Annotated in this window: 49 protein-coding genes and 1 pseudogene (1 of these 50 running past the window's edge); 26 read left to right on the top strand and 24 right to left on the bottom strand. The window is 43.8% G+C overall.

Annotated elements, in window-relative coordinates; translation table 11 throughout:
* On the bottom strand, positions 1–14 hold the 5' end (the start) of the coding sequence (ubiE, locus tag FTU19_RS03050; protein WP_005232491.1) for a bifunctional demethylmenaquinone methyltransferase/2-methoxy-6-polyprenyl-1,4-benzoquinol methylase UbiE. 931 nt of this gene lie to the left of the window's left edge; the window shows 14 of its 945 coding nt (coding positions 1–14); the start codon lies at positions 12–14; its stop codon lies beyond the left edge, outside the window.
* 260 nt (positions 15–274) lie between these two features.
* Complete coding sequence (locus FTU19_RS03045; RefSeq protein WP_180025236.1) at positions 275–979, bottom strand: hypothetical protein; 705 nt, start codon at positions 977–979, stop codon at positions 275–277.
* A 206-nt stretch (positions 980–1,185) separates the two neighbouring features.
* Here FTU19_RS03045 and FTU19_RS03040 point away from each other — a divergent pair, with 206 nt between their 5' ends.
* The gene (locus FTU19_RS03040; RefSeq protein WP_180025237.1) at positions 1,186–2,607 is read left to right on the top strand and encodes a phosphate--AMP phosphotransferase; all 1,422 of its coding nucleotides are present in this window, start codon (positions 1,186–1,188) and stop codon (positions 2,605–2,607) included.
* A gap of 48 nt (positions 2,608–2,655) precedes the next feature.
* Here FTU19_RS03040 and FTU19_RS03035 read toward each other — a convergent pair whose 3' ends face one another.
* Complete coding sequence (locus FTU19_RS03035; RefSeq protein WP_159123426.1) at positions 2,656–3,159, bottom strand: hypothetical protein; 504 nt, start codon at positions 3,157–3,159, stop codon at positions 2,656–2,658.
* A 178-nt stretch (positions 3,160–3,337) separates the two neighbouring features.
* Here FTU19_RS03035 and FTU19_RS03030 point away from each other — a divergent pair, with 178 nt between their 5' ends.
* The 5 genes from FTU19_RS03030 to pnp all read left to right on the top strand — a co-directional run bounded on the left by FTU19_RS03030 (position 3,338) and on the right by pnp (position 16,514).
* On the top strand, positions 3,338–7,051 hold the full coding sequence (locus FTU19_RS03030) for an exodeoxyribonuclease V subunit gamma (protein WP_180057685.1): 3,714 nt from the start codon (positions 3,338–3,340) through the stop codon (positions 7,049–7,051).
* Positions 7,048–11,169, top strand: coding sequence for a UvrD-helicase domain-containing protein (locus FTU19_RS03025; protein WP_180130102.1), 4,122 nt, complete (start codon positions 7,048–7,050; stop codon positions 11,167–11,169). The genes FTU19_RS03030 and FTU19_RS03025 overlap by 4 nt, the downstream gene beginning before the upstream one ends.
* A gap of 71 nt (positions 11,170–11,240) precedes the next feature.
* Positions 11,241–13,013, top strand: a complete 1,773-nt coding sequence (recD, locus tag FTU19_RS03020; RefSeq protein WP_373683613.1) for an exodeoxyribonuclease V subunit alpha — start codon at positions 11,241–11,243, stop codon at positions 13,011–13,013.
* 894 nt (positions 13,014–13,907) lie between these two features.
* The gene (gene rpsO, locus FTU19_RS03015) at positions 13,908–14,177 is read left to right on the top strand and encodes a 30S ribosomal protein S15 (protein ID WP_004637724.1); all 270 of its coding nucleotides are present in this window, start codon (positions 13,908–13,910) and stop codon (positions 14,175–14,177) included.
* A 249-nt stretch (positions 14,178–14,426) separates the two neighbouring features.
* Positions 14,427–16,514 carry a polyribonucleotide nucleotidyltransferase gene (gene pnp, locus FTU19_RS03010; protein ID WP_171505581.1) on the top strand — a complete coding sequence of 696 codons (2,088 nt, stop codon included), beginning with the start codon at positions 14,427–14,429 and terminating at the stop codon, positions 16,512–16,514.
* Positions 16,515–16,675: 161 nt separating this feature from the next.
* Here the strand turns inward: pnp and FTU19_RS03005 are convergent, their stop codons facing one another.
* From FTU19_RS03005 to FTU19_RS02970, 8 genes are all read right to left on the bottom strand, one after another.
* Entirely contained in the window at positions 16,676–16,939 is a 264-nt protein-coding gene (locus tag FTU19_RS03005; RefSeq protein ID WP_180025239.1) for a YdcH family protein, read from the bottom strand.
* Positions 16,940–17,032: 93 nt separating this feature from the next.
* Positions 17,033–17,362 carry a chaperone modulator CbpM gene (locus FTU19_RS03000; RefSeq protein WP_180025240.1) on the bottom strand — a complete coding sequence of 110 codons (330 nt, stop codon included), beginning with the start codon at positions 17,360–17,362 and terminating at the stop codon, positions 17,033–17,035.
* A gap of 520 nt (positions 17,363–17,882) precedes the next feature.
* Complete coding sequence (locus tag FTU19_RS02995) at positions 17,883–18,344, bottom strand: DUF2147 domain-containing protein (RefSeq protein WP_180025241.1); 462 nt, start codon at positions 18,342–18,344, stop codon at positions 17,883–17,885.
* A 187-nt stretch (positions 18,345–18,531) separates the two neighbouring features.
* Positions 18,532–18,993: a DUF2147 domain-containing protein gene (locus FTU19_RS02990; RefSeq protein ID WP_180025242.1), complete on the bottom strand. Its 462-nt coding sequence runs from the start codon at positions 18,991–18,993 to the stop codon at positions 18,532–18,534.
* 277 nt (positions 18,994–19,270) lie between these two features.
* Positions 19,271–19,720 (bottom strand): DUF2147 domain-containing protein, encoded by a 450-nt coding sequence (locus FTU19_RS02985; protein ID WP_180025243.1) that lies wholly within the window; start codon positions 19,718–19,720, stop codon positions 19,271–19,273.
* 217 nt (positions 19,721–19,937) lie between these two features.
* Positions 19,938–20,813, bottom strand: a complete 876-nt coding sequence (hslO, locus tag FTU19_RS02980) for an Hsp33 family molecular chaperone HslO (protein ID WP_004781734.1) — start codon at positions 20,811–20,813, stop codon at positions 19,938–19,940.
* A gap of 50 nt (positions 20,814–20,863) precedes the next feature.
* Entirely contained in the window at positions 20,864–22,720 is a 1,857-nt protein-coding gene (locus tag FTU19_RS02975; RefSeq protein WP_180018221.1) for a cation:proton antiporter, read from the bottom strand.
* Positions 22,721–22,793: 73 nt separating this feature from the next.
* Complete coding sequence (locus tag FTU19_RS02970) at positions 22,794–25,016, bottom strand: primosomal protein N' (RefSeq protein ID WP_180018224.1); 2,223 nt, start codon at positions 25,014–25,016, stop codon at positions 22,794–22,796.
* A gap of 149 nt (positions 25,017–25,165) precedes the next feature.
* Between FTU19_RS02970 and gspF the strand changes: the two genes are divergently transcribed.
* The 3 genes from gspF (at position 25,166) to FTU19_RS02955 (ending at position 27,559) form a co-directional block, all read left to right on the top strand.
* Positions 25,166–26,371 carry a type II secretion system inner membrane protein GspF gene (gene gspF, locus FTU19_RS02965; protein WP_034705070.1) on the top strand — a complete coding sequence of 402 codons (1,206 nt, stop codon included), beginning with the start codon at positions 25,166–25,168 and terminating at the stop codon, positions 26,369–26,371.
* Positions 26,372–26,441: 70 nt separating this feature from the next.
* Positions 26,442–26,939: a type II secretion system major pseudopilin GspG gene (gene gspG / locus FTU19_RS02960; RefSeq protein WP_218945565.1), complete on the top strand. Its 498-nt coding sequence runs from the start codon at positions 26,442–26,444 to the stop codon at positions 26,937–26,939.
* A 284-nt stretch (positions 26,940–27,223) separates the two neighbouring features.
* A complete protein-coding gene (locus FTU19_RS02955) occupies positions 27,224–27,559 on the top strand; it encodes a hypothetical protein (protein ID WP_034705833.1) in 336 nt (111 codons plus the stop codon).
* A 93-nt stretch (positions 27,560–27,652) separates the two neighbouring features.
* Here FTU19_RS02955 and lnt read toward each other — a convergent pair whose 3' ends face one another.
* Together lnt and FTU19_RS02945 are read right to left on the bottom strand one after the other, a co-directional pair.
* A complete protein-coding gene (gene lnt / locus FTU19_RS02950) occupies positions 27,653–29,212 on the bottom strand; it encodes an apolipoprotein N-acyltransferase (RefSeq protein WP_159123415.1) in 1,560 nt (519 codons plus the stop codon).
* A complete protein-coding gene (locus tag FTU19_RS02945; protein ID WP_004781742.1) occupies positions 29,209–30,048 on the bottom strand; it encodes an HlyC/CorC family transporter in 840 nt (279 codons plus the stop codon). The genes lnt and FTU19_RS02945 overlap by 4 nt, the downstream gene beginning before the upstream one ends.
* Before the next feature lie 201 nt (positions 30,049–30,249).
* Between FTU19_RS02945 and tusA the strand changes: the two genes are divergently transcribed.
* The 4 genes from tusA (at position 30,250) to FTU19_RS02925 (ending at position 35,106) form a co-directional block, all read left to right on the top strand.
* The gene (gene tusA / locus FTU19_RS02940) at positions 30,250–30,510 is read left to right on the top strand and encodes a sulfurtransferase TusA (RefSeq protein ID WP_004781744.1); all 261 of its coding nucleotides are present in this window, start codon (positions 30,250–30,252) and stop codon (positions 30,508–30,510) included.
* A gap of 244 nt (positions 30,511–30,754) precedes the next feature.
* A complete protein-coding gene (locus FTU19_RS02935) occupies positions 30,755–33,544 on the top strand; it encodes a type VI secretion system Vgr family protein (RefSeq protein ID WP_180025244.1) in 2,790 nt (929 codons plus the stop codon).
* The gene (locus FTU19_RS02930) at positions 33,541–34,659 is read left to right on the top strand and encodes a hypothetical protein (protein WP_179991989.1); all 1,119 of its coding nucleotides are present in this window, start codon (positions 33,541–33,543) and stop codon (positions 34,657–34,659) included. The genes FTU19_RS02935 and FTU19_RS02930 overlap by 4 nt, the downstream gene beginning before the upstream one ends.
* Before the next feature lie 18 nt (positions 34,660–34,677).
* Complete coding sequence (locus FTU19_RS02925) at positions 34,678–35,106, top strand: hypothetical protein (protein ID WP_166134832.1); 429 nt, start codon at positions 34,678–34,680, stop codon at positions 35,104–35,106.
* 110 nt (positions 35,107–35,216) lie between these two features.
* On the opposite strand, the gene FTU19_RS02920 is transcribed toward FTU19_RS02925, so the two are convergent.
* Positions 35,217–36,929: an electron transfer flavoprotein-ubiquinone oxidoreductase gene (locus FTU19_RS02920; RefSeq protein WP_005232462.1), complete on the bottom strand. Its 1,713-nt coding sequence runs from the start codon at positions 36,927–36,929 to the stop codon at positions 35,217–35,219.
* Between the two features lie 187 nt (positions 36,930–37,116).
* Between FTU19_RS02920 and FTU19_RS02915 the strand changes: the two genes are divergently transcribed.
* The 5 genes from FTU19_RS02915 to FTU19_RS02895 all read left to right on the top strand — a co-directional run bounded on the left by FTU19_RS02915 (position 37,117) and on the right by FTU19_RS02895 (position 41,545).
* Positions 37,117–37,728, top strand: a complete 612-nt coding sequence (locus FTU19_RS02915; RefSeq protein ID WP_159123934.1) for a DUF1285 domain-containing protein — start codon at positions 37,117–37,119, stop codon at positions 37,726–37,728.
* Between the two features lie 49 nt (positions 37,729–37,777).
* The gene (murI, locus tag FTU19_RS02910) at positions 37,778–38,656 is read left to right on the top strand and encodes a glutamate racemase (protein ID WP_166138033.1); all 879 of its coding nucleotides are present in this window, start codon (positions 37,778–37,780) and stop codon (positions 38,654–38,656) included.
* Positions 38,657–38,771: 115 nt separating this feature from the next.
* Positions 38,772–39,800 (top strand): DUF4062 domain-containing protein, encoded by a 1,029-nt coding sequence (locus FTU19_RS02905; RefSeq protein ID WP_180018228.1) that lies wholly within the window; start codon positions 38,772–38,774, stop codon positions 39,798–39,800.
* A 65-nt stretch (positions 39,801–39,865) separates the two neighbouring features.
* Positions 39,866–40,879, top strand: a complete 1,014-nt coding sequence (hemH, locus tag FTU19_RS02900; RefSeq protein ID WP_180018230.1) for a ferrochelatase — start codon at positions 39,866–39,868, stop codon at positions 40,877–40,879.
* 21 nt (positions 40,880–40,900) lie between these two features.
* On the top strand, positions 40,901–41,545 hold the full coding sequence (locus FTU19_RS02895; RefSeq protein ID WP_180018232.1) for an MBL fold metallo-hydrolase: 645 nt from the start codon (positions 40,901–40,903) through the stop codon (positions 41,543–41,545).
* A gap of 33 nt (positions 41,546–41,578) precedes the next feature.
* On the opposite strand, the gene FTU19_RS02890 is transcribed toward FTU19_RS02895, so the two are convergent.
* A complete protein-coding gene (locus FTU19_RS02890) occupies positions 41,579–41,761 on the bottom strand; it encodes a hypothetical protein (RefSeq protein ID WP_159123930.1) in 183 nt (60 codons plus the stop codon).
* Between the two features lie 154 nt (positions 41,762–41,915).
* The gene (locus FTU19_RS02885) at positions 41,916–42,092 is read right to left on the bottom strand and encodes a DNA gyrase inhibitor YacG (RefSeq protein WP_166138045.1); all 177 of its coding nucleotides are present in this window, start codon (positions 42,090–42,092) and stop codon (positions 41,916–41,918) included.
* 84 nt (positions 42,093–42,176) lie between these two features.
* On the opposite strand from FTU19_RS02885, the gene FTU19_RS02880 reads away from it, so the two are divergent.
* Together FTU19_RS02880 and FTU19_RS02875 are read left to right on the top strand one after the other, a co-directional pair.
* Positions 42,177–42,821: an SAM-dependent methyltransferase gene (locus tag FTU19_RS02880; protein ID WP_180018252.1), complete on the top strand. Its 645-nt coding sequence runs from the start codon at positions 42,177–42,179 to the stop codon at positions 42,819–42,821.
* 3 nt (positions 42,822–42,824) lie between these two features.
* The gene (locus FTU19_RS02875) at positions 42,825–44,027 is read left to right on the top strand and encodes a TIGR03862 family flavoprotein (protein ID WP_180018234.1); all 1,203 of its coding nucleotides are present in this window, start codon (positions 42,825–42,827) and stop codon (positions 44,025–44,027) included.
* 83 nt (positions 44,028–44,110) lie between these two features.
* On the opposite strand, the gene FTU19_RS02870 is transcribed toward FTU19_RS02875, so the two are convergent.
* Both FTU19_RS02870 and FTU19_RS02865 read right to left on the bottom strand, forming a co-directional pair.
* Positions 44,111–44,689: a hypothetical protein gene (locus tag FTU19_RS02870; RefSeq protein WP_005232438.1), complete on the bottom strand. Its 579-nt coding sequence runs from the start codon at positions 44,687–44,689 to the stop codon at positions 44,111–44,113.
* Between the two features lie 15 nt (positions 44,690–44,704).
* Positions 44,705–45,481: a class I SAM-dependent methyltransferase gene (locus FTU19_RS02865; protein WP_180018236.1), complete on the bottom strand. Its 777-nt coding sequence runs from the start codon at positions 45,479–45,481 to the stop codon at positions 44,705–44,707.
* A 113-nt stretch (positions 45,482–45,594) separates the two neighbouring features.
* Here FTU19_RS02865 and FTU19_RS02860 point away from each other — a divergent pair, with 113 nt between their 5' ends.
* From FTU19_RS02860 to FTU19_RS02850, 3 genes are all read left to right on the top strand, one after another.
* A complete protein-coding gene (locus FTU19_RS02860) occupies positions 45,595–46,866 on the top strand; it encodes a hypothetical protein (protein WP_180018238.1) in 1,272 nt (423 codons plus the stop codon).
* Positions 46,867–46,988: 122 nt separating this feature from the next.
* Entirely contained in the window at positions 46,989–47,183 is a 195-nt protein-coding gene (locus FTU19_RS02855) for a hypothetical protein (RefSeq protein WP_005232434.1), read from the top strand.
* 92 nt (positions 47,184–47,275) lie between these two features.
* Complete coding sequence (locus FTU19_RS02850; protein ID WP_004781778.1) at positions 47,276–48,229, top strand: 2-hydroxyacid dehydrogenase; 954 nt, start codon at positions 47,276–47,278, stop codon at positions 48,227–48,229.
* Positions 48,230–48,267: 38 nt separating this feature from the next.
* Here the strand turns inward: FTU19_RS02850 and FTU19_RS02845 are convergent, their stop codons facing one another.
* From FTU19_RS02845 to FTU19_RS02835, 3 genes are all read right to left on the bottom strand, one after another.
* Positions 48,268–48,786 carry a hypothetical protein gene (locus FTU19_RS02845; protein WP_179992852.1) on the bottom strand — a complete coding sequence of 173 codons (519 nt, stop codon included), beginning with the start codon at positions 48,784–48,786 and terminating at the stop codon, positions 48,268–48,270.
* A gap of 108 nt (positions 48,787–48,894) precedes the next feature.
* The gene (locus tag FTU19_RS02840; RefSeq protein WP_180018241.1) at positions 48,895–49,374 is read right to left on the bottom strand and encodes a hypothetical protein; all 480 of its coding nucleotides are present in this window, start codon (positions 49,372–49,374) and stop codon (positions 48,895–48,897) included.
* A gap of 235 nt (positions 49,375–49,609) precedes the next feature.
* Positions 49,610–49,999, bottom strand: coding sequence for a hypothetical protein (locus tag FTU19_RS02835; protein WP_180011895.1), 390 nt, complete (start codon positions 49,997–49,999; stop codon positions 49,610–49,612).
* A 158-nt stretch (positions 50,000–50,157) separates the two neighbouring features.
* Here FTU19_RS02835 and FTU19_RS02830 point away from each other — a divergent pair, with 158 nt between their 5' ends.
* Entirely contained in the window at positions 50,158–51,915 is a 1,758-nt protein-coding gene (locus FTU19_RS02830; protein ID WP_180018244.1) for a DUF262 domain-containing protein, read from the top strand.
* A 41-nt stretch (positions 51,916–51,956) separates the two neighbouring features.
* Here FTU19_RS02830 and glyS read toward each other — a convergent pair whose 3' ends face one another.
* Together glyS and glyQ are read right to left on the bottom strand one after the other, a co-directional pair.
* Positions 51,957–54,026 (bottom strand): glycine--tRNA ligase subunit beta, encoded by a 2,070-nt coding sequence (glyS, locus tag FTU19_RS02825; protein ID WP_180018246.1) that lies wholly within the window; start codon positions 54,024–54,026, stop codon positions 51,957–51,959.
* Entirely contained in the window at positions 54,026–55,015 is a 990-nt protein-coding gene (gene glyQ / locus FTU19_RS02820; protein WP_005232423.1) for a glycine--tRNA ligase subunit alpha, read from the bottom strand. Before glyQ ends, glyS begins: the two co-directional genes overlap by 1 nt.
* Before the next feature lie 314 nt (positions 55,016–55,329).
* Between glyQ and FTU19_RS02815 the strand changes: the two genes are divergently transcribed.
* A complete protein-coding gene (locus FTU19_RS02815; RefSeq protein ID WP_180011900.1) occupies positions 55,330–56,157 on the top strand; it encodes a transglutaminase family protein in 828 nt (275 codons plus the stop codon).
* Between the two features lie 198 nt (positions 56,158–56,355).
* Positions 56,356–57,465, top strand: coding sequence for an HPP family protein (locus FTU19_RS02810; RefSeq protein ID WP_034704289.1), 1,110 nt, complete (start codon positions 56,356–56,358; stop codon positions 57,463–57,465).
* 60 nt (positions 57,466–57,525) lie between these two features.
* On the opposite strand, the pseudogene FTU19_RS02805 reads toward FTU19_RS02810, so the two are convergent.
* Positions 57,526–57,671, bottom strand: a pseudogene (locus tag FTU19_RS02805) (IS4 family transposase); the annotation flags it as partial.

Here is a 57,671-nt window from a genome sequence, read left to right as displayed (position 1 = left end):
TTTTCATTCGACATTGGAGTCACTCCTAACATATCAATCGGGTTAATCTTGCATTGCCTGCATAATGACAGATTCTTGAATGTTATTCAGCAATCATGATGCAATTGTTATGAATAATATACAGAAAAATAGGAATATGGGCGGAAATCTTCACTGCCAGTGATCGAATAATTCATATGATTTATCACTGGCGATGGCCTGCCCTAAAAACCTGAAAATATCAGGATCAGGCAGGACTGCAAGCCTTCCTCATCATGGATGGGAAAGGAATCTATTATTGGAATGGTGTTGGATCACCTGAATGCACCTTCTCAATAATGCCGCGTTCAATTGCAGTAAAGTCATGCACGAATTTTTCTGCCGATTTTAACGGTTTCATGGCCTGGAAACCGTCCTGCATAAACTCATACATCACCTGAAAATGATATTTATTGGCTGCGCCTTTACACATCTTGAAGGCGGTATAAACCACAAAGGAACGCATATATTTATCCAGGCTAACACCCAGCTGATCCAGCAATGCCAGCTGTTTCAAGCGCGCCTCACCCTGATCCAGTTTCAGATAGGTCACACGCATCATTTCATCGGTCAATGGTGCGTTGGCAGGATAATCCTCTAAAAGCTGGATTGCGACCTGTTCATCCAGCTGTACCGCCAGAATCGCCAGTTCGACACCTGAGGTTCCGGTTTTCAGGGCATTTTCCGGAATCATTTTTTCTGCCTTGTGCGCATATTTCATCAGTCGGGCAATCTGCTCGGCCAGTGCGTCGAAGTCCGGGCCACCGTAGAGCCGGTTCAGGAAATATTCGGCCATCAGCTGGTTATTTTTTTCAGAAAAATACTGATGATGGCTACGCTGCATCCGTGCCTTTTGCCATGCCTGCACATCCTGTAAACGGCTTAAAATTTCAGGCTGAGTGTGATACTTCAGCTGATAATACTGTTCTAAGAGTTCATCTAATCGGGCAAGTTTGGACATGTATTTTCAAATATGATTTTTCGATCTCAGAATCTTAGAGGGTGTGGCGCAATCTCGCTATGACAAATTGAACAATGATTCCTTATTTGAATGTCAATTTGCTGTTTAAACAGACAATCTAATCGTGTGAAAAACGTTGCTAATGCTATTTTTGCGTTCAGACTCCTCGCTATACTGCCCACAAGAATAAAAGATGAGGGATCTCCATGCGTACAGAAGAACAAATTTTCCAGTTAATGGATGAAGACGAGCTATCCCTTGTATTGATCAATGCCCAGTATGATCTGAGAAAAACCCAAGGTCAGAAAAATGGCAAAAGCCTGATTGTTCTGGTCAATGGAATCGAGCTGGCAGGTAAGGGCGAAGCAGTCAAACAGTTACGTGAATGGGTAGATCCTCGTTATTTGCAGGTGAAGGCCGATCAGCCGCAAGTATTAGGAGAAAAACAGACCTTCTGGCAACCCTATACACGGTTTATTCCTGCCCAAGGCCAGATCATGGTCTTGTTTGGTAACTGGTACAGCGATCTGCTCAGAACCACCATGCAGACTGGTGCCATTGATGATGCCCAGTTTGATGCCTATCTGGAAGATATGCGTGTCTTTGAGCAGGATCTAAAAAATAACTATGTTGATGTGGTCAAGGTCTGGTTCGACTTGCCTTGGAAAACGCTACAAAAACGCCTGGATCAGATGGATCCGAGTGAAATGCAGTGGCACAAACTGCATGGCCTGGACTGGCGCGACAAAAAAAAGTACGACACCGTGCAGCGTTTGCGAGAGCGGTTTACTAAAGACGACGACTGGCTGATCATTGATGGAGAAGATGAAAAACGGCGTGACCAGCAGTTTGCGCAGCATATTTTGCAGGCGCTAAGACATTGCCCGAATCATCCGGTTCGAGCCAAAGGACGATGGAAGCAAGCCAAAATTCCAGAATTATTGCAGCATCCTTCGCAAGAGCTTGCCAAGACAGAGGACTATAAGGCGGAACTGAAAAAACTGTCTCCTCAGGTGGCCAAGGCGCTGCGCTCAGACCCACGCAATGTGATTTTGCTGTTTGAAGGGATGGATGCAGCAGGCAAAGGCGGAGCGATCAAGCGGATTGTGAAAAAGCTGGATCCCCGTGAATATGAAATCCAGACCATCGGTGCGCCCGAAAAATATGAACTGAATCGTCCTTATTTATGGCGTTTCTGGAACAAGCTGCAAACTGATGATGATATCTGTATTTTTGACCGTTCCTGGTATGGTCGGGTGCTGGTAGAACGGGTAGAGGGTTTTGCCAGTCCGGCAGAATGGCAGCGGGCCTATGATGAAATTAACCGTTTTGAACAGAGCCTGATTAACCATCAAACCGTAATTATTAAATTCTGGCTGGCGATTTCCCAGGAAGAGCAGGCCGCCCGTTTCAAGGCGCGTGAAGACACCCCACATAAGCGCTTTAAAATCACTGATGAAGACTGGCGTAATCGGGAACGTTGGGATGATTATTTAGAAGCAGCAGCCGACATGTTTGAACGTACGTCGACAGAACAGGCACCGTGGCACATTATTGCCACTGATGATAAAAACACCGCTCGGGTCGAAATTTTAAAAACAATTTTAAAGCAGCTTCAGGCAGATTAATCTGCCTGAGTTTTGAAAAGTTTGGGGATAAAAAATGGGGCGGGAAATTTATTTGCCTTGAGCAATCTGTTTTTGCTGAATATTTTTTGCTGTGCGATAGCAATCTTCCACATGCGCTTCAGCAATTTTTTTCATGACAAAATAACCGAGGCTCGCGGCTACCAGTTGACCACCGAGTGGAATGAATTTTGTGACTTGCTTTGTGATCACTTTCGCTGCAACATTGTTCAAAGATTTTTTGACTGCTGTACGTGCTACCACCAGACCGGAAAACTCGATTCCGCGTTTACGCAGTTCATTCCAGTGCACCTGTTTGGTTGCAGGATCAAACACACTGATCTGTTCAGGGGCCAGACCAAAGCGGGCATTGATCTCCGGAATCAGTTGCGACAGAATGCCGACATCAATGACCACGTCCAGAAATGGCACCGGAATCACAGCTGCTCCGGCAGAATAATAGGCACGTTTTTTGGTTAGCTCTAAGCACTCGTTGCGAATTCTGTCTAAATCTAAACTTGGATCGATACGATCTGGAATTTTGTCTAATTTCATGGGCATTACCTAAAGCTAGATGTTGTTTTTTTCTGTTCAAACATCAATAAGATGCTTTTTTCAAAGAACTTTTTTGACTGAAGTATGAGTTTTAAAGTGACATAGACAGTTCGGTAAGTATAGTAAATAATCTTTATCATTTTGTAGTACTGCTCCATCTCATTTTTCAGGGGAAACGATGGCAATTCATGTTATTCAGAGTCAACGCATTGATGTGCTTTTGGATAGTATGCTGCGTATCGTCAACCAGAGCGCAAAAAATCCCTTGGCTGTGTTACAGCCGCGGCATTTTATTGTGCCATCTCCTGCAGTCGAGGCCTGGCTGACCCAAAAAATTGCCGAGAAAAAGGGCATCAGTGCCAATACCCAGTTTCATCATCGGATCCGTGCCTTTCAGTGGACTTCCTATCAGTGGGTGCTGAATAATCCCAAAGAAGTCGAACAGGTTCGTGAAGCCAATATTCCCCGAATTATTATTAAATGGCGGGTATTTCAGGCATTACGTAAATGCATTTTGCCTGAGCAGATTCCATTAGAGATCGATCATCCACTGTATTCGATTATCAAACGGATTTATGACAGCGCAGATCGTCTGGAACAGGGCACAGAGAAGCAGCTGAAAAAACAAAGCATGCTGTACTGGGTATCCGAACAGGTCTCGCGCCTGTTTAGCCATTATATGGATTACCGTGGCTATTGCGCGCGGAATTGCCCACCACAGGAATGTCGTTGTCCCACTAACTGGCTGGCGTCCTGGGGGCAGGATATTGCGCTCGATCTTGAGCAGATGATCTATATTCCTAAAGATGAAAATGGTCATGAAATTCCGGTGGCAGACTTCGTCAAGATTCAGGCACGCGAACTGGAAGCCTGGCAGCGCTGGTTGTGGCAGCATGTCTTTCAGGATGATTATGCCAAGATTCTGGACATCGAACAGATGTACTGGGAACGTCTGGAAAATGAAGATACTCAGGTACAGGCTTTAAAGCGTTTGCCAGAACAGGTCGTGGTCTTTACCTTGCTAGAATTGCCACCGAGTCAGCTGGATTTCTTGCGCCGTCTCGGTCAATACATCGATATTTATATTTTCCACTTTAACCCGTCACAGGAATACTGGGCCGATAGTGTCGATCCAGACTGGAAAGCACGTTATGACCTTGGCGTGCAGGAACGTTTCATCAAGAAATTTGAAAAATCTCAGGGACGTTTGCCGACTGATACCGAAATCCAGCATTTCTTTGCAGCCTTTCAGTTGAACTTTAATGCCGAAGACCGAGAATCGCGTCATCCCTTGCTGACCCGCTTTGGCAAGCAGGCACGTGATCATTTCTCGTTATTGTCCAAACTGTCTTCAGGTGAAGAAGGTCTCTGGGCCGATGCTTTCGTGGATGAATATCAGGATAAGTTACTGGCCAAAATCCAGTCGGATATTTTGTACCTGCTGGAACCGGAAAAACACCAGTATCCGCTCAAACCCGACGATGATTCGGTACAGATTCATGTCTGTCATTCCTCACTGCGCCAGCTGGAAGTCTTAAAAGAACAGATGATTCACTGGCTGGCCCAAGGCACGGAAGATGCCCCACGTCAGCCGAGCGATATTCTGGTGCTGGCCCCGAACCTGAAAGAGCTGGAACCGGCAATTCGGAGTGTCTTTGCACCGCCGCCACGAGAACGGGAAGGCAATAGCCAGCGTCTGCAAAAAGATAATCTGTATTTACCGATTCAGATTGCCGGGGTGTCCCGACTCGATGTCAGTAATGCCTGGCGCGCGGTACTGGGCCGGATTCAGCTGGTGCATCGACGTTTCAGTATCGAAGATTTTGCCGACTGGCTCAGCCTGAATGCGACCCAGCAACTATATGCGCTGGACTACGCGCAAGTTGAGCGCATGTTGCAGTTACTGGGCGAAGCGGGCTTTAAACGCGGTCTGGATCAGCAGCATTTACAGCAAAGCCTGACTGCCGGTGATGAAGACTACCGCTTCAGTTTTAAGTTTGCGCTGGATCGGCTGGCACTCGGGCTTGCAGTTCCGGAACATGCCCTGTTTCAGGATACCTTAAGCTATGCTCGGGTCTTGAGTAGTGATTTTCCTCTCATTTCGACTCTGATCCAGATTTATCAGGATCTGGTACAGCGCCGTGACTGGCTGATTTTGCATGAACAGGGACAACGTACCCCGGTAAAAACTTGGCTGGAATATCTGCGTGAAGACTTGAATGAGTTCCGTGAAGCCGGGGTTGAGTCCTTAAAGACGGTCGCAGAAATCATTGACAAGCAGATGCGGATGCTGACGTTGGCCGATTACCATGATCAGGATGATCCGCAGGCCAGCCAGGAGCTGGTCGCCTTAAGTCTGCCATTGCCTTATGTACTGGAAGAAATTCAGAATACGTTGGAGATGCAACTGGATCAGGCCGAGCCGACCGGACAAATTACCTTTAGTCAAATCGGCCAGATCCGTCCGTTGCCGTATAAGCTGGTGGTGATGCTGAATCTGGATACCGGTAAATTTCCGAGCCGGAATCAGCAGGTGCCATTTGACCTGATGAACAGTCTGAAGCCGCAACTAGGGGATCGTTCCCGTCTGGATGATGACCAAGGTGCTTTTCTGGATGCATTGCTATTGGCGCAGGACAATTTATGGCTGTTCTATAATGGCTTTGATGTTGATGATGGTGAAGCGCGTGATCCATCCACTTCATTGCAGGAACTGATCCAGCATATTGCCCTGATCTGCCAGTCAGACCAGCCCGATGCTGAAGTCGATGAAACGGTTGAGCTGAATGGTTTGAGCGTGGCTAAACATATCCGTCAACTCTATCATGTACATCCATTACAGCCGTTCGATCCGATCGGTTATGTAGAGTCTCATACTCCACGTTATCAGACCCAGTGGTTTGCTGTAGCAGAATATATTCGCAGTGCAGAAGGCAAGCGCAGTAGCTGGATCAACGCCCATTATCCAGCATTGATGCAGAAAGAAATCCGGGTGCTGAAAGGGGATGAGTGGATTCGTGACATGATTTTCCCGGCACGCCTGTTCCTGAAAAGTGTTGGTGTTTCCAGTGTGAGATATACCGATCTGCCAAGTTCCCGAGAACCCTTATTGCTAAATAAGCTGGAACAGTATCAGGTCCGTGATTTCCTATTACAACAGGATCAAGAGATTGAGCCACAGCTGATGTTGGACCGCTTACCGGTCGGAAAAACTCAGGAAGCGACCTGGCTCAGCAGTCAGCAGGAACAGCAATCGCTAAAAGAACGTTTATTGCAGCTGAATAAAGAGCTGACACCTGTAACGCAGCAAACTTGGCAATATAACCCTGAATTGCTGATTCATATTACCTTGCCGCAAGTGCCGCACAGCAATTATTGGCTCAGCATGCAGTCTTCCTCCGCTTCGGAAAAACGTCGGGCACAGGTCTGGCTGGAATATCTGCTCTGGCTGGCCTATCTGAATAATGATGAACTGTCGCCGCAGCTGGAACGGATTGTCATTTTCAGTAATAAAACCCTGAAATTCTCCGGACTGCGTTCTAGTCAGGCACGTCATCATTTACAGGCCTGGCTGAAAGCTTGGGAAGTGGGACAGACCCAGCCGCTGGTATTGCCTGCCGAATTGCTGATGAAAAAGGCCTGGGAATGGACTGAAAATGAACAGGGGCAGATCACTATTGCCGAGATGCAGGAACTGCTAAAGGCCTGGAACAACAGCTATGAAAGTGCCAAGCCTTTGGCCAGCGATGAATCCAGCCAGCTGCATCAGGACTGGCAGTTTATTTTGCAGGATCAGGACCCGGATCTGGCCTTGCAACGCTGTTGCCATGACTTTGCCCATGCGCTATATGCGCCGATTCATGAACATCTGGAATGGATAAAAGAACAATGACCATGTTACCGAACCAGAGCAGTAAAAAGATTTCAACCAATCCGATTCAGGACATGCGCTTTAGCGGCCTGCACTGGATTGAAGCTTCGGCGGGGACGGGTAAGACCTATACCTTATCCAGTTTGATGGTGCGGATTTTTCTGGATCAGTATTATCCGCATCAGGTGATTGCCACAACCTTTACCCGTAAAGCCACAGCTGAACTGAAAAACCGGGTACGTCTCAGAGTCGAGGAAACGCTAGCCTTCATTCAGCGTCATCAGGAGCTGAATTCGGTCGAAATCACCGCCAAAATCCAGGCTGAATCGGATCCGCTGTTCCAGCAGGTGTTGAAAGATTATGGCTCACGCATGGACTATGCCCGGCGCCGTCTACGTCTGGTTCTGAACCAGCTGGATGAGCTGTTTGTCGGAACACTGGACAGCTTTAGCCAGAAATTATTACGTGAATTTGCTTTTGAAAGCGGCAAGATTGAACGGGCTGAACTGACTGAAGATCAGGATCTGTATATCCAGCAGCTGATTCATGATGTGTTGCGGGAATGGATCCAGCAGCAGCCGCAATATATGATCAATCATCTATATCTGCAAAACCTGTTGAAACCAGTAGAACATTATACTGGACTAGTTCGTGATGCTCTAAATTTCCGTGTGCAATACTTTCAGAAGGTAGAAAAAGTCGAATGGGATCTGGCTGAACTAGAGCACTGCATCCAGCGCTTATTCGATGTGCATGAATATGAAATTGAAATCATTCGGGAGTATTGCCAGAATTCTCCGAAGTATTTTCATAAGAGTTTTTTGACCAGATTAAGTGACGTTTGTGAAAACTTTATGACCTGGATGGCGGCACTGAAAACCAAAGGTGTGATGAGCTTTTTTGATCCAGAACTGCATGCGATCTTATTGAATCTGTGTTATTTGCGCCGTAAGAAAACCGATTTTCAGCCGACGACTCAAGTGTTTAACAAAAGCTGTCCGGAAGAAGAGCAGCAGCAGATTCTGCAACATAGCCTGATTCAGGCCATTGATGGATTGTGCGAAGTCAAAGAGAAGATGGATGCACAGTTGAAGCAGCTGACCACCTATCTTGAATATCATATTATTCGCAGTGTGCAGAACCGTCTGCCGCAAACCTTGCAAAAACAGGGTGAAACCACATTTTCCCAACAGATTCGAACCTTGGCTGAAGCTTTACAGGGACATCAAGGTCAACGCTTTGCCCAGTTTGTACAGGCACGCTATCCACTCATTCTGGTGGATGAATTTCAGGATACCAACCAGGATCAGGATGATCTGCTGGCTAAAATCTGGCGTGATCCGAATCGAGTCAAAGCCGGTTGTATGATCATGGTGGGTGATCCGAAACAGGCGATTTACGGTTTCCGTGGCGGTGACATGCTGACCTATAACAAGGCGCGTACCGATGTGCTGCAAAAGCAGGGCCGTGAATATACTCTGATCCAGAACCATCGCTCGGTAAAGCCTTTAGTCGAGGTGGTGGACGCGTTGTTTCAACGCCAGATAGATTTTGGTGAACAGGTGCATTACACCCTGATTCAGGCGGGGAGCCGGCCACATCCGGATTTAATCGATAAAACGCTGAGTAATCCGCATCCACTACGCTGGATTCAGCTCGGTGAACAGGACGTTGAAGCCGATCAGGTGGTCTGGAAAATCCGCCAGTTATTGAATCAGTCTGAACAGCAGCAACTGTATTTCCAGCAGGGCGACAACGTTCAGCATTTAAAAGCGGATGATATTGCAGTTCTCAGTTTTGGCCATTATGCGCTGGAACAGGTCAAGCAGCGTCTGCAACGCATGGGGATTCCCTGTTATAAGGAATCCAAGCAAAGTGTCTTTGCCAGCCCGGTGGCTCAGGATGTTGCTGCTGTTTTGACTGCGATCATGGAGCCTTTTAACGAAGCCAAAGTCAAACGTGCTTTATTGACCCGTTTATTGGGCTTTAACCTGAAAAAGCTAATCGAACTGCAAGAGCAGAGCGAAGGTCTGAGCCGTTATATTGCTGACTTTGATGCCATCCGGGAAATGTGGTTTGAAAAAGGGTTTCTGACTGCCTGGAATTATGCCTTAAACCTGTTTCAGGTCTGGACCAATCTGGTCGCGAGCCAGAGTCTGGACAATGAACGGGTAGTGGTGAATTTACGTCACCTGACCGAAATTCTGTGCCAGCAAAGTGAATATTATCAGGGTGCTCAAAAGCTGTATCACTGGTATCTGCGTCAGTTGCAATCACCTTCAGGCAAGGACAACGAAAAAGAACGTAAACTCTCTGGCGATCATGGGGTACAGCTCTTAACCATCCATGCTTCCAAAGGTCTGGAATTTAAAGTCGTGTTCCTGTTGGGTGCCGATGCACCTTTTGATGTGAATAAAGGAAATCTGAACTTTTCCCTGTCAGCCGCGGAAAATGTACTGGAACAATCCCGGGTGATTGCAGTTAATCATAAGGACTTGCATGAGCAGGCGATTTTGCAAAATGCGGCCCGTAATGCCGCAGAAAATCACCGGCTTTGGTATGTGGCACTGACCCGGGCCAGTCACCGGGTTTATGCCATGCTGCAAGATCAGAGCGGACAGGCGGATTCAGGCCTGGCATTCTGGCGTGGACAAGGTGAGGCGGCCTTTCAGCATGCCCTAAGTCTGCTGGAACAACCTCTGGCTTCTGAGCCGCCTAGAATTGTGGCAAAACAGACAGAAGCACCGTTACAGATGCAGGCTCATCCTTTACCGGAGCGACAGTTCTATCCACGGACTAAAACCAGCTTTACCGCGCTGTCACAGCATCTCCCGCATCAGGCGATATTGCAGGATGATCTGGTCATCGCTTCTGAACGTCCGGACAGTGCCGCAGATGAAATGAATCTACTGGAACTGGAACAGCAGATAGCCAGTCAGCCACTGGACTGGATCAGGCTGAATTTTCCAAAAGGCACGGTAGCCGGAACCTTCCTGCACAGTATTTTTGAGCATATCGATTTTCAGGATCGCAGTTACTGGAATCTGGAAATCCGTCGTCGTTTTAAAAATACGGCGCCACAAATCTGGCAGGAACTGAAAGAGAAATTTCATCAGGCCTTTCATATTCGTCCATTGTTACAGCAGGCATTTACCCCGGGCTATCAGACGGCCTGTGTGAATTTACAGACCCTGTTTAGTCAGGTGGCCCGTCAAGGTCAAATGCAGCCGGAAAAATTGCAGCAGAGTATGCAAAAAGTACTCTCCAGCCTGAATTATAAAATCCTGACCGGAATTCGCCTGCATGATCAGAGTGAAGCTTATCGTCAGGAATGGCAGCAGTTTTTCCGTTCCGCTCAAACATTCGATCACTCTGAATGGTTGAACTTCTTAGGGCAGTTTCAGCGCTATTTTACAGAACTGGATGATGAACCTTTTATCCTGTTTTTCGAACAGGAAATAGCGCAGATGACGCCTGCTGAGACAGCAGCGCAACTGGATGTAGAAGCCGTTTTTCAGCAGGCATTCGATCATTTCATTGATGAGATGACTGAGGATCTTCTACTCAATCGGGTTCATGACTGGCTCAAAGAAATTCTGGCTGCACCCCTACAGGAAGACTTCAGCCTGGAACAGTTGCAGCAAGGTGCGTATCTGTCCGAGTTTCCGTTTTATCTGTCTTTAACCGATGCACCGTTACAGATTCGTCAGATCCAGCAACTGTTTGCCGAGCATGATATTCTCATGCCTGATTTTAATGAGGCAAAATCGGCACGCTATCTGACCGGTTCTATCGATTTGGTTTATTTTGATGGCCAGCGTTATCATATTGCCGATTATAAAAGCAATTTTCTCGGGCCGGATCAGCAGCATTACACGGCCGAGGCCATCCAGCAGAATATGACCCACTCCAGTTACTGGCTGCAAGCGGCCTTATATCTGGTGGCATTGCATCGTTATCTAAGCGTGAACATGCAGGGATATGACATGCAGCAGCATCTGGGTGGGGCGACTTATCTGTATTTGCGCGGTATGAATGGTCAGGCTGAACAAGGCGCTTATCACTGGCAGCCTGGTCTGGAATTTATTTTGAAACTGGATGAAATTCTGGGCTATTTTGAGCAGAAAAAATCAGCATAATTTTGATGATTTATAAAATTTTAAGAGTTTAAACAGAAGATTATCCTGTGGATAACTTTGAGGATAACTGTGTGGAAAATGAGCAAATTCACGTGTCTCAGCAATCAGCCCATTTAATGGCCTGGATTGACTATCTATGTCAGCCACCGTTCAGTTCGGCGACCTTTGATGCTGCCGCAAAATTGCTGATTCAGCAGCTCCTTGAAGCGATGCAGGAGGGCAATAGTTGTATTCCGGCTAGTGCCGAGCAAAAAGCTCTATTGCATCATTTGGTATTGGATCGTAGCCAGCAGGCTCAAGGCATTGCACCTTTTATTTTTGAAAACCAGCAGTTGTATTTATACCGCTACTGGCAGCTGGAGCAGGCAGTCGCTACAGAGATCGCCCGGATCAAGTCTCAAGCCATCATGCCGGTTGATTTAAATGAGCGTGATCGTAATCTCCTGACAGATCCACAGCAAAAGCAAGCGCTGGAAATGGTCGCCAAGCAGGGGCTGAATATTATTACCGGTGGACCAGGAACTGGTAAAACCTACACCTTGGCACATATGATTGCTGTACTGCATGAAGCCTTGCCTAATATCCGGATTGCGATGGCCGCTCCGACGGGTAAAGCTGCACAGCGGATGCAAGAAGCCTTGCAAAAAGCTTTATATAGTGAAAAGTTACAAGCTTTTGAACTGGAGGCTTTAAAGCAGGTTCAACCCGTTACTTTGCACCGCTTACTGGGCTTGGGGCGGTTGGGACGCCCACGGTTTCATGCCAAGCAGCCTTTACCCTATGATGTGATCGTGGTTGATGAAGCATCCATGTTGGACTTAAGCCTGTCGCAGATGCTTCTTGCTGCAGTGCCAGATTCAGCCCGCTTAATTTTATTAGGCGATGCAGACCAGCTGGCCTCGGTGGATGTCGGCACTGTACTGGCAGATTTACAGCAGACTTCTGTTCTGGCAGATAATCGGGTCAATTTAATCACGACACGCCGTTTTGCTTCAGGCGCCCGGATTGGTGCGATGGCGCACTTTATCCAGCAGGAACATGTTCCAGCATCGGTTTTAAACCAGTTTGAACAGCAAGTGGTTGCTGCGAGTGAGCTGCAAGCAATTGCACTGGATCAGGTAGAGATTGACCAGTTGCAACTGCAATATCTGCCAGAAATAAACCCAACTACAGGTCTACAGTTAGACCCATATTATGATCAACTGATGTATGGCTATCAGGCTTATGCAGACGCGATCAAGCTGGCTCAGGATCAGGCTGATTTTGATCAATATGTGCAGCAGGCAATTCAGTACTTTGATGATTACCGGATTCTCACCGCAATCCGGCATGGTGATCTGGGCTTGAATAAAATCAATCAGCAGATTGAACAGCGTTTTCTGGCCAGTGTAGGCAAGTTAAAACAGGGCGACTGGTATACCGGTCGACCAGTGATGATGACTTATAACGATTATCAGCTGGGTCTGTCCAATGGTGATATTGGCATCTGTTTCTGGAGAGAACAAGAAGGACAGTCACAATTTGAAGTGTATTTCCCGAGCTTAGAAAAATGGGTGCTGGCGACCCGCTTACCGAAAAGTATCGAAACGGCATTTGCTTTGACGATTCATAAATCGCAAGGTTCAGAATTTACTCATACGGCTGTAGTACTCGATCAACAGGCCAAAAATTTGCTGAGTAAGGAACTGATTTATACAGCGATTACCCGGGCCAAAAAAGTTGTGAGCTTACTGGTAGATCGCGACGCGTTTACACAAGCGCTATGCGTCAGAACCACACGAAAGAGTGGCTTAAGCGAAAAAATACTTGAACAATGCAACAATCTATTGGCAAAAAATAAATAACTGTTGTAGGTAAATGCTTACATGGATTCAGGAAATTGGCGCATGGAGCTTTTACTCGGTTTTTGAGAAGATTGGTCACACAAAAGAACTCAACACGGAAAGTTGGGTATAAATCGCATAATAAGAACAAGAATGTCATCAGACAGCGAACTTACAGTGAAGTAAGTGAAAGAGGAAACTTACAGCCGCTAAGCCTTGTAGTTTTGGGAGAGACTACAAGGCTTTTTTATATCTGCCGTTAATGGAATTTTGCCGTAATCTTATAGTTCAATTAAGTTGGCAGAATAAGTAAATTTAAGTAAATAGTGTAATTAAAAGATATATAAGTGTAATATTTTGCAAATTTCGATGACAATTTTGTACGCAATGGCTTACAGCGAGTGAGGATAAATGCCTCTATGAGCATTTCGACAATATGGCAAAATCTACCACACAAGGAAGTTATTTTTAGTCAGGAAGATTTGAAAATAATAAAGCGTAAAACGCACTAAAAAAATAATAAATAAAAAATGATAATAGAAGAAACTACAGCGCGAAAAAGCCCGAGTTTACTCGGGCTTTTTTTTTATCATTTATTTCTAAGCGCGACCAGAAATATTTTAAATATAAAAAGATCAGTTAATTTCTGCAGTTATCTAAACAGCTACTCGTAAGCCGGATCAAGTCCAATTCCTGAAATCCGTTGTAAATTGAACCATATGGGATTTATTCATATCAACAAATAAGCAAAGACATCTGGCAACCGACACCCTCAAAATTCATGATCTATTTTTGCAATCTGACGCAATTTCCCTTAAAATATGCAACTTGCTGTAGTGATGCACGGCAGTCAATGTATTGAATTCTCATTACTTTGATTTTTATCAAGATATATAAGCATCTCGGAGAAATCGAATGGCTTTAACAAACGCAGATCGCGCAGAGATCATTGCTAAATTCGCTCGCGCTGAAAATGACACTGGTTCACCAGAAGTTCAAGTAGCTCTTTTAACTGCTCAAATCAATGACTTACAAGGTCACTTTAAAGAGCACAAACACGACCACCATAGCCGTCGCGGTCTGATCCGTATGGTTAACCAACGTCGTAAGCTTCTTGACTACCTAAATGGTAAAGACCACGGTCGTTATGTTGCATTGATCGGTGCTTTAGGTTTACGTCGTTAATTCGATTTAAACTTTATTTTCGGGTTTATTGCATGCCTTATGCTTTACAGCTGAAAACTAAAGTCGGTTTAGCCTTTGGCTAGATCAGGGGAAGGGGCGAATGTTCGCTCCTTCTTTGTGTTTAAAAATAGTGTTTATTTCTGGTGAGGTCGGCTTCTAAGCTTTGTCATTTACCCGTCCATTTGGATGTGAATGCCAAACCTTAGGGGTCTCCACTAGAATAAAATCAGGAAAAAATAAAACATGTCGATGTTTAATATTGTTCGTAAAGAATTCCAATTTGGCCAACATCAGGTTGTCCTAGAAACAGGTCGTGTTGCGCGTCAAGCCAATACTGTATTGATTACTATGGGCGGCGTAACTGTATTGGTTGCTGTTGTTGCTCAACCAACTGCTAAAGCAGGTCAAGACTTTTTCCCACTGACTGTTAACTATCAAGAAAAACAATACGCAGCTGGTCGTATTCCTGGTGGTTACGGTAAACGTGAAGGTCGTGCATCTGAAGCTGAAACGCTGATTTCACGTCTGATCGACCGTCCAATCCGTCCATTGTTCCCAGAAGGTTACTATAACGAAATCCAGGTGACTGCGACTGTTGTGTCTTCTGACAAGACTATGGAAGCTGACATTGCAGCAATGCTGGGTACTTCTGCAGCACTTGCGATCGCAGGTACACCATTCCGTGGTCCAATCGGTGCGGCACGTGTGGGTCTGATCAACGGTGAATACGTTCTAAACCCAAGCTTTGAACAATTGAAAGAAAGTGATCTTGATCTTGTCGTTGCAGGTACGGAATCTGCAGTACTGATGGTTGAATCAGAAGCGAAAGAACTTTCAGAAGACCAAATGCTGGGTGCAGTATTGTTCGGTCATGATGAAATGCAAATCGCGATCCAAGCAATCAAAGAATTCGCGACCGCAGCTGGTGCGAAAGAATCAACTTGGGTGGCTCCTGAGAAAAACGAAGACCTTCGTGCAAAACTGAAAGAAGCATTCGAAGCGAAAATCTCTGAAGCATATACCATTGCGGTGAAACAAGACCGTTATGCAGCACTTGATGCACTTCAAGCAGAAGCGCTCGCTCAGTTCGTTCCAGAAGGTGACGAAACTGGTCTTGCTGATGACGTAAACGAATTATTTGAAGATCTTAAATACCGTACCGTACGTGACAACATCTTGTCTGGTAAACCGCGTATTGACGGTCGTGATACTAAAACTGTTCGTGCCCTTGATGTACAGGTTGGCGTATTAGACCGTGCTCACGGTTCTGCATTATTCACACGTGGTGAAACTCAGGCATTGGTAACTACTACTCTGGGTAATACTCGTGATGCGTTGATGGTAGATACCTTGGCTGGTACTAAAACTGACAACTTCATGCTTCACTACAACTTCCCTGCATATTCTGTAGGTGAAACAGGTCGTGAGTCTGGTCCTAAACGTCGTGAAATCGGTCATGGCCGTCTGGCTCGTCGTGGTGTTCAAGCCGTGCTTCCAGCAGCTGACCGCTTCCCGTACGTAATCCGTATCGTATCTGACATCACTGAATCTAATGGTTCATCTTCAATGGCGTCTGTATGTGGTGCTTCTCTATCATTGATGGATGCCGGTGTTCCACTTAAAGCACCAGTTGCGGGTATCGCAATGGGTCTAGTGAAAGAAGGCGAACGTTTCGCAGTTCTTTCTGACATCTTGGGTGACGAAGACCATCTTGGTGATATGGACTTTAAAGTAGCGGGTTCTGCTAACGGTATTACTGCACTACAAATGGACATCAAGATCGAAGGTATTACTGAAGAGATCATGGAAGTTGCATTGAACCAGGCTTATGCAGGTCGTATGCACATCCTGAATGCGATGAATCAAGTAATTTCACGTGCTCGTCCAGAAATTTCTATGCACGCGCCGACTTTCCAAGTGATCAACATCAACCCTGACAAGATCCGTGACGTGATTGGTAAAGGTGGTGCGACTATCCGTCAAATCACTGAAGAAACTAAAGCTGCGATTGACATCGAAGATAACGGTACAGTACGCGTATTTGGTGAAACTAAAGCTGCTGCACAGGCTGCGATTGCAAAAATCCAGGCACTGACTGCTGAAGTTGAGCCAGGCACAATCTACACAGGTAAAGTGATTCGTATCGTTGAATTCGGTGCATTCGTGAACATCCTGCCAGGTACTGACGGTCTGCTTCATATTTCTCAAATCTCTAACGAACGTATTGCCAACGTGGCTGACGTATTGAAAGAAGGTCAGGAAGTGAAAGTACAAGTTGCTGACGTTGACAACCGTGGTCGTATTAAATTGACCATGAAAGACATCGAACAAGCATAATTCGATTACTTTTAAGTCTGAAAAAGCCTGCATCATGCGGGCTTTTTTATTTGGACAGATTCTTTATTTAAGAACCGAAATCATTTAATAATCACATTGTAGATAAAACGGATGATTAAACCTTATATTGAAACATTCTTGGTTGAGAAAGCTGTTCTCATTTAGGTAAGCGGATCGGCTTCAGAGTTTTTCAGCATGCGATAAATCTCGTCTTTCAGTTTTAGTTTTTTGCGTTTAATCGCATCGATATCATCATTGATATGATTGACTGGATCGAGTTCAAGCTGACTAATCTGTTTGTCCAATTTACTATGTTCCTCAAACAGTCGGGCAAAGTACGGATTTTCCTCACGTAATTGCACAATTAAATCACGGTATTCTGGGAACATATATTTGATCTTTTTATTGCAGTCTTTGGTTTTCATAGGGATATTTATCACTCAAAAAATAAAAGAAAAAAGCAAAATATGCCCTAGTCCGCATTGATCTAACTCATGCAGACCGGACATTAAAGGGCATTACTTGAAATGCAGATGTTTCACCTCACGACGTAATTCCTGCACTTCATCAATGAGATCCAGCATCATGGCAACGGCACTAAAGGAAGCATCAAAATCACGCTGCAAACGGTAAGCCCGTTGTGCTCGAGTAATATCTTCCCCGAGGAAGGTACCAGGATGCGTTTTAGAACGGTTCGGCAAAATTCCATGTTCAATGAGTTGCATCACCCATTCCGGACTTTGGCCACATGCTTCAGAAAAGTGGAACAAATCAAAGGTACGATCATCTATGATTTCAGAGGGGATATAACCGTTGGAAAAGTTTTCTCTATATTGAATTGTAGTCATAGCTCTACTCCTTAAACAGCCAGGCTTGAGACATTCAGAAAGGAAGGTCGTCCTGAAGTAGGGGAATGCCATAATATTTTATGGCCGCTGCGCTGTGCCCTAACGGTATGGGATGCTAGTTGAACCAGCACCCTGCCTAGAAGAGGAACTCCTATCCTGTGGAAATCCTGCTTGAACCTGAACAGCTCAGTCTGAGCAGGGAAACAAAGATCTAGGCGGGCATCTGTTTTTATAGTTTTATCTGTCATTTGCAAACCATCCGCTGTTTGCAACACACATTTACCCATACCTATCAATTGAGGAATACTTGTTGCATGGATACTCCGTTCCAGAGGTTCCAGAGTCCGTAGCAGATTGAATTGCAGCTGAAGATAGATCATTGTGTGAATAAAAAATAACCGTCTTCAATTCATTATTATGAGTTTGGGCTAAGGGAAACAGTTTTTATTTGTACTTAATTGTTTCAAATCATAACCATTAAGAAAGCCCCTGAAACAGGGGCATGGAAAACTGACAAAAATTAGTATTTTATCCAGGTAACACTGCGTCCGATAACCGAAACGCCTACGTAACCACGCAGGGTCAGGCGTTTGCCATTGGCGCTTAAACGTGCTTTACCTTTGTAAACTTTACCGCTGATTGGATCAAGTATCTTGCCATCATGGAATTCGTGAGGTTTTTTGGGGTCTGCCTTAAAATCCCAGATAAATGGCAAGCCAATAAATGGTTTATTCTTAAGCTGTCCTGGACATTTGCTACAGATTCCCAGTTTTTCTGCACCTGGCAGGCTACGGGTTTCTACGATAATTCCCTCATAGCTGCCATCTGGTTTTTTACGGATTTCGACATCAGCACGAGAATAACCGGATTGATCATCGATAGTCTTCCATTTCCCCAGTAGTGGATCTTCAAAAGCAAAGCTTAAACCTGCTGCTGTTGCCAATGTGATCCCCATCATTAAGCGACTTAAAATTTTCTTCATAACATGCCTGTTGATCAATGATTATTCGTATTAGATTTATTACTCTAATTTATTCATAAAATGTAACAAAATCAATAGCACAAAGTGTGATGAGATTGGCATAAGATTAATAGATTCATGTGAATTATCACATGACCTAAAATAAAAAAGCTCCTAAGGAGCTTTTCTTAATAATCTGAATTCGAAACTAGTTTTTAATCCAGGTCATATTGCGTCCGACCGGTGCACCTTCAGCACGACTATGAATGGTAAGATGCCTGCCATTATTTTTCAGGCGGGCACGGGCCTGATAAAGCTGTCCAGAAACCGGGTCGAGCAGAGTGCCGTTAATAAATTCATTGCTATGCTCGGGATGACTACTCAGTCCCTTAAGCATCGTCAGTCCAATGAGCGGCTGATCCTTCAATGCGCCTTTGCATAGGGTGCAAGTCTGCTGTCGAGCTGCCCCTGGAATCTCACGAACATGCACAATTTTGGCAATATAGTGATTCTGAGCATCCTTACTAATCACCACATCTGCCAGGGAATAACCAGTACGGTCATCAATGGTTTTCCAGTGGCCAAGTAATGGGTCACTGTTGGCGAAAGCAGATAGACTGATGGTGCTTGCTGCTGTAAGAATGATAGAACAAAGCAGTTTGAATCTCATTGCCACATTACCCCATGCTATTGAAAATATATTTAACTTCTTAAAGGCATAAAAAAATTATGGGATTAATATAGCGTGAAAAATCCACTAAATACCAGTCAATAATCACATTAAATTAAGAAAAATGAATATGAGTTAAAAATTACGTTCATTCAGCATGATGAGAATGAGTAAGTATTTACGTGATAAGGAATGGGATAAAGATAATGATTTTAAGCTGTCCAAGCCTTTGATCTGGCCAGACAGCTTGCAGATGAGAATTTATAAAAAATGAGATTTATTCGACTTTCACCCAGGATACTGTTCGTCCGAGCATGGGTGTACCTACATAGCCACGAAGCGTCAGCACATTACCTCGGGAATTCAGCGTTGCCTTACTTTTATAGATATTGCCGGTTAGTGGATCGAGAATTGAACCATTAACGAATTCATTTTTCTTTTCTGGATTTGGTTTTAGACCTGATAAGACAGATAGACCCAGAATAGGCACGTCTTTCAGTGCGCCTTTACATTTAGAACAGTGGGTATGTGCAGGACGATTTGGAATGGCATGGATACGAACAACTTTACCCTGATAAGTACCATTATTGAGTTTACTGATTTCAACATCAGCACGCGCATAGCCCGTTTTGTCATCAATGGCTTTCCATGTCCCCGTGATTTCGGCTGCATAGCTGAAGCTCTGCGCAGCACATAACATCACACCCATTAAATATCGAAATTTCATTTAAAATCTTCCACTTATTTTTTTTGATTTTTTTACTTTGAAAATACCGTTGATCTTCTGATTCTATCGGTGTGCAAATTTTAATCATGAGGCAAGCTTGAAATTAAGTACATTTGTCTTTTTTTTATGAGGAATTTTGGTCAATATTTTATGAAAATATAAAATGAAAAAAGCACTCAATATTGAGTGCTTTTTTTGAGTCGAGCAGGGGCTGTTATTAACTGAGGTGTTCACCAAACAGGCTCAAAGCTTCTTCAGCCGTAAAAATATAACGGCTATTACAGAACTGACAGTCCATCTCAATTGGATTCTGGAATTCTAAAGTTTCACGAACCGATTCTACACCAATCTGCTGTAAGGCAATCGCACAACGTTCTTTAGAACAGGTACAGCCAAACTGCAAATGTTCTACTTCTGGTAAGCGCACTTCTTCTTCGTTATATAAACGATAGAGAATTTCATTGGCCTCCAGAGTGACCAGTTCTTCTGTTTTTAATGTTTCAGTCAGCATGGTCAGACGTGGCCATAAGTCTTCATCGACACGGCGTTGTTCTTCTTCACTGTTACGCGGTAGCAATTGAATCAGCAAACCACCTGCACGGTTGTTGTCACTGGCCAGCACGATACGTGTCGGAATCTGGGCAGACAGGTCATAATATTGCATCAGACAGCCAGCCAGATTTTCCTGATCAAGCGGAACAATACCCTGATAACGTTCACCAAATTCAGGCTCGATATTGATAAACAGCACTGGATTAGTCAGTGATTTTAAAACTGTGCTGCTATCTTCTGCTGCCTGAAAGTGTGGATCTTCTTCGTAATCCGCCAGTGCACGTACTTCACCGCGATGGTTACATTCAGCCATTGCCCATTTAAATGTGCCTGAAGCCTGAATTTGTAGGCTGATACGCCCTTTAATTTTCAGGGTGCTGGCCAATAGTGCAGTGGCGCTCAGCATTTCACCTAACAGGATTTTTACTGCAGGCGCATAGTCACGCTGGGCCAAAATTGTTTGTAAAGCTTCTTCAAGATGCACCACTTCACCACGAACAGGGCTATCTTCAATAAAAAAGCGTTGGCGTAAATCAGACATAAAATTCTCCATAACCCTGCTTTAATGGTGGCATTATTGTAAAACACAAGTTATGCCAGATCATCTCTTATGGCATCAATTCCTGAAGCGTTGTTGTCCTGTTGCGTGTCCGTATCCTGTTCTGGTGCTTTTTTTAGCTGATCCTGAGCAAGAAGATGCTCCAGTTCTGCCAGTGTATTCCTTGAGCCTGCGAAATTAAACGGACTCTCCGTATCCGGATGAAATTGACGATTGAGCAGTTTCTGATCATGAGTATGAAACTCATGGATCTTTTGTTGCGCCTGTTCTTCAGACAGTCCGCTCAGCTGAACTAGCAGACACTGACTTAGTTCTAGTGCAGAAGCATAGGTTTCTCGCCAGATTTGTTCCACGCCCAGCTCCTGAAGTAAATGGACATGATGCCGGTTACGTGCCCGTACCCATAAAGACATGTCAGGATAATTTAAGCGCAGATGTCGGACGGTCAGCAGTGAATCTTCAATATCATCAATGGCGACAATCACATGCTGAACCGTATCCAGATGTGCCTGAGCTAAAGCCTCTGGCTCAGTCGCATTGGCCTGATAGAAGGTAATACCGTAAGAGGTCAGCAATTCAGTTGCTTCGATATTGCTGTCCATTACACTGAATTTTTGCTGCTGTTGCAGCAAAATACGGGCAATGATCTGGCCAAAACGGCCAAAACCGATTAATAAAATTGGTGTGGTATTTGGTGGAAGGCTTTCAATGTCAAAGGTCGCTGCCAAATGATTTTGCCGATCCAGTCGTGGCAGAATCTGGTTATGCAATAACCAGTAAAATGCCGGTGTGAGTAGCATGGATAAACTTGCCATCCACATCAATGGGGAGAGCAGGGTTGGAGTAACGATCTGCTGCGAAAGCGCAATGATGAGTGCCAGAAAAGCGAACTCACCACTTTGTGCCACACTGGCGGCCAGTAGCGTACTGTTGCGCCAACTATGCTGATAATAACGTGCCAATCCTAAGGTAATCGCAAATTTAATCAGGATCAGCGAAAGTGTTCCGGCAATAATCAATACGGGTTGCGTCAGCACATCGGCAAACTGCAATGACATGCCCAGACTGATAAAAGCCAACCCAATCAATAAACCGCTAAAAGGCTGCAGACTCTTTTCAATCGAAATCCGGAAATCAGAATCTGCCAGTAACATACCGGAAAATAATGCTGCCAGGTACAGATTCAGTCCCAGCGTATCCATCAGGACTAGTAAGCCCAAGAAAATGACAATGGTAACAATGCTATGCAATTCATGACGACCACTTTTGGCAATCCAGCGATAGAGCGGCTGCATGAAATAGCGGTTACATAGAAATAAGCCAGTAAAGGTAGCCATCATGGCAGCAAAATAAGCTATGCCATGTTCTGTTGAACTGACCCCAGCAAAAAGCGGAATCGCTGCAATGATAGGAATTGCAATCAGTGCATGAATCAGGGTGTTGGCATAAGCGGATTGACCATAACTGGTCGCCAGTTGTTGCTGATTATTTAAAAACTGGGTCACCAACGTCATGGCAGAGAGGCTGCCGGCCAGTCCGATGACAATGCTGGAAACCAGATGCTGATCGAGAAAGAACCAGGCCAGCAGGCTCAAAATCAGGGCCGTGCTCAGTACCTGTAAAATGGCCATAAACCACAGGGGTTGCCCAAGCTGAAGAATTCGTTGTGGTCTGAGTTGCAGACCAATCCAGAACATTAGGGCCAACAGGCTGATTTGAATAAAAGTCTGCATCACCTCAGGAGCAGAGATCAGCGCTAAGGCACTCGACCCAATGATTAAACCTGTCAGTAAATAGCCCAGCACTGTTGGCAGTCTGAGTTTATGGCTCAGTGGCACCATGAACAGTGCAATCGCCAGAACCAGCGCTATTTGTAACAGTATCGACATTTTTCCGCCTTAAATTTTATTTTCATCCAGTCTTAAAGTTGAGCCTTTATCAAATGAAGATGGTCTCAATATTTTAGCTGAGTTCTTGTGGATCGATATCCAGTGTCAGCTTCATATTGGATGGCTTATCCTGTAACAGGTTTTGCCACCAGCTACGGACATAATAATGCAAACGGGCACGGTCTGCGGACAATAGCACCATATGGGATTGATAGCGTCCGGCTTTGCGTTCCATCGGGGCAGGAATGGGACCCCAGATGTCCAGCACCAGATCGGGATATTGCCTGAGCAGGGCAGCATGTTTCTGTAAGAATTCGGTATTTTGTGCCTGATCTTTGGATTCACAGCGAATCAGCACGGCATAACGAAAAGGAGGCATCTGGGCGATTTGCCGTTCGGTCAAAGTCTGCTTGGCAAAAGCGCGGTAATTTTCAGTGACTAAGGTATTCAGCAGCGCATGATCAGGTCTTAGGGTCTGTAAATATACATCCCCTTTATGTTCCCCACGTCCTGCACGACCTGCGACCTGTACGATCAATTGTGCTGTACGTTCTGTGGCCCGGAAATCAACGCTAAGAAGACCAGAATCGATATCCAAAATTGCAACCAGCGTGACATAAGGAAAATGATGGCCTTTGGCGAGCATCTGCGTGCCGAGCAGAATCGCAGGCTCACTTTTCTGAATCTTGTCATAGATCTTTTGCCAACTACCGACCCGGCTGGTTGAGTCGCGATCGACCCGGATCACTTCAAAATCTGGAAAAAGCTCATTCAGATGTTCTTCAACTTTTCCAGTCCCCATGCCTAAAGTGGCCAACTCCTGATGCTGGCATTGCGGACACTGTTCAGGCATACGATGAATGGTGCCGCAATGATGACAATGCAGATGTTGATAAGGTTGCCGGTGCACAGTGAAATTGGCATCACAGTTCGGACACTGCGCCTGCCAGCCACAACTGCCACAAATCAGTACGGGCGCATAACCACGACGATTCAGGAAAATGAGTACCTGTTCTTTTTTAGCCAGGCGCTTTTTGATTTCTTCAATCAGATGCAGGCTGATGCCATGCTGCTTTGGCGCTACTTTTAAATCCAGAATATGGATTTTCGGCATTAGCGCTGTACCCGCGCGTTGATTCAGTTCCAGTACCTGCATTTTACCTTGCTGCACCAGTGCATAACTGTCAATGCTGGGTGTTGCCGAACCCAAGAGGACTGGACATTGCTGTAAATGTCCCCGGTACAATGCCACATCACGGGCATGATAGCGAAAGCCTTCCTGCTGTTTAAAAGACAGGTCATGCTCTTCATCCAGAATGATCAAACCCAGATTCGGCATCGGTGTATAAATCGCAGAACGGGTGCCAAGCACAATGGAAGCTTTACCGGTTTCAGCGGCTTGCCAGGCTTGTAAGCGTTTACTGTCATTCAGGCCAGAGTGAAGCAGGGCAATATGACAATGGAAACGGGACTGAAAGCGGCTAATCGTTTGTGGCGTCAGTCCGATTTCAGGTACTAGTACCAGTACCTGCTTGCCCTGTTTAAGTACTTGTTCCATGATCTGAAGATAGACTTCAGTTTTGCCGCTGCCAGTCAGGCCATCAAGTAAAAAGGCCTGATATTGCTTGCGGTATTTCAGCACTTGCTGAATCGCATGCTTTTGTTCCGGATTGGCCGTTAATGGCATCTGGGCCAGTTGTACAGGTTGCGGGCTAAAATCCTGTGCTTCCAGTACACATTCGCAAATCCCTTTTTTTTCGAGCGCTTTTAAAGTCGCTGTTTCTATTCCGGCCAGATTTAAGAGATTCTCAGTTGTTCCCACCGGATGTAGTTTTAGAATCCGATAGGCTTCCTGTTGCCTCTCGGAACGGCGAACCTTGGCTTCAGCCTCATGATCCAGCAATTTCCAGTTTCGGGCCAGCAGGTTATAAGGTTTGCCCTGACGCAATAAGGTCGGCAAGGCAGTCTGGATCACTTCCCCGATAGGAAACTGGTAATACTGTGCTGACCAGGTCAATACACTTAAAACCTGGGAATTGATAATGGCACGGTCATCTAAAAGCTCGGTAATTGCTTTCAGTTTGAAACTGGGATCAATCGGAGCATCTAGCGGTAATTTTTCAGTAATCACGCCGACCAGATTTTGCCGGCCAAAAGAAACCGCGACTCGGGCACCCACTTCTGCCTGCTGATATTGTTCCTGACTCAAGCTATAGTCAAAACAGTCAAACAGATGCACCGGCACTGCAACACGAACACGATAAATAGGGGCAGTAACGGGAACAGAATTTGGCATAGTAACAGAGTGGGTCCTGATGAAATTTCGTCGTGCTCAAAGTTCAGTTATGTTAGAGTGAGCAGATAATTTATATTGAAGAATATGAATGATTTTGATGGTCTGACGCAACAGCGTTAAGCAAAATTTTGGAAAATTAGAGCATTACAATGCCTGCATATCAGTTTACTGCGCTTGACGCTTCAGGGAAGCAGCAAAAAGGCGTGCTTGAGGGGGATTCAGCACGACAAATCCGGCAACAGCTTCGGGATCAGGCGCTGATTCCGGTCTCTGTAGATCCGGTTGAGAAAAAAGACCAGCACTACCGTCGCAAATGGTTTGAAAAAAGCATTACTGCTTATGATTTGGCTCTTATGACCCGACAACTCTCGGTACTGGTCGCTGCCGCAATTCCGCTGGAAGAAGCCATTCGCGCCGTCGGCAAGCAGAGCGAAAAAGTTCATGTGCAAAATCTGCTGATGTCAGTACGTTCTAAAGTGCTGGAAGGACATAGCTTGGCTCAGGCGCTACAACAGTCTGGACGTTTTCCAGAGCTGTATATTGCCACCATTGCGGCTGGTGAACGTTCTGGTCACTTGGACCTGATTCTGGATCAGTTAGCTGACTATACCGAAAACCGTTTTGCTATGCAGAAAAAGATTCAAGGGGCGATGATCTATCCGATTATTTTGCTCTTGATGTCTTTTGCAATTGTGATGGGCCTGATGACCTATGTAGTACCGGATATCGTCAAGACCTTTGATCAAAGTAAAGATGCCTTGCCTTGGATTACAGTGACTTTAATGAAAGCCAGCGATTTTATCCGGATCGCGTGGCCATTTTTATTGATAGGGAGTGCGGTAGGTATTTTTCTTCTGGTACGGTTTTTAAGAACAACGGCTGGGCATTATGCTTTTGATCGTCTGACTCTGAAACTACCTTTATTCGGAAAATTATCACGTGGCATTAATGCTGCCCGTTTTGCCAGTACTCTATCGATTCTGACTCAGTCTGGTGTGCCATTGGTGGATGCCTTACGCATCGGGGCAGCGGTAAGTAATAACTGGGTGATCCGGGATTCGGTTAATTTGGCTGCTGAAAAAGTCACTGAAGGCGGGAACCTGGCTACCCAGCTGGAACGTAGTGGTTATTTCCCCCCGATGATGGTACAAATGATCAAAAGTGGTGAAGCCTCGGGGGAGCTGGATCGTATGCTGGAACGGGCATCGACCATGCAGGATCGGGAAGTGACCACACTGATTTCGACATTACTTGCGCTTCTGGAGCCGCTGATGCTGGTACTCATGGCCAGTATTGTGCTGGTAATTGTGATCGCGGTGATGCTGCCAATCGTCAATATGAATAATATGATTTAAATAACATGTGTAACGTCTACGAAGAATTGAAAGTGCCTGAAACTTTCTAAAGATGAATGAGAGATATTGAATGAAAAGGAATCCAAATCAAGCCAAAGCCCCTTCAACTACAGCTGTTAAACCTACCGTACGTGTGAGCCAGTTACGTGCCCATCGTGCCTCAGGTTTTACCCTGATTGAAGTAATGGTGGTTATTGTTATTCTCGGTGTGCTTGCGGCCCTAATTGTTCCAAATGTAATGGGACGCGGTGAAAAGGCTAAAGTGGATACCACAGTCATCAAATTGCAAAGTATTGCGGGTTCACTGGATCAATATAAGCTGGACAATGGCAAATATCCAAGCATGCAGGAAGGTGGTCTGGATGCGCTGGTAAATCAGCCGGCAACAGCGAAGAACTGGCTCCCAGGCGGCTATGTGAAAGGTGGTTATCCAAAAGACAGCTGGGATAATGACCTGCAATACGTGATTCCGGGAACTAACGGCCGTGCCTTCGACTTGTATTCTTTTGGTGCTGATGGACAGGCGGGTGGCGAAGGAACTGATGCTGATATTTATTACCAACCTTAACTGATAATTATTATAAATTAGTAGGTTATTGAATATATCACTTCACTTGATTGATTGTTTCAATATTGGGTGAAGTGATAATAACTCTCAATCATAAAATATAATATAAATAACTGAATTTAATGCTATTACTATAATATTGATGATTTGATAGTTATAATAAGAATTATTCCCATATTTATCTATTACAATTATCGTAAAATGTGAATAAATATAGACTTTCTATTTACAAAAAATAGCTCATAATATTCTTAATGGCCCTTTTTTAGCCAAAGGAGAATGGTATGAAAGCATTAATATTGTCGGATGAAATAAACCAGTTTCATTGGTCGATGCTGAAATCTGTTCTTTTGGTTTTAAGCATTCTTCCAGCCAGCCAAGGAATTTTGCATTTATGGCAGACCACTGAAGGCAGCAGCCAGATTATGGTGGGTTTCTTTGCCATTAGCATGATGAGTACCTTATTCGTACTATGCTTCTGGTCAGCATTAAAAGCATCTGTCGTGCAGTTTAAACAAGAACAGGCTTCTGCATTTGAAAACGGTATTGTACAGATCTATCGTTATATTCCAATGTTGTCACTGGCGAGCATGTTATCTTATCTGGTGATCCAGTTTTAATAACATTCTTAATAAATATATAGATAAAAAACGAGGCATGAACCTCGGTTTTTTATCGCCCCTCTCTTTTTAAAAGAGGGGCTTTTGAGAGAACTATCTTCTAGACTTAAAGCTGATATCCACTTTACGTGGGCGGAAGCGCCAACCTAGTAATAAGAGCAATACGGAGAAAATCAGCACTGGCCAGTCGCTGAGTTTCATGTAGAGCGTTTCACCCTGCATGGCGGGTAGCTCACCGCGGAGTATAGCTTCTTTATCCATAGGTGCACGTTTCACAATATGGCCATTGTGGTCGATGAACGCAGTTACCCCAGTATTGGTAGCACGAATAAACCAGCGACCATTTTCCTTGGCCCGCATTTGTACCATCTGTAAATGTTGCTGTGGACCGGCAGTGCCAGTAAACCAAGCATCATTAGATACGGTCACCAGAAAATCGCTTTGGCTGGCATTACGACGAGTCAGGTTTGGATAAGCCACTTCATAGCAAATCGCTGCACCTAAAGGATGGTTTTTCACATTTAATGGTTTCTGGATATCCGCACCACGCGAGAAACCACTCACCGAAGGGTCGTTTTGCAGAGCTGGCAGTACCCAGCTGAGTGCGCCAGAAAGTGGAATATATTCCCCAAAAGGCACCAGACGCTGCTTCTTATACAAACCACTCGACTCATTACCGGTCGCCATGATGCTATTGTAATATTTTGGCGTGCCTGCTTCCTGTGACTCAGCCAGATCCCAGAACGGAATACCTGTGACCCAAGCTGTTCCAGATTTTTCTGCCTGAACTTTCATGGCATCCAAGAAAGGTTCGATGTCGGTCTGGAACATCGGAATCGAAGATTCTGGCCAGACAATTAGGTCACGTCCCCATTCAGTCTTGCTCAGATTGGCATAGATCAGCAGAGTTTTTACCTGATATTCAGTTAACCATTTCAGGTCCTGAGGAATATTGCCCTGGATCAGAGAAACGGTGAGCGGCTTTTCATTTTTTTCTTGCACGAAAGTCAGTTGTGCAGCACCCCAGGCACCCAATAACAAGAGTGCAGAAGGCACGATCCAGAAGACCCGTTTACTTAAGATTTCAACCAGCGCACAGGCCAGAACAATCACTACAAAGGACACCCCAAATACACCAAATAAAGGCGCATAGGCATCCAGATAAAGCTCAGTAAAAGCGTAACCTGCAAATAACCATGGGAAACCGGTAAATACCCAGGTTTTGGCCCATTCAAAGATCACCCAAAGTGGTGCGAAGGTAAGAGGTGTTTCTGGGAAAAATCGACGATAAATGAAAGTCTGAAGCGCAGTAAACAGTCCCATGACAATCGCCATGATCAGGATCATGATTACGCTCAGGAAAGAACTGGTATCGCCATACACATGAATAGAGGTATAGAGCCAGAATGCACCCACAAACCACAATCCAATCCCATAAGCCCAGCCAATGCCAAAGGCCTGTTTCGCACTACGACCACGGACGCAAGCATACAATAAAGCAGGAGACAGAATCGCCAGCCACCAGTAATGATAAGGTGCCAGTGCCAGGCTAAAAATAGCGCCGGCAAATAAGGCAATCAATACAGGATAAATTAAGGCTAGCTGCTTTTGCTGCTGGGCTGGATTTAATAGCTTATCGAAATATGCTCTCATTGGCGCACAGCTCGAATTAAACGAATAGAACGTGAATCTGCCTCAAGAATGGTAAATTGCCAGTTTTCCAGTTCAATCGTCTGACCTTCCAAATCATTTACCAGACCAATTTCTTGTAATAACAAACCGCCCATGGTTTCAACTTCATCATCGGAGAAATTGGCATCTAGCATATTGTTAAAATGCTCGATTGGCGTCAGCGCTTGTACTACCCAGGTATTGGCTGTCTTCGGGTCTTGATCCGGAACAATATATTGTGCTTCTTCATCCGCAATATCATGTTCGTCTTCAATTTCACCCACAATTTCTTCGAGAATATCTTCTAGGGTCACCAGACCTGAAGTTGTACCGTACTCATCAATCACTACCGCAATATGAGTCTGGGTATTTTTCAGCATACGTAGAACCTGATCCGAACGTGCACTTTCCGGCACAAACAGCGGCTGACGCATCAAGGCACGAATATCGACTTTGGAAGAAGGCTCGGTCAGGAAAGGAAGCAGATCTTTGGCCAGTAAAATACCAACTACATTATCCGGTTGATCCGATGAGAACACAGGGAATCGCGAATGCGCAGATTCAACTAAAACATGCAGAATTTCCAGAAGTTGGTCATCTTCCTGCAAGCTAATCATGGACGTTCTTGGCGTCATGACTTCACGAATTTTGGTGGCTGGCAGATCCAATACGCCTTCCAGCATTGCAACAGTATCGGGTTCTAAAAATCGACGTGAATCTTGTACTAATTTTAGCAGTTCGTCGCGAGTTTCGGGTGCAGTTCCCAGCCATTTACGTAAGCCGCGCATACCCCACGACGGGCCTGATTCCTCGTGCATGATCTTTCCTAAAGACTCTTAATATCTAAAAAAACGTGATTTTATCATACCGCAGAAAATACGCTTGTCTATTGTAATTATGCTGCGCAGACTTGATCGCGCGGGTCAGTATGGTTTTGTGAATTGGTTCAAAGCGCGGGCTGCAATGCGATAGCCACTTTATGCTAAAATAAGGCTGATCTTGAATTCCTGAGTCTGTCGATGTCTGAAGCCGAAATTACGCCAAGCCTGCAATTGAATACCCGTGGATTACGCTGCCCTGAGCCAGTCATGATGTTGCATCAAGCCATCCGTAAGTCTAAAGCTGGTGATGTAGTTGAAGTTTTTGCTACGGATAATTCGACCTCTTGGGATATTCCAAAATTTTGCATGCACCTCGGCCATGAACTGCTACTCCAAGAGGAGCGTCTGGATGAAAATGGCAATAAAGAGTTCCATTATCTGGTGAAAAAAGGCGGTTAAGAGATTTTTTGGGCAGATGAGTGATTCATTTGCCCATATTGTTGAAAGATTAAAATGAAAAGAAAGCTATTTTTTTTGAATACTTGATCTGCTTGAAGTTCCTGACTTTCAGAAAATAAAAATTTGATATTCAAGCCTCTTCCAGAATTACAGTGATGAATCGGAACCATGGCCAGACCAATGAATCTAGGCTGGATATAAATAATTCACTATAATGCCGCAAAAATATTTATAACAATTAAAAATGATAAAAAATCATATCGCTCAAGTATTAGAGCAATTGGGTCTTAGTGCACAGAAGCGTGCTTTGCTTGTTCAGTTTTCCCATCAAAAACTTAATTCTGAAGTTTTTCTGCAACGTATTGATGGCCAACATGTCCTGAATCAGGGACTAAAAATTGAGCTGATTTGTGTGTCGACTAATGCCTTGATTCCCCTTAAAGAATTTATTGGAATTCAAGTAGCGATAGATCAGGTCACGGATCAAGGACAGTTATTTCGCAGTTCCGGAATTATTACTGCAGCAACTCAGGGACAGAGTGATGGTGCATTAGTGCTTTATAAACTCACCCTGGAAGATGCAACGTCGCTATGGCATAAACGCCGTAATAGTCGTGTGTTCATGGACAAGAGTGTCCGAGAGATTACTGAAATCTTATTCAAAGAATGGCAGGGTAAGAGTCCATTATTTGCGGCTGCACTTAAGCTGGATTTATCCGGTTTGCAGCAAACTTATGATGTGTGTCCTTTTACTATGCAGTTGAATGAAAGCGACTATGACTTTTTAACCCGTTTATGGCGTAGTGAAGGGATTAACTGGCTGATTGATGAGTCTGAGCTTATAGTTGTACATTCATCTGCACAGATTGCAGCGCAAAAGCTTAGATTAGTTGATGATAATAGCCACTACCAAGCTTTAAGCCGCAGAGCGATCCGTTTCCATCGTTCCAGTGCTACTGAACAAGAAGATAGCATGACCAGTTTTATTGCAGAACGACAGTTGCAGCCGACCGCTGTACATATCCAGCGCTGGCATGCCGGTCGCTTGAATCAGGAAGAAGGCATAGGTTCAGTACAAAGCAAGCACCAGCAGAGTCAGGTTCAGGATAATGCCAGCCTGGCATTGGAACAAGGCTGGAACATCAGTCCGGCATGGATCACTGATCTCAGGCATGCAGATCAGGCAACTCTAGCCTCGGATGCACAAATCGAGAAAATAAACCAAAATTTGCAGCATTTCTATGATGCACAGGCCAAACAATTTTTAGCAACATCCACGGTACGTGATGCCCAAGTGGGTTACTGGTTTCGGCTGGATCAGCATCCTGAAATTGACCAGCATCCAGCAGTAGATAAAGAATTTTTAATCATCTCTAGGAAATTTTATAACCAAAATAATTTGCCTAAAGACTTAAATGAGCAGGTTCATGCTTTAATTCAGCAAAGCTGTTGGCAGATGACAGAATCCAAGGACGCAGGTGAGCGTCAGGCCAACCAGCTAGTCTTGCAACGTCGCCATATTCACTTGGTTCCTGAGTATCAACCTTTATTGCAGCGGCCACAGGCCTATCCGCAATGCGCCAAGGTAGTCGGGCCAGAAGATGAAGAAATTTATGTGGATGAATGGGGGCGGATCAAAATCCGTTTTCTGTTCACTCGTCCGGATGACCATGCTCACGATGGTGGCGCAGGCAGCAATGACAGTGATACAGATTCAGCCTGGGTAGATGTTCTGACCCCGTGGGCAGGTATAGGTTATGGGGTCCGTTTCTTGCCACGCATTGGTGAAATTGTGGTCGTCGACTTTTTTGATGGCAATATTGATCGGCCTTTTGTGGTAGGTCGGATTCATGAAGGCCAACGTTCTCCGACGAAGTTTGATCAAAAAGGACAACTACCAGATACCAAAAAACTCAGTGGTATTCGCTCGCAAGAAGTACAGGGGCAAGGCTTTAACCAGTTACGTTTTGATGATACGACTGGCCAGATCAGTATACAGTTACATAGTAGTCAAGCTGCCAGTCAGCTCAATCTGGGTAACTTAAGTTATTCAAAAGAACAGGCTGAAAATGAAGGACGGGGTGAAGGCTTTGAACTTAGAACTGACCAATGGGGTGCAGTCCGTGCAGGTAAAGGGTTATTGATTTCGGCTCATAAACAGCAAGCCGCAGACGGTTCACATATGGATGCTGAACCAGCGAAAAGCCAGCTTGAATCAGGCTTGCAGATGAGCCAGGCGCTAAGTGATGTTGCTAAAAACCAGCAAACTGATCCGCTTGAAATCTTTGAAAATTTAAAAAGCTTTATTGAGAAAATTGAACAGCAAGATCAAGACAAGGCAGCTGCCTTTAAACAGGCAATTATGATTCTGACAGCACCAAAATCCATTGCGCTGAGTACCCAGCAGGATATTCATTTGTCTGCGGAGGGTCAAATTAGCCACCAGTCAGCGGACAGTATTAATTTAAGTTCGCAGAAAAATATTATTGGGCATGCCTCTTCTAAAGTCAGTCTGTTTGCAGCCCAACAAGGCTTAAGAGCTTATGCCGCAAAAGGCAAAGTTGAACTACAGGCGCAAAATGATGGGATGGATATTATTGCACGCAAAGGTATCAAAACTATCTCCACTGAAGATCAGATCGAAATTACAGCAGCGAAGGAAATTGTTTTAACTGCGGGCGGTTCTCAAGTTGAGATCAGTAGTGCCGGAATTTTGCCGATGACGGGTGGTCAGTTTGAGATGAAGGCAGGGCAGCATCAATTTTTATCAGGAGAAAAGGTAATGCATGATATTCCCTATCTTCCTGCCTCACATAATAGTTCCTATATTTTAGAGTTCGATGTGCGACATAAAATAAACAATAAATTATTAGAAAGCTCTCCAATTTTTAGTCTTATTGATTCTAAGGGGAATGTACGAACAGGAGAGGTTCCCAAAGATGGAATTATTAGAATTACCTCAAAAAATAAGGAAGAAAAATATACGGTTATGGTGCATAAATATGATGCAGAGATATCGGAGTTAGAAGAATGACTTATACGGCTCGTTTAAAAGTATCCTGTGATAATAAAGACCTTTTATCAAAATTAAGCTATACCTTACTAAATACGACAACTCAAAAAAGTTATGGAGGAAAAATTGATCCGAATGGTTGTACCAAAATCTATAGTTGCAATAAATTAGATTTAATCTTTGTAGAGTTAATTTTAAATAATTCAAAAATTGCCAGAGTGCGTGTTCCCGCACTAGAAAATGGCGAATTTAATAAATCGATATATAAATTAAAATCAACTACAGGTACAACAAAACAAGCAGAATCAAATAAAGTACCTGTTAAAGTTAAAAATGAATTAGAAATAGCACTTGAAGCCTTACATGGTACAGCACTTTACTTTAGTAATAACTTTTTAGATCATGATAGCTCCTTAAGAATTGCTTATATGAAAGCAATTAAAAAAATGAGTCATGATTACTTAAAGGATGTTGAAAATGGAAGAATGACTGTAAAAGATGCTTCGAAAGAGGCTCATACATTAAGAAATGATATCTTAGAACAGACCAGGAAAAAGAATTCTCCAATCGCGTTAGCAGTATCACAAAAAGAAAAAATAGCGGCTAAAAGCTTAGATCAATTCTTAGAATATTATGCATTGAAATTAAAAGATCCTGATAAATGGAAAAGACTGAAAGATCAGTCAAGACAAACCTTAGATCATTATGTAAAAGCATCAACAGGTACAAGAAATTCATATTTTCAGGCGCTTTCAACAGCAGATAAAAATAAAGTTTTTTATAGTGTAGTTAAAGGATCAGGGGCATCCCATGGAACTTTTGATAAAGCAGCAAAGTATATGAAACCACTAGGCAGAGTAATTGTCGTTATTTCAATTTCCTATGCTTGGTATGAGATTTTTTCAGCTGAGAATAAAGAAAAGGAATTTTATAAAGAAGCCGCAACCATAGGCTCAGGAGTGGCAGCTGGCGCTGTGGGTGGTGCTATTGCAGGAGGAATTTGTGGCCCCGGGTCTCCCATATGTTCAACAGTAGGTGTAATAATTGGCGGTCTAGCGGGAGGGTATGGAGCATATAAATTAGTTGAAGCTTATGATGAAGAGTTGGAAGCTTTTACAGAATGGACTTTATTTTAATTCCAGTAGGTAGCCTGTATGTTTAAGTTTTTAAAAAGGTTAGTAAGAAAAGAAGCTAATAAAAATTTAGATACGAGTAATTATAAAACTAAAATTAAAAATTTTAGCTTAGAGCATGATCAGATTGTGGGCGTAAATATAGATGATGTAATAATAAAAATACCTTATATAGACATAGTAAGGATATCTATTATGGTTTATGGGGAAGATTTACTCCCTCAACCAATCTGGACTGTGCAAACAATAAAAGACATTATTGATATACCGAATGAATTAAATAATACTGATAAATTATTTTTTGAGGTTCTTAATAAAAAATTAGATGGTTACAACTCAATTCAAACCCAAGAAGAAATATTAAAAGCTATGAATTGTACCCATAACAGCCTATTCCATATTTGGCAGCGCCATGATGCAGATAAAATATTTAAATCTATTAAATACTAATTTTTTCTTGTACAAAAAAATTAAATGATGCGTATTTCATAATCTTATAAATATAAAAAAGCCTCTAAAATAATTAATTATTTTAGAGGCTTATGCAAGCTAATTAAGCATTACATATTAGGGTAGTTCGGACCACCGCCACCTTCCGGTGTTACCCAGGTGATATTCTGGGAAGGATCTTTGATGTCACAGGTCTTGCAGTGCACACAGTTCGCTGCATTGATCTGGAAGCGTTTTGAACCGTCATCATTTTCCATTATTTCATACACACCCGCCGGGCAGTAGCGCTGTGCAGGCTCATCCCATTTCGGCAGGTTCACATCTACTGGAATCGAAGCATCGGTCAGTTTTAAATGCGCTGGCTGGTTTTCTTCATGCACCGTATTCGATACAAACACAGAAGACAGGCGGTCAAAGGTTAGCTTGCCATCCGGTTTTGGATAGTTCGGCTTGAAGTTCACGGCATCGACTGTTTTCAGAGTTTTAAAGTCTGGCACTAGGTCATGCAGGGTGAATGGAACTTTAAACACGTTCTGGTCGATGAAGTTAAATGCTCCACCCATCCATTGACCAAACTTGTGCATTGCCGGGCCAAAGTTACGTGCGCTATATAGCTCTTCTTTCAGCCAGCTGTTGTTGAACTTGTCTGTATAAGATGTGAGTTCTTTCACGAAGAAGTCTTCGCCTTCGGTCACACGTGCAATCGCCAGATCACCGCCTTTTTCTACCCCGGCAGCAATCGCTTCAAAGACTGCTTCACCACACAACATGCCTGATTTCATGGCAGTGTGTGAGCCTTTGATCTTGGCAAAGTTCAGGAAGCCTGCATCATCACCGATTAAAGAACCACCCGGGAAGGTGAATTTCGGCAGGGAGTTAAAACCACCTTTGGTCACGGCACGCGCACCATAAGAAATACGTTTACCACCTTCCAGATACTGTTTGATCAGTGGATGGGTTTTCCAGCGCTGCATTTCCATGAATGGATACATGTGTGGATTTTCATAAGAAAGATCCACGATCATGCCTAATGTCACCTGGTTATTTTCAGCGTGGTATAACCACCAGCCACCTGAAGAACCGGTTTCAGATAAAGGCCAGCCTGCACCGTGCATTACCAGACCTGGTTTGTGTTTCGCTGGATCAATTTCCCAGAGTTCTTTAATCCCGATACCGTAGTGCTGCGGATCAGCATCTTTGTCCAGGTTGAATTTCTGGATCAGACGTTTACCTAAATGACCGCGACAGCCTTCTGCAAAGATGGTGTATTTGGCATGCAGCTCATAACCCGGCGCAAAGTTATGCGTCGGTTCGCCATCTTTACCAATACCCATGTCACCGGTTTGGATACCTTTCACCGTACCATCTTCATGATACAGAATTTCAGAAGCAGCAAAGCCCGGGAAGATCGATACTTCCAGCTCTTCGGCTTTCTGGCCTAACCAGCGCACCACGTTACCCAGTGAGATCACGTAGTTACCATCGTTATGCATAGTTTTAGGCACCATCCAGTGCGGTGCTTCTTGTGATTTTTCATCTGAAAGAAGGAAGAAAGTTTTGTCTTCTGTCACTGGCACATTTAAAGGTGCACCTTCTTCTTTCCAGTTCGGGAATAGTTCGTTCATGGCACGTGGTTCAAGCACAGCACCCGAAAGAATATGTGCACCGACTTCGGAGCCTTTTTCTACGACACAAACGGACAGATCATTTAAATTGTTTTCAATTGCAAGTTGACGGATCTTGATTGCAGCAGACAGGCCGGCAGGACCCGCACCTACGATCACAACGTCAAACTCCATCGATTCACGTTCGATGTGTTCCATGTAGGACTCCTCATATTTCTATTCGGTGGCAACCATAATCGGATGATTGGGTGCTGCCATGAGTGTTCTGAATTCCTAGACACAAAAATAGTAGTGTCTTTAAGCATCTGGGCTAGTATAGTTTTAAACCCAGGTTAAGCCAATTGGCTGAAACATATTATTTTTCCGTCATTAAGGTCTTCTTTATATGAATAAGTCAGCACCCGATAAAAATCCGACGAAAAAAGTAGCTTCTAGCGATGATAAAAATTTAATGGATATCGCACAATACTTAAAAGATGCACAGGGCAGTCACAAAAGGTCAATCCCGCCTTTGGATCAATGGCAGCCAAAGCATTGTGGCGCAATGGATCTCAAGGTTTTGGCCAATGGAGAATGGTGGCACGAAGGTCAATTGATCAAGCGTCAGCCGATGATAGACCTGTTTTCCACGGTACTCTGGAAAGAAGAAGGAAAATTCTATCTAAAGACGCCGGTTGAAATGATTGAAATCGAGGTCGAAGATGAACCTCTGTTTGTAAATCAGGTCGATCAGGTCAAGATTGAAGGCAGGACTTACCTGCAACTGACCACCACGACTCAGGACATCATTATTGTCGATAGCGAACATCCTATCTTTATGCGTCAGTATCAGGATGAATTGCGCCCTTATGTGCATGTGCGTTTTGGAATCAATGCGCTTATTCAGCGGGCTGCTTTTTTACATCTGGTGGAGATGGGCGAGCTTGGTGAAAATGCTGCTGGAGAGACGGTTTTAAGCTTGAAAAGTGGTGATTTAGACTTGCATTTAAGCACCTGAGGTTTAAGCTTTGTCGCAAGGTCATTTGAAACAAGCAACTAGCAACGTTATGAGCGCTATCCAACCGATTTATCCCTTAGTAGATCCCATGCCTAAAGCCAGTGCTGATGCACCTATCGGGATTTTTGATTCTGGTGTGGGAGGGTTGTCGGTTGCTTTGGAAATTGCCCGGTATTTGCCCAATGAACGCTTTGTTTATTATGCCGACACGGCTTACGTACCTTATGGGCCCCGTAAAGATCAGGAAATCCGTGACCTAACTGCGCGAGCGATTGAATGGCTGTATCGTGAAGGCTGTAAAGTTGCAGTCGTTGCCTGTAATACCGCTTCTGCATTTAGCCTGGATTATTTACGTGAGCATTATGGTGAAAACTTTCCTATCATTGGACTGGTGCCAGCGCTCAAACCTGCAGTCCTCAATACCCAATCCAAAACGGTGGCCGTTCTGGCCACACCTGCAACCTTTCGTGGCCAGCTGATTAAGGATGTCATGACCCGTTTTGCCGAGCCGGCACAGGTCAAAGTAATTCCGGTGACCTGTCTGGATCTGGTGCCTTTTGTAGAAGCCGGTCAGCAGATGAGTCCTGAGTGTCTGGCGACATTAACTCAGATTTTACAACCGGTTGTTGATCAGGGTGCTGATTATTTAGTGCTAGGATGTACACATTACCCCTTCCTAAAATCGTCAATTCAGTATATTTTTGGTCAAAAGCTGACATTAATTGACTCAGGATTCGCGGTTGCGAGACAAACGGCCCGAATTTTGATCAAAAATGGGTTATTATTTGAACATGAGTGCAAGGACAGTCTGAAAATCCGACTTGTGGTTAGTGGTCAAAATGCTGAACAGCTCCAGCCGATTTTAGGGCATCTGATTCCAGCCGATATTAAATGGCAGGTCAGCAATATGGAGACAGAAGTCAGCTAGGCGACCGTCACTCATCTTATAATTTTCAAAGATATATTTTTATACTGGGGTCGTCATATTGTGTCAGGGCAGGGTGTAGCTGGCCAGATCAATGTGCAGTAAAAGAGGATAATCAATGCTCGATAAACGTTATCAGGTGTTTATCTCCACCTCTGGTGCAGAAATGCAGCCAGAGCGGATCATCTTGTCACAAACTTTGGTCGGCATGGGTTTCTTTTCCTGGGGGCTGGAACAACGCACTCCTTTAAATACTGCATTTGCGCGTCGCCAGATTGATGACTGTGATTATGTGGTGATTCTGCTGGGTAGCCAGTATGGTGAGCAGTCGGTTTCCGGTGTGGGTTATATGCACCTGGAATATATTTATGCTGTGACCAAGCAGAAACCGATTATTGTATTTATGCATGAAGATCCGGCTTCACGTGATCCTTCATTGCACGATACGAAACCTGAATTACAAGAAAAATTTAAAGAATTTCGTCAGTTATTGCAGCAGGAAGCTGATCAGGTCTTTTGCTATCGCACCTTGCGTGATCTGGAAATGGCGGTACGTTTGAACATGCCGCAAATGCTGGAACGTTATCCGGTAAGTGGCTGGGTACGACCGCAGAATACTCAAGCCTTGCATGACGAGATTGACCAGCTCAAAGCCAAAGTAGCCCAACTGGAACGCGATGGGGGGACACGTGAAGTGGATCCTTTCCTGAGCCTGCCGAAAGTGTCTATGCATGAAGTTTTCTCTTTCGAATACCGTATGCATGCTTATCAGGATGGTAACTTTAAAGAGCTGAAAGTTCAGAAAAGACTGACCTGGGCACAATTGCTGGCTATTCTTGGTTCTACATTCATTAATCCAACGCCGGAGGAATTTTTCTCCAAGCGTATGAATGAGTATTTGAATGAAACCGGTCTGGCAGATGCACGAGCGGAAATGCCGCGCGCGCATGCTGTAGCCCGTGCCCAGATTAATATCCGTGCCCTGCATAGCCTGAAATTGCAAATGCGCCAGAATGACTGGATTATACCGTCGGGCCGTGATGACCGCCAACGTCTGCTTTGGCAGATTACGCCTAAGGCACAGAAGCTGCTAGACAGTAACTTGCTGGATAAAGATCGTACTTTTCAATATAAGTCAGTGTATTAATCCATATAGAGAATAAGTAAAAAGCTGTTAAAGTAAGCGGGTTGATACTACGACGGGCGTACTGCATGTTTTCTACAGCTAAACCGAAAGTTACGATTATATTGGCAAATTTAGGTACACCTGATGCACCGACTGTGTCAGCAGTACGCGATTTCCTGAAGCAATTTTTATCTGATCAGCGTGTCATTGAAATTCCCAAGCCAATCTGGCAACTCATCCTGCGTTTATTTATTTTACCGTTCCGTCCTAAGCGGGTTTCCCGTGCCTATGCACAGGTCTGGGACCAGGATTCACCGATGCGTGAGATTCTGCTGCAGCAGGTGAGTCAAGTAAAGGCTAAACTCATTGAACAATATCCGCAATTTGAACTGAATGTGGTGCCTGCCATGACCTATGGCAATCCCAATATTCAGGCTGTCCTTGATCAGATTTCGGTTCAACCGCAAGATCACATTATTCTGTTTCCGTTATTTCCCCAGTATTCAGCGACCTCTACCGCACCTCTGTATGATGCAGTCGCAAAATGGGTATTGAAACAGCGCAATTTACCTGGTTTGTCGATTATCCGCGATTATTTTCAGCATCCTTTATTTATTCATTCACTGGCGCAAAGTGTTCGGGATTATCAGGCGATTCATGGCCAGCCGGAAAAACTGTTGATGTCATTTCATGGTATCCCGCAACCCTATGCCGATAAAGGTGATCCCTATGCGGATCGTTGCCGGATCACAGGCAAACTGGTTGCAGAAGCCTTAGGTCTATCTGAAGATCAGTATGCAATTAGTTTCCAGTCCCGGTTTGGTAAACAGGAGTGGGTTAAGCCTTATACGGATGCCTTAATTGAAGAGTGGGGCAAACAGGGCGTGAAATCAATTCAGGTGATGAGTCCGGCTTTCTCGGCTGACTGTTTAGAAACACTGGAAGAGCTGGCTATGGAAAATGGGGAGACCTTCAAGGCCAATGGCGGGGAAAGCTACAGTTATATTCCGGCTTTGAACAACCGTGAAGATCATGTGCAATTGCTCAATACGCTGTTACAGGCTAATCTTGAAGCATTGAATCAGACGCTTGCCCATTAATCTTTTGAGGTTTCTTATCCTATGTTACAAGTCAAAATTGTTCCTGTGACTGCATTTCAGCAAAACTGCTCGATTCTTTGGGATAGCGACAGTAAAGAGGCTGTTTTGATTGATGCAGGGGGCGAACCTGAAAAATTAAAAGCGGAAGTAGAAGCACTGGGCTTAACGGTCAAGGCTTTATGGTTGACTCATGGTCATCTCGATCATGCTGGGGCAGTTGGTGCTTTAAAAAAAGTTTGGGATGTGCCGGTGATTGGTCCGCATAAGGACGATGCATTCTGGCTAGATATGATTCAGGAAGTGTCTGCCCGTTACGGTTTTCCGATTCCGGAAAAAGTAGAAGTCACGCAATGGCTGGAAGGTGGAGAAGTTCTCAAGCTAGGTGATGAAGAGTTTGAAGTACGTTTTGCCCCAGGCCATACTCCAGGTCATGTGATGTTCTATAACAAGAATCATGCTTTGTTATGGACAGGGGATGTACTGTTTAAAGGCTCAATTGGACGGACAGATTTCCCGCGTGGCGATCATCGGCAGTTACTCGATTCAATCCAGCGCGAATGTTTTAGCCTGCCGGATGAAACCCGGTTTATTTCAGGACATGGTCCGATCAGCAATATTGGTTTTGAAAAGCAGCATAACCCTTTCGTTGCAGGAAAAGCAGGTTAAAGTAGTTGAAAAGATCAGCCTAGCTGGTCTTTTTTATTTGCTAAAAGGATTATTTAAAGACTGACGGGTTTGTGCATAGATCAGCCAAGTCATAATAACAAGCAGAACACCGACAATAATAAATAAGCCATCCTGCTGGAAAATGCCTATTCCTAATGACAATATCGCAAGTATTCCTACCCCAATTAAAATGATCTTTAGAATAATGTAGCCCATGTTCTTGCTCTAAAATAATGTGATATTTCTGCGTAAGAACATAGTATTAAACTGGCATATGTGCTGTTAACTTGTGTTGGTTTTCTACAAGCCTTTTATAAAAATCATGTGATTATTTAGGATATGCTTAATGTGATAGGATATTTTAAAAGGTTCAGTCTTCTTCAGAAGATTCAGCTGCGGGAGCATCTTGGGTTGGCAGTTTGTATTCCTCACTGGCCCAAGCGCCTAGATCAATCATTTTGCAGCGTTCCGAGCAGAAAGGACGAAATTCATTATTTTCCCAAGTGGTCAGTTTGCCACAGCGTGGACATTTTAAAGTGGTTGACATCAGCGCACTCCCTAGAAAAATAAAGCTTCGATTAGGCAAATATAACTGCACTTGTTAGACTTATACAGTTTTTATTAGTTTGATCTGATTATGTCGATTCGTCAATTTCAAGCACAGCGTATGCATGCGCCTCGTGATTTCCAAAGTATCAGTTCTGAACCGGTTTGTGTGGAAATCGGTGCGGGCAAAGGTAAACACGCATTGCTCTTTACCCAGATCAATCCAGACAGCGAGCTGATTGCGATCGAGCGAACTCGAGAGAAATTTTTAGCCATGCAAAAACAGCATGCGCTGGAAGGACAACCGAATTTACAGACAGTTCATGCCGATGCCTTGCCTTGGATTGTGCATGCTCTCTATCCAGCGCAAGTCGAACAGTTTTTTATTTTATATCCGAACCCTGAGCCGCATAACCCGGCACAGCGCTGGTTGAATATGCCATTTTTTGAGTTTTTATTATCGCGTTTAAAAACTGGTGGCACGATCACTTTAGCGAGTAACATTCCTGAATATATTGAGGAGGCAGAGCAGCAGGTTCAAAACCTGTGGAAGCTGCCTTTCGTTAAAGAAGTCATTGGCCAAGACTCGGCAAGAACTCATTTTGAAATTAAATATCTAGAGCGTGGTGAGTTGTGCCAGCAATTGATTATTAGTAAACCGGAAGGCTATACAACACGTTTTGATGAGTTTCAGCCGCTACAAGGGCAGAATGCGAGTTCAGCGGAATAAGCCATGAGGAAGCACATTGCAATTGTGGGTGCTGGCCCGGCAGGCTTGATGGCTGCAGAAGTTCTGAGCCAGTCTGATTATGAAGTTCATGTGTTTGAACAGAAGCCTTCGGCTGCCCGTAAATTCCTGATGGCTGGGAAAACCGGCCTAAATATTTCTCATGCCGAACCCGTCGAGCAGTTTGTGCAGCGTTATGATCAGGTAGACTGGTTAGAACCTTGGATCAAACGCTGGGATGCGATATGGATTCAAAACTGGATGAAAGATCTTGGCATTGAACCTTATATTGGTTCTTCAGGTCGAGTTTTTCCTACAGAAATGAAAGCCGCTCCACTATTGCGTGTCTGGTTAAAACGTTTAACTGAGCAAGGGGTACAATTTCATTATCGTCATCAAATTCTAGATCTGAAAAATCATCAGCTACAGATCCATGATTTAAAAAATGATTGCGCATTCACAGAAAACTTTGATGCGATTGTTTTGGCTTGTGGTGCAGTGTCATGGTCAAAACTCGGCAGTGATGGGAAATGGCAAGCATGGCTTGATTGCAGTGAGATTGAACCTTTCCAAGCCAGTAATGCGGGTGTGGAATATCCATGGTCTAAGTTTATGCAGCCAATCTTCGGTCAGCCCCTAAAACGGGTCGAGGCTTGGGTTGATGGCGGTGACAAGACCATGGGAGATATCGTGATCAGTCACTATGGTCTGGAAAGTGGTCTAATCTATAAACAGGACCGGGGACTGCGTCAACAGCTGAAACAGGGTCAGCCAATGCAGCTGAATCTGGATCTTTTTCCGGATCAAACCTTAGAGCAGCTGGCTAAAAAATTACAGCCAAGTAAAAAGCAGTCTTTGAATAATATCTGGCGAAAAGCAGGTCTGGACGGTGCAAAAGCTGCTCTGGTGCGTGAACTGGTACCAAAATCGCTTTGGCAAATTGCTACTGAATTAGCACAACAGGTAAAACACCTGAAAGTACCATTAACAGGTTTCCGTCCTATACAGGAAGCGATTAGCTGTGCAGGTGGTGTTAAACGCGAGGTTCTGTCAGAGCAGCTTCAGCTTAAATCCAATCCACATGTGTTCTTATGTGGTGAGATGCTGGACTGGGATGCGCCTACAGGGGGTTACTTGCTGACAGCCTGTTTTGCCACTGGACGAGCAGCCGCAGAAGGGGTGCAGCAATATTTAGTTCAAGCTCAATAATACGCATTCTTCAGAAAGTGAAAGTTAAATCTTAGAACTGCATATAAAATTTCAGGAAGCGTCCGCTTCCTGAAATGTATTATTTATTGTGCTGGGGCTTTATTTGCGGTGGTCATCTCCGGATATTGCGAACGCCAGCGTTCCAGTTGCTCTTGGGCATGTAGATATTTGCCCAGACCTTTTACATTTTCACTGGCTTCATTTACGGTAGAGGCCTGAGATTTCGGACTATTCACCAGTTTTTCCTGATGTTCCCAGTATTGATACATCAAACCCTGAATATAACGGCCCTGTTCAGTTTTAAGCTCCAGATCTTTGAGCATATTTAGCGAAGACTGGACATGATCGCGTTGACGTTGCTGGACAAATTCCGGAGTCAGATTGTCATCATTGCGCATGCCATTGAGCTCAGCTTCCAGATCCGCGCTCATTTCCTGGAAACGTTCTTCATAGTCATTCAAGACAGCAATATCATGGGGATCATCTTCCGTTTTAGGGAAGTTTTTCACGGGTCCAGTTTTCAATTCCTGCATGATTTCCTCTGATGCAGAGTCTTCCGTTGCCTGCTGTTCTACAGATTGTGAACTTTTCTGGTCACAGGCCATCAAAAACATGGCGGCAGTGAAAAGTGCAGTTCGTGACATCAATTGAATCGTGTGCATGATTGAATCCTGTTCCTAATTATTTTTCTTGAATACATAAACATAGGTGACATAAGGGAAATTAATCATATCTTCTGCACCCTTGTCCGTATAGTTTTTGATAATTTGTTCGAATTGCTGCTTGAGCTGCTGTTGCTGTTCTTTTGGTAGTGCCGCAATAAAGCTGGTTGACAATAAGCGTTTGGAAACCACCTGCTCGACAGGGCCATGCTGTAGCTGTTGCATTTGCGTTTCAGCATAAGGCTGAAAGAGATTCTGTTCTTCAAATACTTTACGCCAGGCACCACTATGATAGCGTGGTGTATCGCCTTCCAGTGGTGCAATGCAATCTGCCAGAGCTTTGACCCAGTCGACTGTGATATCACGCTGGTTCCAGACCAATACCAGAAAGCCTTGAGGTTTAAGTACCCGATCCAGCTCCTTTAAGGTCTCTAGATTGGCAAACCAGTGAAATGACTGTGCACAAAACACGGCATTCACGCTATGATCGGGCAGGGGAAGCTGGTGGCTCATCCCTTCAAGGGTATGAATATCCGGATGTGCCAGTTTTAACTGGGCCAGCATTTCAGGGACAGGATCAATGGCGGTGATGTGGCTGCTGAGTGGAAGCAAATAGGCAATAAATTTACCTGTTCCTGTTCCCAAATCAACAAGATCTGCATCTACAGGCAATGACAGTGTCTCGGCAAGCCATGGGCTAAGATCTGCCGGATAGTCAGGGCGTACCTGCTGATAAAGCTCAGCCGCTGTACTAAACCCTTGTTGAGCTGCAGGATGCAGTGATTGTGTCATATTTTGCGCTTTTTAATCTTTTTCATCGATATAAAATAGCATATTCACTTTTTCGGCCCTATTCATTGAGTGAATTGTTGCCGAAAAGTTAGATTCACCAGCACGGGAAAGTTATGGATAAGCAGATTGTTTTTGAAGATGAGCATATACGCGCAATTTTTATGCCGGGGTCATCTTCAGAATTGATTTTTTCATTTGGAGATTTGATTACCCGTGCCAAGGGCTTGAGCATCAATGCCGAAAAATCATTAGCGAAATTTGAATTTAATGTTTTGGGAATCATGCCCAAACATAAATCCTGGTTTCCAAAAAGTTCCATGTGGAACATGTTGCAAGCCATTGCCGAGCTGATTGCACCGTTTCAGCAGCGCATTGCCTATGGTGGCTCCATGGGTGGCTATGCTGCGATTAAATATTCCAATCTGCTGAATGTTCAGCGAGTGGTCGCGATGGTGCCGCAATATTCGATTGATCCGGAAGATGTCGAAGATGCCCGCTACAACATGTTTTACCAGCCCGAGCTGAATGAAGGCATGCGGATTGAGGCAGAAGATGTCAGTCCGGAACGGGAATATATTCTGGTATATGACCCGTATTGCACCGAAGACCGGGTACATTACCTGAAACTAGAAGCCGTACTTCCGCAGCATCATGTACTGCATCTGCCATTTACCGGCCATGACGCCATCGCTGTTCTGGCCAGCTCCGAGCTGCTGTATGACTTTTTATTGCATGAATATGATGAAAGTTATTTCTACCAGAAAATGCGTCGGGTCAAGAAAAACAGCAAGTTCTATTATCGTAAGGTGATTGAGAATATCTTGCCGAGGCATCGTTTTGCTTTAGGGCGTATCCTGAAAAATAATGATCTGTTGCTGGATACCCAATTTTTTGATGCAGCGCAAAAACAGGTGATTTTGCGTGAATTGCTGAGTAATAAACAGGTCGATCAGCAGGATCTGCTTAAGCTCGGAATTCACGTCAATCTGCCGCAGGAAAAGCGCCAGTTATTGCTGGATGCCTATGGACATGCACTGGTCTTTAATGTGATCAGCAACAAGATCGAAAGCTATACCGGTGATGCGATTGCACTGAACCATAAATTCCTGATTCCAATCTATGCCAAAGGTAATGGCTTGCTGACCATCAATCTGAATGATGAACGTTATCTGGTAGTGATGAATGATCGGCATATTATGAAACTGGTCAAGGAGCAGGATGAATTAAATGTAGGCATGCATCCGATTATCATGAAACGCTATGCTGATTTTTATATGTTCAGCTATAAACATCTGAATTTGCATACAGATGAATACGGCGCTTCCGGTTTCGTTGACGCAAGTGACAAAAATACACAGTTTGTGACACGAAGTGAAATGAACTAACCAAAAAATTTATCTAAAAAACAAATACTTGACTTATGTTTGCTAAGGCCTAATATGGTCTTAGGCGGTATGAAAAATAGTCACACCGCTCCCGGTTGTTTATATGACAAGGGAGTAAATATATGCAATCCAAACAAGTTACAAGTATTTGTTTTATTCTTGGACTGATGCTGCCTAATTTTGCACACGCGGAAAGTGTGCATCCTGCAGTGATCTTGCTCAGTTCTTCTCTTATTTTTCTGATCTTTCTCAGTGTATATGTGATTTATAAGGTGCGCCGTTCTCTGCGTAACCATATTGATAAGTCTGTAGATTAACCACTTCTGACAGTAAGTTGCTTGAAAACCCTGCAGGACTTGTTTTAAATGGCAATCAAAATAAATTGTCAAACAAGGTTGAGGGTAGCGCCATGAAAGCCGCTTATTTAGATTATGCTTCTTTAGACCAACAGGATTTGGACTTTCAGGCACTACATGCAGTATTTGATCAGCTGGTCTTATACCCGGCCACATCGGCTGCAGAGATTCAGTCTCGTGTGGCCGATGTCGATGTCATCATTACCAACAAAGTCATGATTGACGCGGCAACCATCCAGCAATGCCCTCAACTGAAACTGATCCTGATTTCTGCTACGGGCACCAATAATGTCGATCTGGCTGCGGCCAAGGCATGTGGCATTGTGGTGTGTAACTGTCAGGCTTATGGCACCTCTGCCGTCGCTCAGCATACCCTTATGCTGATGCTCAATCTGGCCACTTCATTTTTAACCTATCAACGTGCAGTACAGCAGGGCGAATGGCAAAAGGCCAGCCAGTTCTGTCTATTGGGTGCGCCAATTGTAGAATTGGCAGGCAAGACCTTAGGTATTGTTGGTTATGGTGAGCTGGGCCATGCAGTTGCCAGACTGGCAGAAGCCTTTGGCATGAAAGTACTGATTGCAGCTTTGCCCAACCGTCCAGCAGATGATTCCCGTATTCCATTTGCAGAGTTATTGCCACAAGTGGATTTTTTAAGCCTGCATTGCCCTTTAACGGAAGATACCCGTCATTTAATCAGTCATGCCGAATTGGACGCGATGAAACCAAGTGCATTTTTAATTAACTGTGCGCGTGGTGGAATCGTCGATGAACAGGCTTTGGCTCAGGCCTTACGCGAAGGCAAAATTGCCGGTGCTGCGACGGATGTGCTTACCGTGGAGCCTCCGAAAGAGGGAAATGTATTGCTCGATGCCTCAATTCCTAACCTGATCGTTACACCGCACAATGCTTGGGGCAGCGTTGATGCGCGTCAACGCATTGTGGATCAGATGGTGGAAAATGTAGAAGCCTTTAAGCAAGGCCGGCCTATCCGTCAGGTAAATTAAAAACTGCCAAATAAAAACTAAATGCTGATTAAATTCGATCAGCATTTTTTTCGGTTTTCTGGCGTAATATATTTATCTAATAGCTTTAAAAATTCACTCTGAACCAGTGCAGACCGGGGGTTAAATATAATTTCCTGATAGACGCGCTTAAATTCGGGTACCCGTTCATCGGGACGCTTGTCATAAGATGTTCGATAATGGGTTTCAAACATATAAATCAGATGATTCTGCGAAAAATAAGCAGTTCGATAGCTATAAATGTCATCTCCTTGAGTCCCGATTCTTAATTTACACATATCCTTGATCCGATACAGGTCGGCATTATTGCCAGAGGCGGGCCTAAATTCAGCTTCCTCCAAGTGTTCTATATGCTGGATTTTTTCGCCTTCGGTTTTATGGTTATAAGGATTCGCACTAGACAGGCTCGGGATGGAGGATAATTCATCATCAATCGCAGCAATTGAGGTCACGGTTTCACCTGAAACCAGTAAAGTGATGTACAGGATGGCTACACCACACAGAATGCCGGCGATAAAGCTGAGGAGAATTTTTTTCATTTTTATTATCTTCTCATGATTTTATTTGAGTTCAGTCTAAAGAAAGACTCAACTATCTTCAATGCTTAAAAGAAAAAGCCCGTAATGGGCTTTTTTCAATGCGATGATTTAAAGATCATCTACTGCATAACTGGTCGCTGTACCGGAACTTGACTGGGGCTGTGATACCGATGAATTTTGAGTTGCGGTAGATGGCTGACTCAAAGGCTGCTGCACGATCGGTGCCTGTTGTGAATTGCCGCGCCAGACTTCTCGGGTTTGCTGAATTTTCTGACCCGTTTGCTGTGCTGCCTGAGTCGCACCCTCATCTACTTTCTGGATGGTATCTGATGCTGCAGACTTGGTATTGCCCCAGGCACGGTCTACACCCGGTTTGATTTTGGCAATGCCTTTTTCAGTGACTTCACCTACTTTTTCAGCAGTATTGATAACACCTTCCTGTGCTTTATAGGCAAACACATGCAGCAGGTTCGGATTCTCACCATAAGGCGCAATCGGTTTGGTGGTCTGAGTGGTTTCGGTCTGTGCAAATACAGGTGCGCAGAACATTAAAGCTGTCGTTAAAATAATTGGGGTTTTGATATTCATTATGGATCGACCTCGAATTCGTCAAAGAGCGGTCTGAGTTTGGTTTTCAGTGTAACGGATAATCAGCCAAAAACAATGAATAAGCTGTGAAGAGAGTATAGGTCCAGCGTAGTTCCATACGAGGATTTTATAATTTTTAAGAGAAAGAAAGAGCAGGTCAAATCAGAGGAAAGATTAAATTTCTGTTCATTCAAATAAATAGCCCTATTTTCATTATAAAAACAGGGCGATCTATTTAATCACATTGAGTTAGGGCATCTTTAGCAAAATGATTGCGCAGAATTACAAAGTTCTTTTGTACTGCCGTATCGTGCAGGTCAAATTTTTGTGCCGTGCTGGTACCGTCACGCTGGAAAGTTGCTGAACCGGCATCAATCAGGGTCAGGCCTTTAAATGACCATTGTTCAACTGAACGGTTGTTGCCGATGTCGCCAGTAAATTCAATCACGCATTTGTCGAGGAATTTGGTCAGTTTCGCCTTATTGTTGGTTGTTTCTGGAATAACTTCGAGATTTTGTACTTCCTGTAATACACCCAGTTCCAGCTGTGGAATGGTCGGTTGAGATGTACATGCTGTAAGTGCGATACCCGCAAGAGTCGTCATAATGAGTGTTTGAAATTTCATGCGCTTCTTTCTTGTTGAGTGTTGTTAGGGTGAGTATATGAAATATATAGGGATATGCCTATAGTATTATAGGCTAATTAGTAAGTATGAATTTTTCTTAGATTTAACTTTATAATGATAGAAGTTAACAGAATATTTAATATAAAAAGGTTTTGAAAATGAAGATTGATGCAGCTGATAAGGATATTGGGGACATACTCAATTTAGGTTATTTCAAAATACCACGTTTTCAAAGACCATACTCATGGGAGTTAGATGAAGTACAAACCTTTTGGGATGATGTAGTTAACGGCTCTACTGATGATTATTTTATTGGCTCAATGGTTGCATACCAAATAAATAAGCCTTATTACGGAATCGTTGATGGTCAGCAACGTTTAACCACAATTACTCTAATGTTAGCCGCTTTAAGGAATGCTTTTTTTAGATTAGGTAATGATAATCTAGCAAAAGGTATTCATCAGTTTATTGAAAGAGAAAATGTAGACTATGAAAATGAATATATTCTTAATGCTGAAACTTCTTTCCCATATTTTCATTCTCAGATTCAAGCTTACCCTGATGAAATTATAGTTTCTGACAATGATATAGGGGTAGAAGAGCAAAACTTAAAAAATGCCTTTGATCGTATTGAAAGTAATTTAATAAAAGAGCTGACTAACTTACCGTTAAAAAGGAAGTATGAATTCGATAAGTTAAAAGATAAAAAATATACTTTTTCGTTAGAGGAAGATGATCAGAAGAAAGTGACAGAGTATTTACGTAATATACGTGACAAAATTCGTTCACTTAAATTAGTTTTTATTAATCTAGATAATGAAGAAGATGCCTATCTTATTTTCGAGACTCTTAATGCAAGAGGTAAAGACCTTCGGGTTTCTGATTTAATTAAAAATTTATTACTTCAGAAAATAAAGTCGAGTAGTAAAAGTGTTGATAAACCTAAAGAAGCTTGGAATTCAATTGTTAATAAATTATCTAAATCAGGTACAGATGTAGTTGATAACTATGTCGTACATTATTGGTTAGCCAATAGAGAATATACAACTGAAAAAGAACTCTTTGCTAAAGTTAAAAAGTATATAAATGCTGATCAAAATAATGCTCAAAAAATTTTGAATGAACTGGGACAATATTCAGAATACTATTTACAAATGCTAATGCCAAACTCAACAATTACTACTAAAGAAATGTCAGGTGTTAGAAACAGTTTGAATGGTTTAAGAATTTTTAATGTTAGACAACAATCATCTCTAGTATTAGCACTATTGGCTGCTTATAAAAGTGAAAATATAACACTTAAAAATCTTAAGAAATCTTTAAAGTTAATCGAATATTTTCACTTTCAATATAATGCTATAGCATCAAAGCGCTCATCTGGTTCTATTGCAACAGGTTATTCAAAACTTGCATTAGAGCTTAAATCAGTAGTGGATAATGATTCCTTTCAAAAATTTTATAATAATTTACATAAACATGTATCTGAAAAGATGCCGAAATTTGATGAGTTTGATGTCAAGTTTAAGCAACTAATTTATCTTTCAGATCAGACAAGAAATCGTAATATTATTAAATATGTATTTACTCTATTAATGGAAGAGAATAATCCGGCTTTAAATCTAGATTATGAATCTCTGACAATAGAGCATTTAGTTTCTCAATCTACTCTTAAAGATATTAATCTTGGAAAAGAACAGATAGTTGGTGGATTTGGGAATTTAATCTTGGTTTCTACAACTATAAATAGTAACGAATTAGCGAATAAATCTATTAAAGACAAAATGGTTATTCTAAGAGATAAGCAATATCCATTTTTACAAAATTTACTTGAATACAATTTTAAAGGAACAGATCAAGAAATTGAGGCTAGATTAGATAGGCTTTCTAAGAAAGTTTATGAAATAACAAAAATTTAAAAAAAACCCGCTCTAAAGCGGGTTTTTTGATGAATCAGAACTTAGTGTTGAAGCACCGAAATATCCGCAACTTTAGTGAACAGGTCACGAAGCTGAGCAAGTAGGCGTAAACGGTTTGCTTTTAGTTTAGCATCATCTGCCATCACCATTACACCGTCAAAGAACGCATCCACTGGCGCACGTAGGGCAGCCAATGCAGACAACGCAGCAGTGTAATCTTTAGAAGCAAATAGCGGCTCAACCACTGGTGTGATTTTCGCAAGTTCAGCGAATAATGCTTTTTCAGCATCTTCAACCAGATTTGCTTCAACCACAGCACCTTCAGGTGCAGCTTCTTTGGCAAGAATGTTGGCAACACGCTTGTTCGCAGCAGCAAGAGCAGCCGCTTCAGGCAATGCACGGAAGTGATTAACGGCATTTACACGCTTGTCAAAATCAAGCGGAGATTTTGGTGACAGCGCTTGAACAGCCTGAATCACGTCAACATCAACGCCTTGGTCTTCATATTTCGCACGGTAACGACCTTCAAGGAATGCAACTGCATCCGCCAAAGTCTTGTCATGATCTTTCAAAACATCGCCATAAGCAGCTAGAGCCAGCTTAATCAGGTCTTCGATTGAAACATCCAGTTCATTTTCAGTCACCAGACGCAGGATACCAATCGCAGAACGACGTAGCGCAAATGGGTCTTTAGAACCTGTTGGTGCCTGACCGATACCGAAAATACCAGTCAAGGTATCTAAACGATCCGCAAGAGCAATCGTTGTACCAGTTTTAGTCTTAGGCAGAACGTCACCCGCGAATTTAGGTAAATACTGCTCACCTAAAGATTCAGCCACTTCATCATTTTCGCCTTCAAGACGTGCGTAGTAAGTACCCGCGATCCCTTGAAGTTCCGGGAATTCACCGACCAGCTCAGAAGTTAAGTCGCATTTTGCAAGTAAAGCTGCTTTTTCAGCATCTTCAGCTTTGGCACCGGTAATCGGAGCAAGCGCGACAGCCAGTTTGGCAATACGTTCAGACTTGTTCCACAAAGTACCCAGTTGTGCCTGGAATACCATGTTGGCCAGTTTCTCTTTACGAGACGCAAGCGGTTGTTTCTGATCTTGCAGGAAGAAGAATTCTGCATCTGACAGACGCGGACGAACTACTTTTTCGTTACCTTCAATGATTTGAGTCGGATCTTTAGACTCAATATTTGAAACGGTAATGAAGTAAGGCTGTAATTTGTTTTCAGCATTCACCAGACAGAAATACTTCTGGTTGTCCTGCATCGTGGTGATCAGTGCTTCTTGAGGAACTGCAAGGAAGCGTTCTTCAAAGCTGGCACGAAGAGCAACTGGCCATTCAACCAGAGCAGTGACTTCGTCACGCAGATCCGCAGGAACAATGGCAATCGCATTCACTTCATCAGCCAGCGCTTTGACTTGCTGATCGATGATTGCTTGACGCTCTTCAAAAGACGCAATCACTTTCGCAGCGCGCAGGGCATCCAGATAAGCATCTGCATTGGCCAGAATAATCGCTTCAGGCGCATGGAAACGATGACCATAAGTCACGTTGCCTGCTTTATGATCCTGAATGGTTGCATCAATCACATTGCTGTCTTTTAACAAGACCACCCATTTCACCGGACGAACGAATTCAGTACGGCTAGCTGCAGAACGCATACGTTTTGCGATTGGCAATTGATCCAGAGCATGTTGCAGGATTTGTGGCAGTAAAACGTCCAGACTTTGGCCTTTCACATCTTTCAGGTAGCAGACTTTTTCAACTTTACCGGCCTGGAAAGTAGACACCTGATCAACCGTAATGCCTTGACCGCGCATAAAGCCTTCAAGTGCTTTGGTTGGTTTGCCTTCAGCATCATAAGCCGCTTGCACAGCAGGACCGTCAAAACGTTTTTGCGTATCCGCTTGAGCAGCATCAACATTTACGATTTTAAGTGCCAGACGACGTGGCGCTGCATAAGCTTCGATCGCATCGAAAGCCAGACCCGCATCTTTTAAGCCTTTTTCAGTTTCAGCTTTTAAAGCATCACGTAATTTTTTCAGGCTTTTTGGAGGAAGTTCTTCACAGCCAAGTTCAAATAAAACTGTATGTTTAGACATTATTTGTTCTCCGCTGATTTTTCTGCTTGAGCCGCTTCTGCTTCTACTTGAGCTTTAAGCTGAGCCAGGACTTCGTCACGTAGGTGAGGTTCTGCCATTGGGAAACCAAGTTTCGCACGTGCTGCTACATAACTGGTCGCAATTGAACGTGCCAAAGTACGCACACGCAGAATATAACGCTGACGTTCAGTCACAGAGATCGCGCCACGCGCATCTAACAGGTTAAAGCTGTGTGATGCTTTAATCACTTGCTCATAAGCAGGTAATGGCAGTTCAGCTTCGATTAAACGGGTCGCCTCAGCTTCGTAGAAATCGAACAGTTCGAACATTTTTTCTACTGGTGCATATTCGAAGTTATAAGTCGATTGTTCTACTTCATTTTGATGGAACACATCGCCATACGTCACAGTACCGAACTGACCTTTGGTCCAAACCAGATCGTAAACTGAGTCTACACCTTGCAGATACATCGCCAGACGTTCCAGACCATAAGTGATTTCACCGGTTACTGGGTAGCATTCAACACCACCGACTTGCTGGAAGTAAGTGAACTGAGTCACTTCCATGCCGTTCAGCCAAACTTCCCAGCCTAGACCCCATGCGCCCAGTGTTGGAGATTCCCAGTTATCTTCCACGAAACGGATGTCGTGAACTAAAGGATCAATACCGATTGCCTTTAAAGAATCTAGGTAAAGCTGCTGGATGTTGTCCGGGTTTGGCTTAAGCACAACCTGGAACTGGTAATAATGTTGCAGACGGTTCGGGTTCTCACCATAACGACCATCTTTCGGACGGCGTGATGGCTGAACATAAGCAGCATTCCAGGTTTCGGGACCTAACGCACGAAGGAAAGTTGCAGTGTGGAATGTCCCTGCACCCATTTCCATGTCGTAAGGCTGTAACACGACGCAGCCTTGCTCCGCCCAGTAGTTTTGTAAGGCAAGAATTAAGCCTTGGAAGGTATCAATATGCGATATGGCGCGACTCATGGTCATCCACTTAAAATTAGAGAAAAATTGTGCTTGATTATAAGGATTTTACAGGGGAGTGGCAAAGGGTTAATACGCTGAAAATATTTTGGAAAAAATTAAAATGGTCTTCATTCATGCCAGATTTTGCGCGGCTTTGCTGCAATTTTATGCTGGAATAGCAATAGGATGAGATCCAAAAATCAGGAATAAATCAGATGTATAGCATCCTGTTCACTGAAGCACGATAAAGTTAAACTGATCTCATACGATTGCGGTCTTAGAATTAGTTTAATCTTCACACAATATAATAATGCCTAATAATAAGGAACTTCATGACCACTTACCAAATTCAGTGCCATTTAAAATACAAGATTGTGCAACCTACCGAATTTATTTTTATGGTTCAGGTCGCCCATCATCCCGATCAGAATATTCTCGGAGAACAGCTCACTATGAATATGCCGGTCAAGTGGCATGAATTTCAGGATGCTCAGCATCAAAACCGTCATATCCGGTTGCAACTCGAACCCTGTGAGGCATTTGAACTGAACTATAGCGCGACAGTTACCCGTCAGCCGAGCATTCCGAATGATCTGAGGCAAAACTTGAGTGAAGTCAAAATTCCAGACCTGCCGGATGAAGTACTACCTTATTTGCTGGCCAGCCGCTATTGCAATTCAGATTTATTACTTGAAATGGCGAAACGCTCATTTGGCTGGGTGACACCCGGCTATACGCGTGTAAAAGCCATTGAACAGTGGATTTATAACAATATTTTTTATGTCTCTGGCTGCTCTGATCAGTTTACGACTGCGACAGATGTACTGATCCACCGGGCAGGGGTATGCCGTGACTTTGCCCATTTAGGCATTGCGCTGTGCCGTGCTTTAGGAATTCCGGCACGCATGGTGGTCGGTTATGTGAAAATTGAAAAATTTTTACCCGATTTTCATGCCATTTTTGAAGCCTATCTGGAAGGCGGGTGGGTACAGTTTGATCCGACCCGTTTGGCTCCGGTCGACGAGCTGATTCGCATTGGCACCGGGGTAGATGCCGGAGATGTAGCATTTTCAACCTATTATGGTCAGGTCGAGCTGCTCAAAATCGAACCTCTGATTAAATCTGGTTCTCATAGCGAAGCTGAGACTAAAATCACCTGACATGAATGATCTTATTGAAAATCCTATGAGAGATTGAATAGTAAAATAGGACTAGATGGATGGTTTTTCTCTGGTGTGTGACTTAGCTTTTTAAACAGCATCCATTTAAGTGTAATTAAAAGATATAAAATAAATACATCTTTAAAGCGACTAGTTTTATAATGCGCAAAATCTGTAAACATTAAAATCAGGCGCGCCGTGTTCCATTCCAATCTCGACTGGCTCAATACCTTAAAACCGAATTTTAAAGTTCTTCCACTCAAAGACCGTTTACTCTGCGGTATTGGGGCACTACTGGGTCTCACGGTATCATCATTACTGAGTTTATGGATTCTGGGTGATTTTGAAGCCTGGTATATTGCGCCGATGGGGGCCTCATCTGTGCTGCTGTTTGCAGTTCCGGCCAGTCCCTTGGCACAGCCCTGGAATATTCTGGTAGGTAATACTATTGCTGCGGTAGTGGGTGTGACCTGTGCCTTGTTTATTGCCAGTCCGACGGAAGCTTTTAGTCTAGCGGTAGCTTTGGCTATTATCCTGATGATGACCACCGATTCCCTGCATCCACCGAGTGGTGCTGTGGCTATTACGGCGGTACTCGGCGGCAATGCGGTGCATGAACTCGGCTATGCTTTCGTTTTCTATCCGGTGCTGCTGAATTCGATCTTATTGATGGTAATTGCGATCGTCTTTAATCGAATGATTGGCAAGCGTTATCCGCAGCAGGCGCAATTGAATACCCGTTCCAAAGATCCGACCCCGACCCAGAAAGTCACTATTCAGCCGCAAGATATTCAGGAAGTACTAGATCAGCAAACCGAGCTGCTGGACATTAGTGAATATGACCTGCAAAAGATTATTCTGGAAGCTCAGGACCGAGCCAATGCCCGTGCGGTCAACCAGTTTACCTGTCAGGACATTATGACTAAAGACGTGGTGACCCTGCATGCCAATGATAATATTCAGCATGCACTGGATAAATTTAAAGAAATGAACCTGATGAGCCTGCCGGTGGTTAATGCGGAAGGCAAGCTGGTGGGAACGCTGGCCATGTATCAGGTGGTAGAATGGTTTAAACGTGCTGCAGATGTGCGCAGCAGCTGGGAACATCAGGTCAAACATATTATGACCCGCAAGGTAGTCACAGTGCAGCCATTGCAGCCGATTCAGGATCTGGTGCCCTATTTTGTGGAGCGTTCCTTTAACTATATTCCGGTAGTGAGTGAGCAGCGTCTGGTCGGAATTATCAGCCGCGCAGATATTATCGCTGCCCTGAATCAGGAACTGAACCATTTTAAAATGAGAGCTTAAAGCTGTTTTGAATAGTTCTGAAAAAAAAGCACCCTCGGGTCACTGCTGTCCCACAATTTTTCACAAGAGGAAGCTCATTTGAGCTTCCTCTTGTTTTATGGGTATTTTATCGGGTGAAAATAAAGCTTTTAAAGTTCTTCTTTCAAACAAATTCACTTGAATTATTCTGAGTAAACGTTGAACTGTCCAACCTGTTTTTCCTAAAT

This window comes from Acinetobacter sp. YH12072 (genome assembly GCF_013419565.1).
Lineage (GTDB): Bacteria > Pseudomonadota > Gammaproteobacteria > Pseudomonadales > Moraxellaceae > Acinetobacter.
This window is presented reverse-complemented; position numbering and strand designations above follow the sequence as displayed.

Bases quoted from the DNA above. Each gene is read 5' to 3' on its own strand.
- FTU19_RS03045 (WP_180025236.1), bottom strand. From the start codon at position 979: ATGTCCAAACTTGCCCGATTAGATGAACTCTTAGAACAGTATTATCAG.
- FTU19_RS03040 (WP_180025237.1), top strand. From the start codon at position 1,186: ATGCGTACAGAAGAACAAATTTTCCAGTTAATGGATGAAGACGAGCTA.
- FTU19_RS03035 (WP_159123426.1), bottom strand. From the start codon at position 3,159: ATGAAATTAGACAAAATTCCAGATCGTATCGATCCAAGTTTAGATTTA.
- FTU19_RS03030 (WP_180057685.1), top strand. From the start codon at position 3,338: ATGGCAATTCATGTTATTCAGAGTCAACGCATTGATGTGCTTTTGGAT.
- FTU19_RS03025 (WP_180130102.1), top strand. From the start codon at position 7,048: ATGACCATGTTACCGAACCAGAGCAGTAAAAAGATTTCAACCAATCCG.
- rpsO (WP_004637724.1), top strand. From the start codon at position 13,908: ATGGCTTTAACAAACGCAGATCGCGCAGAGATCATTGCTAAATTCGCT.
- pnp (WP_171505581.1), top strand. From the start codon at position 14,427: ATGTTTAATATTGTTCGTAAAGAATTCCAATTTGGCCAACATCAGGTT.
- FTU19_RS03005 (WP_180025239.1), bottom strand. From the start codon at position 16,939: ATGAAAACCAAAGACTGCAATAAAAAGATCAAATATATGTTCCCAGAA.
- FTU19_RS03000 (WP_180025240.1), bottom strand. From the start codon at position 17,362: ATGACTACAATTCAATATAGAGAAAACTTTTCCAACGGTTATATCCCC.
- FTU19_RS02995 (WP_180025241.1), bottom strand. From the start codon at position 18,344: ATGAAGAAAATTTTAAGTCGCTTAATGATGGGGATCACATTGGCAACA.
- FTU19_RS02990 (WP_180025242.1), bottom strand. From the start codon at position 18,993: ATGAGATTCAAACTGCTTTGTTCTATCATTCTTACAGCAGCAAGCACC.
- FTU19_RS02985 (WP_180025243.1), bottom strand. From the start codon at position 19,720: ATGAAATTTCGATATTTAATGGGTGTGATGTTATGTGCTGCGCAGAGC.
- hslO (WP_004781734.1), bottom strand. From the start codon at position 20,813: ATGTCTGATTTACGCCAACGCTTTTTTATTGAAGATAGCCCTGTTCGT.
- FTU19_RS02975 (WP_180018221.1), bottom strand. From the start codon at position 22,720: ATGTCGATACTGTTACAAATAGCGCTGGTTCTGGCGATTGCACTGTTC.
- FTU19_RS02970 (WP_180018224.1), bottom strand. From the start codon at position 25,016: ATGCCAAATTCTGTTCCCGTTACTGCCCCTATTTATCGTGTTCGTGTT.
- gspF (WP_034705070.1), top strand. From the start codon at position 25,166: ATGCCTGCATATCAGTTTACTGCGCTTGACGCTTCAGGGAAGCAGCAA.
- gspG (WP_218945565.1), top strand. From the start codon at position 26,442: ATGAAAAGGAATCCAAATCAAGCCAAAGCCCCTTCAACTACAGCTGTT.
- FTU19_RS02955 (WP_034705833.1), top strand. From the start codon at position 27,224: ATGAAAGCATTAATATTGTCGGATGAAATAAACCAGTTTCATTGGTCG.
- lnt (WP_159123415.1), bottom strand. From the start codon at position 29,212: ATGAGAGCATATTTCGATAAGCTATTAAATCCAGCCCAGCAGCAAAAG.
- FTU19_RS02945 (WP_004781742.1), bottom strand. From the start codon at position 30,048: ATGCACGAGGAATCAGGCCCGTCGTGGGGTATGCGCGGCTTACGTAAA.
- tusA (WP_004781744.1), top strand. From the start codon at position 30,250: ATGTCTGAAGCCGAAATTACGCCAAGCCTGCAATTGAATACCCGTGGA.
- FTU19_RS02935 (WP_180025244.1), top strand. From the start codon at position 30,755: ATGATAAAAAATCATATCGCTCAAGTATTAGAGCAATTGGGTCTTAGT.
- FTU19_RS02930 (WP_179991989.1), top strand. From the start codon at position 33,541: ATGACTTATACGGCTCGTTTAAAAGTATCCTGTGATAATAAAGACCTT.
- FTU19_RS02925 (WP_166134832.1), top strand. From the start codon at position 34,678: ATGTTTAAGTTTTTAAAAAGGTTAGTAAGAAAAGAAGCTAATAAAAAT.
- FTU19_RS02920 (WP_005232462.1), bottom strand. From the start codon at position 36,929: ATGGAACACATCGAACGTGAATCGATGGAGTTTGACGTTGTGATCGTA.
- FTU19_RS02915 (WP_159123934.1), top strand. From the start codon at position 37,117: ATGAATAAGTCAGCACCCGATAAAAATCCGACGAAAAAAGTAGCTTCT.
- murI (WP_166138033.1), top strand. From the start codon at position 37,778: ATGAGCGCTATCCAACCGATTTATCCCTTAGTAGATCCCATGCCTAAA.
- FTU19_RS02905 (WP_180018228.1), top strand. From the start codon at position 38,772: ATGCTCGATAAACGTTATCAGGTGTTTATCTCCACCTCTGGTGCAGAA.
- hemH (WP_180018230.1), top strand. From the start codon at position 39,866: ATGTTTTCTACAGCTAAACCGAAAGTTACGATTATATTGGCAAATTTA.
- FTU19_RS02895 (WP_180018232.1), top strand. From the start codon at position 40,901: ATGTTACAAGTCAAAATTGTTCCTGTGACTGCATTTCAGCAAAACTGC.
- FTU19_RS02890 (WP_159123930.1), bottom strand. From the start codon at position 41,761: ATGGGCTACATTATTCTAAAGATCATTTTAATTGGGGTAGGAATACTT.
- FTU19_RS02885 (WP_166138045.1), bottom strand. From the start codon at position 42,092: ATGTCAACCACTTTAAAATGTCCACGCTGTGGCAAACTGACCACTTGG.
- FTU19_RS02875 (WP_180018234.1), top strand. From the start codon at position 42,825: ATGAGGAAGCACATTGCAATTGTGGGTGCTGGCCCGGCAGGCTTGATG.
- FTU19_RS02870 (WP_005232438.1), bottom strand. From the start codon at position 44,689: ATGCACACGATTCAATTGATGTCACGAACTGCACTTTTCACTGCCGCC.
- FTU19_RS02865 (WP_180018236.1), bottom strand. From the start codon at position 45,481: ATGACACAATCACTGCATCCTGCAGCTCAACAAGGGTTTAGTACAGCG.
- FTU19_RS02860 (WP_180018238.1), top strand. From the start codon at position 45,595: ATGGATAAGCAGATTGTTTTTGAAGATGAGCATATACGCGCAATTTTT.
- FTU19_RS02855 (WP_005232434.1), top strand. From the start codon at position 46,989: ATGCAATCCAAACAAGTTACAAGTATTTGTTTTATTCTTGGACTGATG.
- FTU19_RS02850 (WP_004781778.1), top strand. From the start codon at position 47,276: ATGAAAGCCGCTTATTTAGATTATGCTTCTTTAGACCAACAGGATTTG.
- FTU19_RS02845 (WP_179992852.1), bottom strand. From the start codon at position 48,786: ATGAAAAAAATTCTCCTCAGCTTTATCGCCGGCATTCTGTGTGGTGTA.
- FTU19_RS02840 (WP_180018241.1), bottom strand. From the start codon at position 49,374: ATGAATATCAAAACCCCAATTATTTTAACGACAGCTTTAATGTTCTGC.
- FTU19_RS02835 (WP_180011895.1), bottom strand. From the start codon at position 49,999: ATGAAATTTCAAACACTCATTATGACGACTCTTGCGGGTATCGCACTT.
- FTU19_RS02830 (WP_180018244.1), top strand. From the start codon at position 50,158: ATGAAGATTGATGCAGCTGATAAGGATATTGGGGACATACTCAATTTA.
- glyS (WP_180018246.1), bottom strand. From the start codon at position 54,026: ATGTCTAAACATACAGTTTTATTTGAACTTGGCTGTGAAGAACTTCCT.
- glyQ (WP_005232423.1), bottom strand. From the start codon at position 55,015: ATGAGTCGCGCCATATCGCATATTGATACCTTCCAAGGCTTAATTCTT.
- FTU19_RS02815 (WP_180011900.1), top strand. From the start codon at position 55,330: ATGACCACTTACCAAATTCAGTGCCATTTAAAATACAAGATTGTGCAA.